Origin of the sequence: Frigoribacterium sp. Leaf186, assembly GCF_001423905.1 — a bacterium.
Classification (GTDB): domain Bacteria; phylum Actinomycetota; class Actinomycetes; order Actinomycetales; family Microbacteriaceae; genus Frigoribacterium.
In genome coordinates this window covers 1-56123 of the sequence record NZ_LMPQ01000010.1, presented here as the reverse complement: position 1 = coordinate 56123, position 56123 = coordinate 1, and the positions used below count along the sequence as shown (strand labels likewise).

The following is a 56123-nucleotide window of genomic DNA, read 5'->3' as shown; positions in this document are numbered from 1 at the left end:
GTCGAGGGCCCCGGCGGCGACGGCGTCCGACGCCGCGAAGACCCCGTCGACCCGGGGGTCCCGCGCGAGCAACTCGGTCATGCCGTCGACGCCGGCCGCGTAGCTGTAGAACGGGTTGCGCACCACGAGGTCCGGGTCGAAGAGGTCGCCGAGCGCGGCACGGAAACCTGCGAGGCGGTCCTCGCCCGAGTCACGGTCGAGCCCGGAGGCGAGCATGCCGACCCGGGTGCGTCCCGTCGAGACGAGTCGGCGCACGATCGCCTCGGCGGCGGCCTGGTTGTCGATGCCGATGAACGGGATGTCGGGAGCGTCGCTCGGGTGGCCGACGAACGAGGCCGCCAGTCCGAGCTCGGCGACGGCCTGAGAGATGGGGTCGCCCGTCCGGGCGGACAGGATGATCGCCCCGTCGACGAAGCCGCCGCGCAGGTACTCGACCACGCGGTCGCTGTCGCGCTGGGAGTCGATCATCAGCGTGACGAGTTGGTGGTCGGCCTGGGACAAAACGGAGTTGGTGCCGATCAGGATGTTGCCGATGTTCGGGTCGTCGAGCACGACCGAATGAGGCTCGTGGACGATCAGCGCGATCGCTCGTGACCGCTGGGTGACGAGGTTGCGCGCCGCCGCGTTGCGGACGTAGCCCACCTTGGCCACGGCGGCCTCGACGGCCTCGCGCGCCTGGTGCGAGACGTACGGTTCGTTGTTCAGCACGCGCGACACGGTGCCCCGGGAGATGCCGGCCTCGGCGGCCACGTCGTGGATCGTGGCACGCCGACGCGGAGATCTCGGACCGGGCATGTCGGTCACCCTAGCGGAGCCCGGGACGCTCGGGATCGTTCCCCGGAGGACGAAGGACGGACGGCCGGTTGGGTAACCGTACGATCACGGTCGGCCCCTCCGCTTTGACAAACCGGCGGCCGTGGGCTTAGCTCTGTGAACGTTCCCAGAAAGTGCTGCCCGATCCTTCGGGCCCCGTTCTGGGAACGATCACAGAAACCCTGTGAACCTTCGCCGTCGAAGGGCCTCCGGCCGTTCGTGAAGGACACCCGCCGAAGAAGCCGAGGCCCCGTGTGACCCAGACTGCTGCCGAGCCCGCCGTCGTCGCCCCGCCGTCCCCGCGTTCGGCCAGACCGCGGAAGCCGTTCCGGTACCGCAAGGCGATCGCGATCTTCATCGTCCCCTTCGCGGCGCTCTTCGCGGCGTTCTACCTGACGCCCATCCTCTACGCCGTCTTCCAGTCGCTGCAGAAGGTCGAACGCGAGGGCACGTTCGGCGCCCCGACCCAGGTCTTCGGCGGCCTCTCGCAGTACGCGTTGGTCTTCCAGAACACCGAGTTCTGGTCGTCCATCGGCCGGGTGCTGCTCTTCGGCGTCGTCCAGGTCCCGGTGATGCTGCTGCTCGCGCTGCTCTTCGCGCTGCTGCTCGACTCGCCCTTGCTGCGCGGCAAGCGGTTCTTCCGTCTCGCGTTCTTCGCGCCCTACGCCGTGCCGGGCGTCATCGCCGCGATCATGTGGGGCTACCTCTACTCGCCGAGCCTCTCGCCGTTCTCGGCCGTCACGTCGCGGGCCGGCCTCCTCGACGGCGGCACGGTGCTCTGGGCCGTGGCCAACGTCGTCACCTGGGTGTTCGTCGGCTACAACATGCTGATCATCTACTCGTCGCTCCTCGCGATCCCCACCGAGATCTACGAGGCGGCCCGCCTCGACGGGGCCTCGCAGTGGCGCATCGCCGTGGCGATCAAGATCCCGCTGGTCGTCCCGGCGATCGTGCTGACCGCCGTCTTCTCGGTCATCGGCACCCTGCAGCTGCTGACCGAACCCCTGGTCTTCCGCCAGTTCACGTCGACCATCTCGTCGACCTTCACGCCGAACATGCTCGTGTACTCGACGTCCTCGGTGCCCAACTTCAACCTCGCGGCGGCGTTCAGCGTCGTCCTCGCGGTCGCCACGTTCATCCTCTCGATCGGGTTCCTCCGGTTGACCCAGCGGAAGGCCGACCAGTGACCGTCGACGCTCCCATCCGTCCCGCCCAGTCCTTCGACGACGCGACGACCCCTGCACGTCGACGGGGCGGGGGGCCCCGTGAGAGCGTGATGTCGCGAACGGCCGCCATGGTCATCATGGGCGCCTTCACGCTGTACTTCCTCGTGCCGATCTTCTGGCTGCTGGTGTCGTCGACCAAGACGCTCGACAACTTCAACTCGAGCGCCGCCCTGTGGTTCTCGCCGACGTCGGCGCAGGACTTCGTCGGCAACGTCGGCCGGCTGTTCACGTACAACGACGGCATCTTCCCGCGGTGGATGCTCAACAGCATCGTCTACGCGACGGTCGCCGGCGCGCTCGGCACGATCCTCTCGGCGATGTGCGGCTACGCCCTGGCCAAGTACCGCTTCTGGGGTCGCGAGGCGCTGTTCAACATCTTCCTGGGCGGCGTGCTCGTGCCGGCGACGGCCCTGGCGCTGCCGCTGTTCCTGATCTTCAGCAAGGTCGAACTGACCGACACCTTCTGGGCGGTGTTCCTGCCCAGCATCGTGAGCCCGTTCGGCGTGTACCTCAGCCGCATCTACGCGGCGTCGAGCGTCCCCGACGAGATCGTCGAAGCCGCGCGCATCGACGGCTCGAGCGAACTGCGCACGTTCTTCACCGTGGCGATCCGGCTGATGTCGCCCGCCCTCGTGACGGTGTTCCTGTTCCAGTTCGTGGCGATCTGGAACAACTTCTTCCTGCCGCTCGTGATGCTGCGCTCGCAAGAGCTCTTCCCGGTGACCCTCGGCCTCTACACCTGGAACTCCAACGTGAGCCAGTACCCCGAGCTGCGAACCCTGGTGCTCGTCGGCGCACTGGTGTCGATCGTCCCCCTGCTCGTCGCCTTCCTCAGCCTGCAGCGCTTCTGGCGCAGCGGCCTCGGGTCCGGCGGCCTCAAGTAAGCGACCCGTCCTGCTCCACCGACCCGCACCTCCTCGACCTCCACTCCGCAAGGCAACGACGTCGTTCCCTCCCGTGGCCGGCTCTTCCCGGCTCCGCACCCCGATTGGAATCCAGATGAAGAAATCACGAGTCCTCACGATCGCGGCAGCCGCCGTGGTCTCGACCATCGCCCTCGCCGGTTGCAGCTCCGGCAGTGACGGGGGTTCCGGCTCCGCCGAGGCCGCCTCGTGCGAGCCCTCCGACGGCAAGGTCACCCTCAACTTCACGACATGGGTGCCGAACATGGACAAGGTCGTCGCGCTCTGGAACGAGGAGAACCCCGACATCCAGGTCAAGGTCTCGATCGTGCCGAACGGCAACAGCGGCACGTACCAGAACTTCTTCAACCAGCTGCAGGCCGGCAACGCTCCCGACATCGGGCAGGTCGAGTACGACACGCTGCCCGCGTTCCGCGTGCAGGGCGGTCTGGCGAACATCGCCTCGTGCGACGGCGTCTCGGACGCGAAGGCCGACTACGCCGACGGCCTCTGGAACCAGGTCACCTTCGGCGAAGCCGACTCGGTCTACGCGATCCCGCAGGACTCGGGCCCCATGGCGCTGTACTACCGCAAGGACCTCTTCGAGCAGGCCGGCCTCGACGTCCCCACCACGTGGGAGCAGTACGCCGAGGACGCGGTGAAGATCAAGGAGCTGGGCGGCAGCATCACGAACTTCGCCAAGGGTGACGTGAACCAGTTCGCCGGTCTGGTCTCGCAGGCCGGCGGCCAGTGGTTCGACACCGCGGACGGCACCTGGAAGGTCGACATGGGTGACGAGGCCTCGACGAAGGTCGCCGACTACTGGCAGGACCTCATCTCGAAGGACCTCGTCACGACCCTGCCGAGCTTCACCGACGAGTGGAACAACGCCTACAACACCGACCAGGACTGGACCTGGGTCTCCGCCGTCTGGGGTGCCAACACCATCTCGAGCGGTGCCCCCGACACGTCAGGCAAGTGGGCCGTCGCGCCCATGCCGCAGTGGAAGGACGGCGAGTCCGCGTCGGCCGCCTGGGGCGGGTCGTCGAACGTCGTCTTCAAGGGCAGCGAGCACCCCGCCGAGGCGTCGAAGTTCCTCGTGTGGTTGAACACCTCGACCGAGTCGCTCGAGGCGCTGAACAAGGAGGCCAACCTCTACCCGGCCTCCACGACCGGCGCCGACCTGCCGGCCCTGACCTCGGGCGTCGAGTTCTACGGCGACCAGGCCATCTACGAGGACTTCGCGAAGGCCGCCGAGAACATCCAGCCCTTCACGTGGGGCCCGACGATGACGCAGACCTACAGCGACATCTCGGACGGCTTCGGGGCTGCCGCCTCGGGTGACGGCACCCTCCTCGACGCCCTGAAGTCGGGCCAGGAGAAGACCGTGGCCGCGATGAAGGCCCAGTCGATCACCGTCGAGTAGCGACGATTCGAGGAGGCGCGGTGTCGGTGATCCCGGCACCGCGCCTCCTTCGCGTCCGGGCGGGGGCACCCGTCACGCCGTGCCCCTTGCGGTGTCGCCCATCAGGCTGCGCCCGAGCGACACCGTGCCCGCGTCGTCCGCGTAGTGGCCGTAGGCCGCGATCGGTCGGTAGCCCGCCGACTCGTAGAGGCGGATCGCGGTGTCGTGGGCCACGTTGGTCTCGATCACCATCTCGGTGACGCCGGCGTCCGCGGCCGACCGTTCGAGCCAGTGCAACACGAGCCGGGACAACCCCTGCCCGCGTCGGTCGGGCCGCACGTACATCCGCTTCAGCTCGGCGCGGCCGTCGGGCAGCAGGCGCCAGGCTCCGAGAGCCACGGGTTCGCCGGTCTCGTAGGCCACGGCGAACGTGCCCCTCGGCAGCTCGAACTCGGAGCGGTCGATCGGGCTGTCGTCGCGCCCGCCGTAGATCTCGACGTACAGCTCTTGCAGTCCCTCGACGAGCAGCTGCACGTCGGGGTGGTCGTAGGGGCGGGGTTCGATGCTCGTCGCGGGCGCCGGAGTGGTCACCCGACCATCTTCGCCGATCGTCGGAGATCGGGCTCGGTCCGGCGCGGCCCGGGTGGACTCGGCCCGGCTCGGGTCGGTTCGCCCCGGTGCGTCAGCCCGCGTCGCGCCCGGTCACCCGGTCGAGCCCGGACGAGGAGGCGCGGCGCGCGTCCCCCAGGTCGCATCCGAGGGCCACGAGCACGCGGGCAACCAACTCGACGGTCCACTCGCGGGTCACGAGCTCGGGACTCGACCACCAGGTGTGCAGCCCGCCGAGGAGGCTGCCGCCGACAAGGGACAGTGCCAGGTCGACGTCCACCTCGGCGAACGACCCCGCGGCCTGCCCGGCCTGGACGAGCGCCCGTGCCTGCGGCACCAGCGCCGCCTCGGCGTCGAGCAGGCGCAGCCCGTTGCGCGCGACGACGACCGCCACCGACGGGTCGCTCTCGGCGAGGTCGAGGATCACGTGCATGGCGATCGCGGCCGTCGTCACGGTCGGGTCGTCCGGCCGGCCGAGTGCGGCCATCCGGTCGGTCTGGGTGTTCATCACGCTCTGCACGGCCTCGTCGAACAGCTCGTCCTTGCCGGCGAAGTGGTTGTAGAACGTGCCGAGGCCGACGTCCGCCAGCTGCGTGATCTCGGCGACGGGGACGGTGGCGTAGTCGGCCCGCCGCAGCAGGACGACGCCGGCCTCGATCAGCTTGCGACGCGTGTCGCGGGTGCGGCGGGACGTCCTCGAGGGGGCGCCCCGCGCCTCCTCGTCGTCCGTTCTCACAGCGGCCCCTCACGTCTCCGGCGGGTTGTCTGGTTACATTCTGACATGACTGACGAAATCGTCAGTGCTGACGAATGCTTTTCAGGAGGAACGATGCCCGACGTCTCGATCACCCCTGCCCGCCCGGACCAGCTCGACGCGGCTGCCGCCGTGCTCGCCGAGGGGTTTCGCGACGACCCCGTCATGCAGGGGTTCGTCCCTCGGGGGCCGCGACGGCACGCCCGCCTGGTCGAGCTCTTCGCGGCGATGATGCGGTCGATCCCCTCGACCCGTCGCGCGGTCGACGTGGCCGTCGTCGACGGTGACGTCGTGGGGGCGGCGGTCTGGGAGGCGCCGCGCACCCGGGCGTCGTCGGCGATGCGCCTGCCGGTCTCGTGGGAGGAGCTCGGGCAGCTGCCCCGATACCTGCGCGCACTCGGCCTCGGCGGGCTCGTGCCGGCCGCCCGGCGCCAGGCGTCGCTGGCGGCACCACGCCCACGCCTGCCGCACTGGTACCTCGGCGAGATCGCGGTCGGGGACGCGGCCCGAGGGCTCGGAGTCGGCACCTCGTTGATCGAGCACCGCCTCGCCGCCGTGGACGAGGCGGGCGACGCCGCGTACCTCGAGTCGTCGACCGAGCGGAACCGGGCGCTCTACCGTCGGATGGGCTTCGTCGAGCTGGGGCCGATCCGCGGGCTGCCGGGGGCGACGCCCGCCGCGATGTGGCGCCCGGCCCGGGGGGCGGCCGGGCCTGCGTGAGTCCCGGTCCCCGGGCTGTCGGGGGTCGCACCACCGATGTGGCGTCGAACCACCCACCAGCGTGGTTCGACGCCGCGACGGTGGTGCGACCTCGGCGGCGCCGGCGGTCTTGCGACCGCCGCGTTCGTGAGTCGCCGTGTGACGAGGCTGCTGGTGCATCGGCCGCGCCGGGAGGATCGTGTCGGCATGGTGAACGCGACGACAGCCCCGGCTTCGGCACCGGCCCGGCCCTCGGCACCCGCCGAGCAGCACCTCGCCCGCCTCCGCCGCGAGCGCTCGAGCATCAAGTGGACGCGCTTCGCCGACGACGTGTTGCCGCTCTTCGTCGCCGAGATGGACTACGACCTCGCCGAGCCGATCGTCGACGAGCTCGTCCGACGGGTGCGCGCCTCGGACGTCGGCTACCTCGACGGCCCCGGGCCCCTCGCGCCCGCCTTCGCCCGGTTCGCCCTCGACCGGTGGGGCTGGTGCGTCGACGAGTCCCGGGTGCACATCGCGACCGACGTCAGCGTCGGCATCGTCGAGACCCTGCGCCTCGCCGTGCCCCGCGGGGGACGCGTCGTCGTGACGCCCCCGGTCTACCCGCCGTTCTTCGAGCTCGTCGAAGAGGCCGGGGCCGAGGTCGTGTGCGTGCCGCTGCTGGTGCCGGGGGAGTCCGTCGGTGACGCGACCCACGCCTCCTCGGGGTCGCCGGCAGTAGCCGGTGACGGACGGGCCGGTGACGGACGGGCCCGCGACGGACGGGCCGGAGACGGACGGGCCCGCACCGGACGCGCCGGCCTCGACCGCGCGGGCCTCGACCGCGCGGGCCTCGACCTGGACGGTCTCGAGCGGGCCTTCGCCTCGGGCGTCGACGCGGTGCTGCTCTGCAACCCGCACAACCCGCTCGGCATCGTCCACGACGCGGCGGCGCTCGCCGAGGTGGCACGTCTCGCCGCACGGTACGACGTGCTCGTCGTGAGCGACGAGGTGCACGCACCGCTGACGCACCCCGGCGTCGCCTTCACGCCGTTCTCACCCGTCGCGGAGGCGCAGGGTGCGCGGTCGGTCACGGTCACCTCGGCGAGCAAGGGCTGGAACCTCGCGGGGGCGAAGTGCTCGCTGGTGGTCGCGGGCGACGACCGGACGGCCGTGCTGCTCGACGGCCTCGTCGAGGAGGTCGCCTGTCGCACGAGCATCCTCGGCCTGCACGCCAACGTCGTCGCGTTCGGCTGTACCGACTGGCTCGACGACGCCGTCGCCCGTATCGTCGCGAACGACGCCCTGCTGGCCTCCCTTCTCGCCGAGCACCTGTCCGGCGTCACGTACCACCGCCCGGCGGCCGGCTACCTCGCCTGGCTCGACCTCCGCCCGCTCGGGCTCGGCGACGACCCCGCGGCCGTCCTGCTCGCCGAGGCCCGGGTCGCCCTGAACGCTGGCCACACCTACGGACCAGGAGGCGCCGGTCACGCCCGCCTGAACCTCGCGTGCGACCCCGGGGTGCTGGTCGAGGCCGTGCGACGCATCGCTGCCCTCGTGGCCTCCCGCGCCTGAGCGGCCTGCCGCGCCGGCCCGCCGCGCCGGCTACCGCTGCGCCCTCCGGCTGTGCCTGCCCGGGAACAAGGGGCTACTCGCACCTCGAACGGGCAGAAGGTGCTGCCCCTCGTGCTAGGGACGACACCTTCTGCCCATTCGACGATGCAACGGCGACACTCCTCATCANCCCGCCACGACATGAACACCCCGCCACGAGAAAACGTGGCGGGGTGTTCATCTCGTGGCGGGATGGGCCGGCGTCGGGCCAGGACCCGCGCCCCGGCTACACGGCGGCGGGCACCGCCGCCACGCGCTCGCGCGCCGCGCGGGTCGCGGCCACGAGGTTCTCCAGCGCCGCGACGGTCTCGGCGTAGCCGCGCGTCTTGAGGCCGCAGTCCGGGTTCACCCAGAGCTGGCGCACCGGCAACGCGTCAAGGGCCGTGCTCAGCAGCTCGGACACCTCGTCCACGCTCGGCACGCGCGGCGAGTGGATGTCGTAGACGCCCGGCCCGACGCCGCGCGAGAAGCCGCCGTCGCGCACCTCGGCCACGACCTCCATGCGCGAGCGCGCGGCCTCGATCGAGGTGACGTCGGCGTCGAGCGCGTCGATCGCCTCGATGACGATGCCGAACTCCGAGTAACAAAGGTGCGTGTGGATCTGCGTGCGCGGGGCCACGCCGGCCGTCGCGAGCCGGAACGACCCCACCGACCAGTCGAGGTACGCCGCCTGGTCCGCGGTCTTGAGCGGCAGCAACTCGCGCAGCGCCGGCTCGTCGACCTGCACGAGGGGGATGCCCGCCGCTTCGAGGTCGGCGATCTCGTCGCGCAGCGCGAGCGCCACCTGGTCGGCGGTCTCGCCGAGTGGTTGGTCGTCGCGGACGAACGACCACGCGAGGATCGTCACCGGCCCGGTCAGCATGCCCTTGACGGGCTTGGCCGTCAGCGACTGCGTGAAGCTCGACCACTCGACCGTGAACGGCGCCGGACGAGACACGTCGCCCCAGAGGATCGACGGCCGCGTCGCCCGAGAGCCGTACGACTGCACCCAGCCGTGGCGCGTCACGGCGAACCCGTCGAGGTTCTCGGCGAAGTACTGCACCATGTCGTTGCGCTCGGGCTCGCCGTGCACCAGCACGTCGAGGCCGATCTCCTCTTGCAGCGCGACCACGCGGCGGATCTCGTCCCGCAAGAACTCGCGGTAGGCGGCGTCGTCGATCTCGCCGCGGGCGCGCCGGGCCCGGGCGACGCGGATGTCGCCGGTCTGGGGGAACGACCCGATCGTCGTGGTCGGGAGGGCGGGCAGCGAGAGGGCGGCCTCCTGTTCGGCGACCCGCGCCTCCTCGTCCCCGCGGACGCGGTCCGCCGGCGTGAGGGCCGCGGCCCGACGGCGCACGGCCCCGTCGCGGACGCCCGGTGCCGCGAGGCGGTCGGCGAGGGCCGAGGAGGCGCGGGTCAGCTCGTCGAGGACGGCCTCGCGTCCCGCGGTCAGCCCCGTCGCGAGCACGGCCACCTGCCCGACCTTCTGGTCGGCGAAGGCGAGCCAGCTGCGCAGCCGGGCGTCGAGCTGCTGCTCGACCTCGACGTCGTGGGGCACGTGGAAGAGGTTGGTGGAGGTGCCGGCCGACACCGTCGGCGACACCGAGCGCAGCGACTCGAGCGACTCGAGCGCGGCGGCCAGGTCGCCGCGCCAGACGTTGTGGCCGTCGACGACGCCGCCGACCAGCACCTTGTCGGTCGTGACCCCGGTCGGCACCGAGCCCTTCACGAGGTCGAGCGCGATGCCGTCGACGGGTGCGTCGAGCAGCACGGGCAGGGCCTCGCCGAGGTCGCCGTAGGGTGCGGCGACGAGGATCGCCAGCGGACGGTCGGCGCCGAGCGACGCGTAGGCCGACGCCGCCGCGGCCCGCACGGTCGCCGCGTCGACGTCGAGCGACTCGCTGACCAGGGCGGGTTCGTCGAGCTGCACCCACTCGGCCCCGGCCTCGGCCAGGCGGGCGAGCAGCTCGCGGTAGACGGGCACCAGCTCGGCCAGGCGGTCGAGCGGCACGAAGCCCTCGGGCGCGTTGCCGTCGGGCTTGGCGAGGGCGAGCAGCGTGACCGGGCCGACGACCACCGGGCGGGTGCGGTACCCGGCCGCGCGCGCCTCCTCGACCTCGCGCACCAGGCGGTCGCTCGCGAGACGGAAGCTCGTCGACGGCCCGATCTCGGGCACCAGGTAGTGGTAGTTCGTGTCGAACCACTTCGTCATCTCGAGCGGGGCGCGCTCGGCGTCACCGCGGGCGAGCGTGAAGTAGCCGTCGAGGTCGAGGTGCCCGTCGGCGTCGACGAGGTCGGCGAAGCGGGTGGGCACGGCGCCGACGGTCACGGCCGCGTCGAGCACCTGGTCGTAGTACGAGAACGACTCGGGCACCGACGAGTCGTCACGGCCGAGGCCCAGCTCGACCAGGCGGGCACGCGTCGTCGCACGCAGCGACGCGGCCGTCGCCTCGAGCTCGTCGACGGTCGTGTCACCGCGCCAGTGCGACTCGACGGCGCGCTTCAGCTCGCGGTCCGCGCCGATGCGCGGGTAGCCCAGGACGGTGCCGGCGGGGAAGGAGGGAGTGCTCATGCGGACGGTTCTCTCTGTGCGGTGGTGCGGAACGGTGGGTTGATCGGCGGTCGGTCGGGAGGCGCGGCGCGGCTCAGGACGACGGAGGCGACGCCGTCTCGAGGACGGGCGTCGCCTGGGGGAGGGTGCTGACGGGGCTGGTGGGCGCCGGGGTCGACGGCACACAGGCCGTCTGCACCGGGGTCGACGGCACGCAGTGGTCGAGGAGCCCGCAGCCGCGGAGCACGGCGAGCGGCGCCTCGTGTCGGTTGAACGTGTAGAGGTGCAGGCCGGGGGCGCCGCCGGCGAGCAGGCGGCGACCGAGGTGGACGGCGTGGTCGACGCCGACGACGGTCGGCTGGTCGGCGGTCTCGAGGCGGCGCAGCAGGTCGGCGGGCAGCGTCTCGCCGGTCAGCTCGACGATGCGTCGCAGCTGGCTCGCGCCGAGGATCGGCATGAGCCCCGGCAGGATGCGCATCGTCACGCCGGCCTCGCGCGCCCGGTCGACGAAGCCGAGGTAGTCGTCGGCCTCGAAGAAGAGCTGCGTGATGGCGAGCGTCGCCCCGGCCGCCTGCTTGGCGAGCAGGGTGTCGATGTCTTGCCGGCTCGACCGCGACCGGGGGTGCCCGTTCGGGAACGCCGCGACCGCGACGGTCGTCTTCGGCCCGCTGCTGAGGCGCGAGGCGAACGGGTTGCCGGGCACGGCGTTCTCGACGAACGGCACGCGCTCGGCCTGCACCCGGTGGATCAGCTGCACCAGCTCGCCGGCGCTGCCCAGGTCGCCGAGGAACACGTCGTCCTCGGTCAGGCCGGCCGGCGGGTCGCCGCGGAGCGCGAGGAACGCCGTGACCCCCGCGTCGAGGAACTCGCGGATCAGCCGCGACGCCTCGGAGTACGACGAACCCACGCAGGTCAGGTGCGCCATCGCCTGCACGTCGGTGTCGCGCAGCACCTCGGTCAGCACGGCCAGCGACTCGGCCCGCGACGACCCCGACGCGCCGTAGGTCACCGAGATGAACTCGGGCCCGGTGGAGGCCAGCTGACGCAGCGACGCGTGCAGGGCGTCGGCGCTCGCCGGGGTGCGGGGCGGGTACATCTCGAAGGAGAAGGTCGGCATCGTGGTCACTCCTCGTCGTGCTCGGTGCGGGGCTCTGCTCGGGGTGCCGGCCGTCCGTCGTCGGCCGGGTGGCAGTGACATTACGAGCGGCCCGCCCGCACGTCGAGGCCTGTGACGCCCCGTGTCGTCCGGTGACGCCGGGTGTCCGCCGCGCCTCCTCGATGTCGGCGCTCCGACAGGTCGGAGCGCCGGACACCAGGAGGCGCGGGTCAGCCGAACAGGTTGGCGCGCGTCCCGCCCGGGGCGAGTTCGTCGCGCAGCACGCCGCGGCGTCGCAGCACGGGGACGAGGTCGTCGAGCATGCGGTGCAGCGTCACGGGGTGCAGGTCGCCCGAGAAGAGGAGCCCGTCGTTGTCGCCGTCGTCGCCCAGCTCTTCGACGAAGTCGGCGAACTCGTCGGCGGTGCCCACGAACCCGGCTCGGTCGGCGACGAGCCCCTTGCGCGCCTTGCGGGTGAGCAGCTCGCGCAGCGGCGCGTCGTCGGTGCCGCCGTAGAAGCCGGCGATGCTGCCATGCGACACGTGCTCGCCGAACACCCCGCGGTCGACCGGGCGGTCGAGGTCGAGCCCGGTCAGGTCGGTCTCGAGGTCGCTCGACCAGCCGAGGGCGACCTGCGCGAGCACCTCGTCGGCCGGGTGGCGCGAGGCCTCGACGACGCGTGACGCCTCGTCGACGCTCGAGACGATCTCGGGCTTGACGACGAACAGGACGCGCAGGTCGTCCGGGCCGCGGCCGTGCTCGGTCGCGGCGGCCAGCACCTTCGCCCGGTAGTCGAGCACGGCCTGCGCCTGCAGCGGCGCGAGCGCGAGCTGCACGTCGGACTGTGTGCCCGCGAACGCCAGCCCCCGCGCCGACCCGCCGGGCGAGACCACGAGCGGGTCGCCGTGCTCGAACGGGATCGCGTTGAGCGGCCCGTCGACCGCGAAGTGCTCGCCCCGGTGCCGGAACGCGTCGATCTTCGTGCCGTCCGCGTACCGCCCGGTGGCCGGGTCGGCGACCAGGGCCCCCTCGCCCCAGCTGTGCCAGAGGCGACGGACGACGGCCATCCACTCGTCCGCCCGGTCGTACGCGGCGTCGTGACCCAGCGGCTCGAGGCCGACGTGTCGGGCGCTGCCGACGTCGGTCACGAGGTTGATGCCGAAGCGGTCCGAGCTGAGGTGTGCCAGCGTCGCCGCCTGGCGGGCCGCGAGGTACGGGGGAGTGATGCCCGCGTTCACGGTCGGCGCCAGCCCGATGCGCGACGTGGCCGCGAAGAGGTACGGAGCGAGCAGCAGCGGGTCGTGCTTCGGCCCGCCGTAGGCACTGCGCACGCGCAGGTCGAGGGTGTCGGGCGAGCCGAGCGAGACGGCGTCCTCCATCACGATCAGCTCGAAGCCGGCCTGCTCGAGCTCGCGGGCCGACTGCTGATAGAGCTCGGGTCGCGTCCAGTCGTGGTTCCACTCGCGGTACGGGTGGCCCCAGCCCTGCGGCCCGAAGCCGCGCGAGAAGAACCAGCCGAGGTGCTGACGGCGAGCCACGTCAGGCGTCCACGGGCTGGCGGGAGGTGCGGCTGCCGGCGTCGACCCCGTCGGCGTCGACCGCGTCGGCGCCGGGCTGGTCGGCGCCCGCCTCGGCGGCGGCCCCGTGCTCGGAACCGAGGAGGCGCGCTCGGCGACCCGCGCCTCCTGCGTCCGTCGTCCGTGCCGCGGCCTGTTCGCGGACCGCGGCAAGCCCGCGCTCGAGGTCGCGCAGCAGGTCGCCGAGGTCTTCGATGCCGATCGACAGGCGCAGCAGGCCGGGCCAGATGCCGGCCGCGTCGCGCTCGGCCGGGGTGCGACCCGCGTGCGTGGTCGAGGCCGGGTGCAGCACGAGCGAGCGGACGTCACCGAGGTGCGTCATGCGGCTGAACAGCTCGACGGCGTCGACGAAGGCCGCAGCGTCCGCCTCGCCGCCCGCCAGGGTGAACGAGAACACCGAGCCCTGGCCGCGCGGCAGCTGACGCTGCGCCAGGGCGTACGACGGGCTCGACTCGAGCCCGGAGTAGTCGACGCTCGACACCTCGGGGCGCGCCTCGAGCCAGCGCGCGATCGCGAGGGCGTTGCTCGAGTGCCGTTCGACGCGCAGCGAGAGGGTCTCGACCCCTTGACGCAACAGGAAGGCGTTGAGCGGCGAAGGCGTCGGGCCGAAGCGCGAGACCACGATCTCTCGGGTGTACGAGACGAACGCCCGCCGGCCGAGCCGCTCCGCCCAGCTGCAGCCGCCGAACGAGCGCTCTGGCTGGTTCAGGTGCGGGAACAGCTCGGGTCGGGCCGACCAGTCGAAGGTGCCGGCGTCGACGACGACCCCACCGAGCGCCGTGCCGTGACCGGCCAGGAACTTGCTCGTCGAGTGCACGACGACGTCGGCCCCGAACTCGATCGGCCGCAGCAGGTAGGGCGTCGCGAGCGTGTTGTCGACGACGAGCGGCAGGCCGTGGCGGTGCGCGACCTCGGCCAGGCCGGCGACGTCGAGCAGGTCGTTCTTCGGGTTGGGGATGGGTTCGCCGAACAGGACTCGCGTGTCGGGGCCGATGCGGCGCTCCCACTCGGCGAGGTCGGTGGCGTCGTCGACGAAGTCCACGCCGATGCCCAGACGGCCGAAGTTCTGCAGCAGCAGGCCGCGGTTGCCCTCGTAGATGCTGCGCGACGAGAGCACGCGGTCGCCGGCCTGGACGATGCCGAGCAGGGCCGAGGTCGTGGCCGCCTGACCGCTCGCGACGAGGATCGCCTCGGCCCCGCCCTCGAGGTCGGCGAGCCGACGCTCGACCTCGTCGGTGGTCGGGTTGCCGTTACGGGTGTAGAGGTAGCCCTCGTCGTCGCCCGCGAAGCGCTCGCGGGCGTGCTCGAAGCTGTCGAAGACGAAGCCCGCGCTGAGGTGGACCGGCGTGACCCGGGCGCCGTGCGCGGCCTCGGGCGAGGCGCCGGCGTGCACCTGGCGCGTGGTGAAGCCGGCGGGCTCGTGCTGCGTCGGCGTGGGCGGCGTCGGTGCGGGCGGCGTCGGCTCGGGCTGCGTCGGCTCGTGCGGTGCGGTGTGGGTCACGGGTGCCTCCTCGTCGCGGGTCGATGCCGCGGTGCGGTGCAGCCTGCCACCGACGACGCGGGGCGACCAAGGACCGTGACGCCCGGTTACCGCGCCCGGCGCGAGCCTGCAGCGGACTCGACCCGCGCCTCCGGCGTTCGTCTCGTCCCCAGGGCGGGCCGCGGCGGGGTCGCCCAGACGGGGCATGTATCTTCATGTCGAGAGATCTCTGCGCGAGTAGCGTAGGGGCACGACCGAGCACACGCATGCCCGACAACGAGGGAGCACCTGCCGCATGGCGAAGATCATCTACACGCTCACGGACGAGGCGCCGATGCTGGCGACCTACTCGTTCTTGCCCATCATCCAGGCCTACGCCAAGACCGCGGGGGTCGACGTCGAGACCCGCGACATCTCGCTGGCCGGCCGCATCGTCAGCCAGTTCCCCGAGCGTCTCACCGACGAGCAGCGCCAGGGCGACGCCCTGGCCGAGCTGGGGGCCCTGGCGAAGACGCCCGAGGCCAACATCATCAAGCTGCCGAACATCTCGGCGTCGATGCCGCAGCTCAAGGCCGCGGTGAAAGAACTGCAGTCGCAGGGCTACGACCTGCCCGACTACCCCGACTCGCCCTCGACCGACGCCGAGCGCGACGTCAAGGCCCGCTACGACAAGGTCAAGGGCAGCGCGGTCAACCCCGTGCTGCGCGAGGGCAACAGCGACCGGCGCGCACCGCTCTCGGTCAAGAACTACGCCCGCAAGCACCCGCACCGCATGGGTGCCTGGACGGCCGACTCGAAGACGAACGTCGCCACGATGGGCGTCGACGACTTCCGGTCGAACGAGAAGACCGTGGTCGTCCCGGCCGACGACACCCTGCGCATCGAGTTCGTCGGCACCGACGGCGAGACCCAGGTGCTGCGCGAGTCGATCCCCGTGCTGGCCGGCGAGGTCGTCGACGGCACCGTGCTGCACGTCGCCGCGCTGCACGAGTTCCTGGCCGCACAGATCGAGCGCGCCGAGGCCGAGGGCGTGCTGTTCTCGGTGCACCTCAAGGCGACGATGATGAAGATAAGCGACCCCATCTTGTTCGGCCACGTCATCCGCGCGTTCTTCCCGCGGGTGTTCGAGCAGTACGGCGCCGACCTGCGGGCCGCCGGGCTCGACCCGGCCAACGGCCTCAACGGCATCCTGCAGGGCCTCGCGGCACTGCCGAACGGCGACGAGATCAGGGCCGCGTTCGACCAGGGCATCGCCGACGGGCCCGACCTGGCCATGGTCGACTCCGACAAGGGCGTCACCAATCTGCACGTGCCGAGCGACGTCATCGTCGACGCCTCGATGCCCGCGATGATCCGCACCTCGGGTCACATGTGGGGCCCCGACGGCGACGAGCACGACACCCTCGCGGTGATCCCCGACTCGAGCTACGCCGGCATCTACCAGGCCGTGCTCGACGACTGCCGCGCGAACGGCGCGTTCGACCCCGCCACCATGGGCTCGGTGCCGAACGTCGGCCTGATGGCCCAGGCCGCCGAAGAGTACGGCTCGCACGACAAGACCTTCGAGGTGCCCGCCGACGGCACCGTCCGCGTGGTGAACCAGGCGGGCGAGACGCTGATCGAGCACGAGGTCGCCACGGGCGACATCTGGCGCGCCTGCCAGACGAAAGACGTCCCGATCCGCGACTGGGTCAAGCTCGCCGTCACCCGCGCCCGGGCCAGCCAGACGCCCGCCGTGTTCTGGCTGGACGAGACCCGCGCCCACGACGCGACCCTGATCGGCCTCGTGCGCACCTACCTCGCCGAGCACGACACCGACGGCCTGCAGATCGAGATCCTGTCGCCGGTCGACGCGATGGCGTTCTCGCTCGAGCGCATCCGCCGCGGCGACGACACCATCTCGGTCACGGGCAACGTGCTGCGCGACTACCTCACCGACCTGTTCCCGATCATGGAGCTCGGCACCTCGGCCAAGATGCTCTCGGTCGTCCCGCTGATCAACGGTGGTGGCCTGTTCGAGACCGGCGCCGGCGGCTCGGCCCCGAAGCACGTCTCGCAGCTCGTCGAGCAGGACTACCTGCGGTGGGACAGCCTCGGTGAGTTCCTCGCGCTGGCCGTCAGCTTCGAGCACCTGGCGACCTCGACCGGCAACGCCCGCGCGCAGATCCTCGCCGACACGCTCGACCGCGCCACCGGCACCTTCCTCGACGAGAACAAGTCGCCGGGCCGCAAGCTCGGCTCGATCGACAACCGCGGCAGCCACTTCTACCTGGCCAAGTACTGGGCCGACGAGCTCGCCACGCAGACCGACGACGCCGAGCTGGCCGCCGCCTTCTCGGGCCTCGCCACCACCCTCGGCGAGTCCGAAGAGGCCATCGTCGCCGAGCTGATCGAGCCCCAGGGCACGGCGGTCGACATCGGGGGCTACTACCACCCCGACGCCGCCAAGACCGAGGCCGTGATGCGCCCGTCGCACACGCTGAACGAGGCGCTCGCGACGCTGTAGGCGACCCTCTCGAGAACAGGAGGCGCGGTGCCGGTCGGCACCGCGCCTCCTGTCGTCCGTCCGTCCGGTCGTCGGTCGTCGGTCGTCGGTCGTCGAGTCGTCGAGTGGTCGAGTCGTTGAGTGGTCGAGCAGTCGAGGGGGTCGAGTGGTCGAGCGGTCGAGTGGTCCCGAATCGTCCTTCGTGGCGTCGCCGAGGACGATTCGGGACCACTCGACCAACTGGTAGGGCTTCAGGCGGACGGGGCGTGAGGCGGACGGGGCGTGAGGCGGACGGGGCGTCAGGGGTGCAGGGCGCGACGGGCGGTGGCGCGGACGGCGTCGGAGACGGCGTCGAGCAGGGGGGACGCGAGGGTCCAGCGTTGCCAGAAAAGCGGCACGTCGACCGGGTCGGCGGGGGCCAGCTCGACGAGGCGACCGGCCGCGAGCTCGGGGGTGGCCTGGGCCTCGGGCAGCATGCCCCAGCCGAGGCCGAGCACGACGGCCCGGGCGAAGTCGGCCGACGCGGGCACGTGGTGCCGGGGCGAGAGCGGCTCGCGGCCGGTGAGCCGACGCACGAAGTCGTGCTGCAGGTCGTCGGTGCGGTCGAAGACGACCATCGGGGCGCGATCGAGCGGCTCGAGGTCGGGGCTGCCGGGTGCGCGTGGCGAACGCGTCGTGCCCGCCTCGTCGAGACTGACGGGGTCTCCGTCCAGCCACCGCTCGACGAACCCCGGGCTGGCGACGGCTCGGTAGCGCATGACGCCGAGCGGCTCCGAGCTGCACCCCTGGACGGCCTCGCGGGTGGCGGTGACCGCGGCGAGCACGTCGCCCGACCGCAGCAGTTCGGCCGTGTGCTGCTGGTCGGCCCGGCGCAGGTCGAAGACGACGGGCACGCTCGGCGGCACGCAGGCCAGCGCCTCGAGGAACCAGGTCGCCGTCGAGTCGGCGTTGACCGCGATCGGCAGCGTCGTCGGCACGGGGTCGTCCGACCCGTCGCCGTCGGCACGGTGCGCGGGGTCGCCGCCCAGCCGGGCGAGCGCATCCGAGGCGAGCAGGTCGACCTGCCGGGCGTGACGCAGCAGCACGTCGCCGGCCTCGGTCGTGGTGACCGGCGTCGTGCGGCGCAGCAGCACCCGCCCCGCCGAGCGTTCGAGTTGCTTGACGCGTTGCGACACCGCCGACTGCGTCACGTGCAGGCGTCGCGCGGCCGCCTCGAACGTGCCCTCGTCGACGATCGTCCGGAGCGTGTCGAGCTGGTCGAGCGGAAACCGGGTCATGAGCAGAGCTTATGCAGCATCACGAACATGAGTTGGACCGATGCCCCGAGCCGGCTCTAACGTGACGTCATGACCTTCGCGACCGTGCTGCCCGCCGTCCTGTTCGGGTTCGGCACGAGCCTCGCCCTGATCGTCGCGATCGGCGCCCAGAACGCCTACGTGCTGCGCGTCGGGCTACGGGCGGTCACGCGCGTCGTCGTCCCGGTCGTCGTGGTGTGCGCGGTCAGCGACGCGGTGCTCATCAGCGCGGGGGTGGCCGGCGTCGGAGCACTCGTCGAGGCGGCGCCGCAGGCCGTCGTCGTCGTGCAGCTCGTCGGCGCCGGGTTCTTGCTGGTCTACGGTGCGTTCGCCGCGAAGCGGGCCATCCGACCGGTGGGGGCCCTGACCGTCGACGTCGCGCCGACGCCGGCGCTCGTGGGCACGCCCGCAGGAGGCGCGGTGTCGGCCGACGGCGCCGCGCGCGCCCCGCAGGCGCGCGCCTCAGAAGCACCTGCTGCGTCACCGCCCGCACCGGCTGCGGCTGCGTCACAGCCCGCACCGGCCGCGGCTGCGACATCGCCCGCTCCGGCCGTCGCCCCCGCCCGGGTCGTCCCCGCCGTCCTCGCGGCCCTGGCCTTCACGTGGCTGAACCCGCACACCTACCTCGACACGATCGTCTTCCTCGGGTCGGTCGCGAACCACCAGCCGCCCGAGCTGCGCTGGTGGTTCGCGGGCGGCGCGATCGCGGGCAGCCTCGTGTGGTTCTCGGCGCTGGGGTTCGGCGCGCGCCTCCTGCGTCCGGTGTTCGCGAGGCCCGCCGCCTGGCGGGTGCTCGACGCGGTGATCGCCGTGGTGATGGTCGCCCTCGGGCTCAGGCTGCTGTTCGGTCTGTGACGGCTGGTCGCGCCGCCCTCAGACCGGGCGTTCGGCGATCGCGCGCTGCCAGCGGACGAGCATGACCCGCGCGTAGTGCACGGCCGACACGTAGTGGAAGACCAGCCCGACCAGGAAGACCAGGTAGCCGACGCCGATCACGGCGGTCCACTCGGGGCCGCCGAGGGCGACGCCGAGCAGCAGCACGGCGAGGCCGACGAAGCAGAGCCCGGTCCGCAGTCGTCCGGCCCACCACACCGGGACGGCCGGGTCGCCGCGGAACGCCACCACGGCGCCGACGGCGAGCAGCACGTCGGGCACCATCAGCAGCACGGCTTCCTGCCAGCCGAAGACGTCCGCCGCCGCGAAGGCCACGGCCACGACGACGACGGTCAGCCGGTCGGTCACCGGGTCGAGCCACGACCCCAGCACCGAGACCGAGTCGGTGCGCCGCGCCACGAAGCCGTCGAGCCAGTCGGTCGCGAACACGACGGCGATGACGGCCAGGGCCGCCCACCACAGCTCGGCGAGCAGCAGGCCGGCGAAGACCGGCAGCAGCAGGAGGCGCGCGGCCGTGATCGCGTTGGGCACGGTCCGCCACTCGTCCACCTCGAAGAGGCGGTGACGCAGGGCTGCGAGCCGACGGGACGACAGGTGCTCGGCCACGAACTCGCCCGAGGCGGTCGCCCCCGCCACCACCGGGTCGGCCACGGCGTGCCCGGCCGCGTGGACGGCCGACGCGACGGGCCCTCGGTCGCCGGCCCGCGCCTCCTCGTCCGTCGTGTCGAGGGACGACCCGTCGCGGGACGCCGCGTCGGCTCGCGCGGTGGCGTCGTCGGCCGCGACGGTCTCGTCGACGGCGCCGGTCGACGCGCCCGGGGCCAGGGCGGTCTCGGCGGCGGCAGCCCGTCGACGGCGCACGAGCCGCACGACGAAGACGATCGCGACGACGACGGCCGCGCCGATCAACGCCCAGGACGAGAACGTGCCGAGGTACTGCTGCGCCGCCTCGAGCGACGATCGCAGCAGGAACCCGATGCCGACGTAGACCGCCGCCCAGGTCAGCGCCCCGCCGAACGACGCGGGCAGGAACGACCGGTAGGGCACGTTCGCGACCCCGGCCGCCGCAGGGGTCAGGGTGCGGACGACCGGCACGAGACGGGTGAGGAACACCGCGGCGGCACCCCGGCGTTCGAGCACGGCGACCGCGCGGTCCCAGCTGTCGACGCCGATCTTGCGGATGATGCGGGTGTCGCGGAACCCGGTGCCGAACCGGCGGCCGAGCAGGTAGCCGACGTGGTCGCCGAGCGAGCCGCCGACCGCCACGCACACGAAGAACGCGACCGCGGGCCCCGGGCTGTCGAAGGTCGCCGCGAGCAGCAGCACGATGGTCTCGCCCGGCACGAACACGCCGAGGCCGAGGCCGGACTCGGTGAACGAGAAGAGGGCACCCAACGCCCAGACGAGCGGGGTCGGCAGCGTCGAGCCGATGTCGGTGATCCACCCGATGATGTCCATCCCGCCAGGCTAGGGGAGCGGGACGAGCAGGCGCATCGTCCGGGGGACGGGGCGGGGTCGTCCGGTGTGCGGGGTGGCGTGGTCCCGGGGGAGGGGCCGGGGTGGTCCCGGGGGATGGGTCGCATGGTCACGGGGGAGGGGTGGCGCGGTCCGGAGGTGGGGCGGGGCCGGGCTGGGCCGGGGTGTGGCGGGTGCGGGGCGGTCGCGGGTCGGTAGGGTCTCGGCATGGTCAGCTTCGCCGACAAGCCCGTGCTCGACGTGACTGTCGAGCAGTGGCGCGAGTACCTCGAGGGTGACCCCGATGCGGGCGGGGTGCGGCTGAAGCTGCGCAAGGTGCGCTCGACTGCGCCGGGCATGACGTGGTCCGAGGCGCTCGACGAGGCCCTCTGCCACGGGTGGATCGACGGTCAGGGCAGCCGGCTCGACGACGATTACATGCTGACCGCGTTCCAGCCGCGGCGGAAGGCCAGCCCGTGGTCGCAGGTCAACCGCGAGCACGTCGCCCGCCTGGTCGCCGAGGGGCGCATGACCCCGGCGGGGCAGGCCGAGGTCGACCGGGCCAAGGCCGACGGTCGCTGGGACGCCGCCTACCGGCAGAAGGACGCCGTGCCGCCCGACGACCTGCAGGCCGCCCTCGACGCCGACCCGGCCGCGGCCGCGCACTTCGCGTCGCTGACCAAGACCGAGCGGTTCCGGGTGTACTTCCGGCTGGCGGCGTTAAGGCGACCCGAGACCCGGGCGGCGCGCATCCGCGACGTGGTCGCCGCTGCGGCCCGGGGCGAGCAGCACTACCGCTGAGCCGCGCCGTGCCGCACGCCGCGAGGCTCGACTTCGGGCCGGGTTCGACGTCGGCCGGCCCCATACCGCCACGAAATGGACACCGCGCCACGCAAAAACGTGGCGCGGTGTCCACTTCGTGGCGTGATGGTTAAACAGTGGCGGCAGCGGCGCTGACGCGGCGACCGCAGGAGGCGCGGGTCGCGTCAGCGGTGCGTGCGCTGCTTCCAGAAGCGGCCCGCCAGGCGCGCGAGGCCCACCAGGGCGAGCGAGAGCACGGCGAGTGCGACGAGCAGCAACACCATGTAGACGGCCACGGGACCGTAGCCGCCCAGCGCCTCCGGATTGTAGAAGGGGTACGGGTAGAAGCCGGTGATCGAGCCGCGGACGAGCGAGTAGACGCTGTAGGCCACGGGCACGACGAGCCCGACCGCGGCGGCCGACCACGGCAGGCGGCGACCGACGGGCAGCACGAGCCAGTCGACCAGCACGGCGATCGGCATGACGATGTGCACGATGACGTTCACCCAGGGCAGCACGCCACCGCTCACCTCGGTGAGCAGCACGTTGAACACGAGGCCGATGAAGACCATGTTGACGACCGAGATCAGGCGCACGGTGTCCCAGGCGCGGCTGCCCGGGCGACGCCGCAGCGTGCGGACGCCGCCGACGACGAAGACCACGACGGCGAACAGGTTGCCGAGGTTCGTGAAGTACGAGAAGAAGTTGACGATGCCGTAGTCGTTCTCGAGCTGAACGCCGAACTGGGCGACGACCGCGACGAGCGACAGGGCCGCGAACGCGAACCGGTAGGGGACCATCAGCTGAGCACGCGTCATGTCCTCACCCTAGTGATGCGTGGCGTTCGGATCACCGCCCGCCAGGCGGGCGTGTTCTTACGTGACGGGCGTCGACGGACGCCCGTCCGGCACGAACACGCCCGCGGGGCGCGGTGGCGCGACGGGTCAGGCCTGCTCGATCTTCTCGATCAGGGCGGCCTTGGTGTACCGCGACACGTTGGTGACGCCCTTCGTGCGGGCGAGGGCGCGCAGGGCGACGAGGGTCTGCGCGTGCAGGTCGACGTGGGCGTCGGGCCCGTCGGGCGTGGACACGGTCGTCTCGTCGACCTCGGGCAGCGGCGGGGTGTAGATCGAGCGAGGCTCGGCCGGGGTCGCGGTCGAGGTCGAGGTCGACGATCCCTCGGGGGACTCCGACGAGCCCTTCGACCCCTTCGACCCCTTCGACGACGAGTCCTTCGAGGACTCCGGTGCCCCCTTCGACGCCTGCTTGGCCTTCTTCAGCGCCTTCTTCGCGCCACCGAGGCCGGCGGTGGCCTCGTCGAGCGCGTCTTCGAGCGGGGCGACCTTCGGGCGGGACTTCTTCGTCAGCTTCTTCGCCCGGCGTCGGGCCTCGTCGACCGCCTTGCGGGCGTCGGCGACGGCGTCCTCGGCCTTGTCGTAGGCCTTGGTGGCGGATTTCGTGAGCTTCTTCTGGTCGGCCATGGTCGGCTGTCCCCTTCGGTCGGGCGTGTCGGGCTTGCGGGCGTGTGCCCCCACGCTGGCACGACGCCCTGGGATCACGTCCAGGGGCACGTGACGACCCGAGCCGTCGGGCACCGGCCGCTAGCGTGTCGGCATGACGCCCTCGACCTCGGACCACGCCCCCGTGATCGCCCTGCTGCGCGACCTCGTCGCGATCGACTCGACGAGTGGCACGGCCGGTGAAGGCGCCGTCCTGCGCCGCGTCGCCTCCGAGTTCGACGGCGTCGAGGAGGCGCGGGTCGCCTTCGCTCGCGGGGTCGACGGTGAGCCCACGGCGCTCCTGGTCTCGCCGACGACCATCGCCTCCGACGGTCCGCTGCTCGTCTTCGCGTCGCACGCCGACGTCGTGCCCGTGACCGACGCCGCGGCCTGGAGCCACGACCCCTTCGGCTCGGTCGTCGTGGGTGACCGCCTGTACGGGCGGGGGTCGTCCGACATGAAGTCCGGGCTCGCGGCGTCGGTGGTCGCCGTCCGCGACCTCCTGCGGAGCGGCGCACCCGTCGCGCTCGCCGTCTCGACGGGCGAGGAGGTCGGCTGCCTCGGTGCCCCGGCGGTGGTCGACCTGCTGGCCGGTCACCGGGTCGGGGCCGTCGTCGTCCCCGAGTCGACCGACGGCCGGGTCGTGCTCGGCCACCGCGGCGCGCTCTGGCTGACGGTGCGCACCTCGGGCGTCGCCGCCCACGGCAGCACGCCCGAGCGAGGCCACAACGCGATCCTCGACCTGGTGACCGTGCTCGGGCGTCTGGACCACCTCCCGCTCACGGCCCACGCCGACCTCGGCCGCGAGACCGTGAACGTCGGTGTCGTGTCGGGCGGCAGCGTGCCGAACATCGTGCCCGACACCTGCGAGGCGCGCATCGACCTGCGGGTCGTCCGCGACGACGTCGACGAGCTCGTCGGGTGGTGGCGGGACCAGCCCGAGGTGACCGACGTCCGCGTCGACCTCGACCTCGCCGCCGTGTGGACCCCGCGCGACCACCCCTGGCTCGCCGGCCTGGGTGCCCCGGTCTCGGAGGCGCCCGCCTCGTACTTCACGGACGCCTCGGTGCTCGTCCGCTCGCTGGACGACGGGGTGCCGGTCGTGGTCTGGGGCCCGGGCGACCCGACCGTGGTGCACACCGTGGACGAGTCGGTGTCGATCGAGGCGGTCGTGCGGGCGGTCCCGCAATACCGCCACGCGGGCGAACGCTGGGCCGCCGGGCACTGACGGCGCCACCGGGCGACGCGTCGCGACGGGCCGCCGGGCTGCCGGGCTGCCGGGCTGCCGGGCTGCCGGGCTGCCGGGCCGCCGGGCCGCCGGCCGATCGGCCAAGGGCACGATCACCGCGTGCTCTGCCGCCGGACCAGTCTCGGGGCGAACGAGATGCGGGCTCCGCCACCCGCGCCTCCTGTCGTCCCGCGGAGGGACAGCAGCCGAAGGGCCTCGCTGGCCATGCGGTCGGTGGGCTGCGCCAGGGTCGTCAACGCCGGGGTCACGTACGAGGCGAAGACGATGTCGTCGAAGCCTGTGACCTGCAGTTCGTCGGGTACACGGACACCGAGCTCGCGAGCGGCCCGCAGCACGCCCATGGCGATGAGGTCGTCGGCGCAGACGATGGCGTCGGGTCGGTCGTCCGACGCGAGCAGCCTCCGGGCGGCGGCGTCGCCGCTGTCGACCGAGTAGTCGCCGAGGACGACGCCGTCGCGCACCTCACGGATGCCGAGCTCGGCCGACCAGTGCCGAAACCCCCGGAGGCGCAGGGTCGTCGACGAGTTCGTCAGCTCGGACGTGACGAACGCCGCCGACCGGGCGCCGGTGCCCGCCAGGTGCGTCAGCACGAGCTTCATCGCCTCGGCGTCGTCGAGGCCGATCCAGTCGGTGTCGGGCACGTCGACGCGGCGGTCGAGCTGCACCAGGGGCACGGCCCTGGCTGACGCCGCGACCGCCGCCGCGCTCTCGGTGTCGTGCACCGGGCTGACGACGATGCCGTCGACGTGACGTTCGATGAGCGAGCGCAGGTGGTCGGCCTCGACGGCGGGGTCCTGCCTCGAGTCGCAGAGGAACAGGTGCTTGCCCTGGCCGTGCAACGCGCTCTCGAGGCTGTCGACCAGGGTGGTAAAGAACGGGTTGAGGATGCTCGGCACGACCATGCCGACCGTGTCGGTGCGGCGGGTGCGCAGGGCGCGGGCGATGCCGTTGCCCGAGTAGCCGAGCTCGTCGGCTGCGAGCCGCACCCGGGCCTCGACCTCGGGCCCGACGGGGCGTGACGCCGACATCACGCGCGAGACCGTCGCGGACGAGACGCCCGCGCGGCGGGCGACGTCCGAGATGGTGACGGCGTTCATGGGCTCCTCGGGGGCGGCGGTCACGGGACGACGGGGGAGGACACCATCGTAGCGGGTGCCTGCGGGAAACCGATTGCCGACCGCCGATCTCTTTTACACGTCGGAAACACAAAGGTGTTGACACTCGAAACACGAAGGCGTCACTCTTGACGCAGTTCCAGTCGGCAATCGATTGCCCACCGTTCTCGCCCCCGACGAGACCGCCCCCGTCAGTCCCCGCATGCTCCACCTCGTCCTCTCCAGGAAGGCCCCTCATGCCCTCGACCCGCACCGTCCTCACCGCCCTCGCCGTGGGCGCCCTCGCGGTCGGCACCCTCGCCGGCTGCGACTCCACCGCGAGCACCACCTCCGGCGCCGCGCCCGGGGCCACCACCGCCACGCGCCCCGCCCCGACCGACGTCCCGCAGGCCTGTGCCCCCGACGGCGGCGGCACGCTCCAGCTCGGAATGGTCGACATCAACGAGCAGACCGCCTTCTTCACGCAGATGAACGAGGGCGTGCAGGACGTCGCCGACGAGGCCGGCGCCGACCTGCAGATCGTCAGCGGCGACAACGACAGCGCCACGCAGGTCTCGGGCGTCGAGAACCTCGTCGCGTCGGGCGTCGACGCGCTGATCGTGGACCCGGTCGACGCGACGGCGTTGATCCCCGCCCTGACCGCCGCGAAGGCGGCCGGCATCCCCGTCGTCGCGGCCGACGGTTCGGTCGAGGACGCCTCGGCCATCGACTCGTACGTCGGCACGGCGAACGAGGACGGCGGGGCCCAGCTCGGCGAGGCCTTCCTCGAGCTGACCGGGGGCACGGGCGAGGTCGGCGTCGTCGGCGCCCTGAACAGCGCGATCCAGATCCAGCGCCAGAACGGCTTCACCGACGCAGTCGAGGCCGGCGGCATGACCATCGGCACGATCGTCGACGGCCAGAACGTCAACGAGGACGCCCAGGCGGCGGCCGAGAACCTGCTCACGGGCAACCCCGACCTCGAGTACATCTACGCGACGGGCGAGCCGGCCCTGAACGGCGCGATCGCCGCCGTGAAGAGCCAGGGCGCCCAGGACCGGGTCAGCATCGTCGGCTGGGACCTCTCGGCCTCGGCCGTCGAGGGGCTGCAGGACGGCTACGTCAAGGCGGTCATCCAGCAGGACACCTTCGGGTTCGGCTACGAGGCCGCGAAGGCCGCCATCAACCTCGCCTGCGGCACCGGAGACGTGCCCGCGACGGTCGACGTGCCGATCACGATCGTCACGCCCGACAACCTGTCCGACTTCTCGTACTACCTGGAGGGCTGATGACCGACGTCACGACGGACGACCTGCTCGTCGAACTCGAGGGCATCCGCAAGTCGTACGGCGCCGTCGACGTGCTGCGCGGCGTCGACCTGCGCCTGGCCCGGGGCGAGGTGCTCGGCCTCGTCGGCGACAACGGCGCCGGCAAGTCCACGCTGATGAAGGTGCTCGCCGGTTCGGTGCAGCACGACGGCGGCCGCATCAGCATCAAGGGCAAGGAGGTGCGGTTCCAGTCCCCGAGCGACGCCCAGGCCGAGGACATCGGCATCGTCTACCAAGACCTCGCCCTGTGCGACAGCCTGAACGTCGCCGCCAACCTGTTCCTCGGTCGCGAGCCGCGGATCGGGCCGTTCCTCAAGGTCGGCGAGATGCACGCCGAGGCCACGGCCGTGCTGAAGGAGTTCGGCGTCCGGGTCACCTCGACCCACCAGCTGATCTCGCAGCTCTCGGGCGGGCAGCGCCAGTCGGTCGCCATCGCCCGCGCCGCCTCGGTCGACCCCGACGTGCTGATCCTCGACGAACCGACCGCGGCCCTCGCGGTGACCGAGGTCGAGTCGGTGCTGCGCCTCATCAAGGAGGTCGCGGCCCGCGGGGTCGGCGTGATCCTGATCACCCACCGGCTGCAGGACCTCTTCCGGGTCTGCGACCGCATCACCGTCATGTACGAGGGCCGGAGCGTCGACGACGCCCGCATCGACGACCTGACCATCGAGTCGCTCGTCGACATGATCACCCGAGAAGGGAGCGCCGCCGCATGACCACGACGACCTCTGACCCCACCCGCACCGACGGCCCCGAGCCGGGGCGGGGCCACGGCCCCGCCGCGGCCCGCGAGCGACGCTGGGAGGCCCTGCAACGGGTCAACAAGTCGACGCTGCTCATGCTCGTCGTGACGCTCGTCGTGATCGTCGTCTTCTCGGTGGCGACCCCGACCTTCCTCACCGGGACGAACCTGCGCAACGTCGCCGTGCAGGTCGCCCCGGCGGCCATCGTGGCCGTGGCGATGACCTTCGTCATCACGGCGGGCATGATCGACCTCTCGGTCGGGTCGACGCTCGCCCTCGTCTCGGTGATCGGGGCGGTGCTGCTGAGGGCCGGGCTCGAGTCGGTGCTCGTCATGGTGATCTGCCTCGCCGTCGGCGCGCTCTGCGGGCTGGTCAACGGCTGGTTCTCGAGCTACCAGGGCATCCCGTCGTTCATCGTCACGCTGGCCACCATGTCGATCGTGCGGGGCGTCGCCCTGCTGATCACGAAGGGCTACTCGATCGCGATCGGCTCCGGCCTGATCTTCGCCCAGGTCGGCCAGGGGCGCCTGTTCGGCCTCGGCTACCCCGCCTGGCTCGCGCTGATCATCGTCGGCGTCGGCATCGTCGGCCTGCAGCGCATGCGGTTCGGCCAGTACATCACCGGCATCGGCTCGAACGAGGAGTCGGTCCGACGGGCCGGCGTCGACACCCGCTTCGTCAAGATGACGGCCCTCGTGCTCAGCGGCACGGCGGCCGGGGCCGCGGGCATCATCACCGCGGCCCGCCTCGGCTCGGGTGACGCCAACTCGGGCGTCGACTTCGCGATGACGGTCATCACCGCCGTCGTGATCGGCGGCACGAACCTGCTCGGCGGCAAGGGCAGCGTCATCGGCACCGCGATCGGCGCCATCTTGACCGGCGTCATCACGAACGGCCTCACGCTGCTCGGCCTCAGCCCCTACATCGTGCCCATCGTCACCGGCAGTCTGTTGATCATCGTCATCTGGATCAACCTGCGCGGCGGCTCGTTCACCGACCTCGTGCGCAAGGTGGTGACCCGATGAGCCGCGTCGGAGGGTTCGGCGTCGAGACGACCGCGGTCGTCGACGTGCAGACGGTGACCGGCCCCGTGCCGAGCGACCGGCTCGGCTACACGTTGCCGCACGAGCACCTGATCAACAGCATCGAGGAGGGCGGCCTCGAACCCGACCCCGAGTTCCCCGAGCTGTTCGACGCCCCCGTCACCGCCGACATCGCCTGGCTGCTGCGCGACCGACCGCTCGCCTGCCGCGACAACTGCGTGCTCGACGGCGACGACGACGCGGTCGACGAACTCGTGGCGTTCCGCGACCTCGGAGGCAGCACGGTGATCGAGCTGACCTCGGACGGCCAGGGCCGCGACCCGCGGCGGCTCGCCGAGATCTCGCGCCGCAGCGGGGTGAACGTCGTCACGGGCGGCGGCTGGTACCTCGAGAGGTTCCACCCCGAGGCCACGGGCACCGACAGCGTCGACGACCTGGCCGCGCGTCTCGTCGCCCGGTTCCGGGCCGACCCGGCCGAGACGGGCCTGCCCCGCTCGGGCGTCATCGGCGAGATCGGCGTCTCTCCCGGCTTCACCGAGCGCGAGGAGCGCTCGCTGCGGGCCGCCTGTCGCCTGCAGCGCGAGACCGGCCTGCCGATGTTCGTCCACCTGCCCGGCTTCGTCCGCCACGGCGGTCGCGTGCTCGACGTCGTGCTGCGCGACGAGGGCGTCGACCCGACCGCGGTCGTCCTCTGCCACATGGACCCCTCGGGTTCCGACCCCGACTACCAGCGCAGCCTCGCCGAGCGCGGCGTCTGGCTCGAGTTCGACATGATCGGCATGCCGTACCGCTTCTCGCTGCCGGGCGAGGGCCAGTCGCCGTCGCCCGTCGAGACGGCCGCGGCGATCGCCCGCCTCGTGTCGGCCGGGTTCGGCCGTCGCCTGCTCTTCAGCCACGACCTGTTCCTCAAGAGCATGCTGCGTCGGCACGGCGGCAACGGCCTCTCGTACATCCCCGCCGTGTTCCTCGACCGCCTCGTCGACCTCGGCGTCGACGCCGACGTCGTGCACGGCGTCGGCACCCGCAACGTCCGCGTCCTCTTCGAGGGCGCGGCCCTGACCCGCTGAGAGGCGACCGTGCGGCCGTGAGCCGCGCGCGCCTCCTCGTCCCGTCCCGTCCCCACCGGAAGGCACCACCATGTCCCGCATCCTCATCGCCGGCGAGAGCTGGATCACCGCGACCACCCACACCAAGGGCGTCGACGAGTTCACCGCCCACTCGTACACCGAAGGCGTCGCGCAACTGCGGGCCGCCCTGCAGGCCGGCGGCCACGAGGTCGTCCACCTGCCCGCGCACCTCGTGCCGACCGAGTTCCCCGAGACCCAGGAGGCGCTGGACGCCTTCGACGTCGTGGTGCTGTCCGACATCGGCGTCAACTCGCTGCAGCTCGCGCCCGCCGTCTTCGAGAAGAGCATCCCCGGTCGCGACCGCGTGCAGGAGCTCGCCCGCTGGGTCGAGGCGGGAGGTGCGCTGCTGATGATCGGCGGCTACCTGTCGTTCTCGGGTTGGCAGGGTCGCGCGGGCTACGCCCGGACCGAGATAGCCGACGTGCTGCCGGTCGAGCTGCTGATCGGCGACGACCGAGTCGAGCGCCCGGCCGGCGTGGTCGCGACCGTGCTCGACGCCGACCACCCCGCCCTCGGCGGTGCCGGCACCGAGTGGCCCCTGCTGCTCGGCTACAACCGCACGGTCGTCAAGCCGGGTGCCGTCGAACTGGCCCGCCTGGACGGCGACCCGCTCGTCGTCGTCGGCGAGGCCGGCGCCGGGCGCACCGCGGTCTTCACGAGCGACTGCTCGCCGCACTGGGCGCCGCCGGCCTTCTGCGACGAGTGGAGCGGCTACGCCAAGGTGTTCCAGGGCATCGTCTCGTGGCTGACCAGCCGCTGACGCCGGCCGGCCCCTCGGCGGGCCGGGCAGGGCGGGCCGCCGCGCTCGTCGCGCGCTGCTCGGGCGAGCTCGACGCGTCGGCGGCCGTGCCGCTGCTCGCCCGGATGGCCGACGGCACCGTCGACGACGACGAGTTCGGTCGCTACCTCGCGATCGAGCAGGCGTTCGTCCGGACCGCCGCCCGACTCGCCGGGTACTGCCTCTGGCAGCAGCCCGAGTGGTCGAGGGCCGAGCGTCACGCGGCGGCGGTGGCCGACCTGGTCGGCCCGCAGAGCCGGTACTTCGAGCGGTTGCTCGCGACCCGACCCGTCGACGAGGCGACCCGGGGTGACCTGCTGCGCCGCGCCTCCGTCCTCGAGGCGACGGTGACGGCCGCGCTCGACGAGGGCGGCTACGCCGGGGTGGTCACGAGCCTCGCCGCCGCCGAGACCCTGTACCTGCGCTGGTGCACGCAGGCAGCCGCGCGGCCGGTGGCCCGGCCCGCCGACGTCCAGGAGTGGATCGACCTGCACGTGACCGGGTCGTTCCGTGAACAGGTCGGCTCCTTGCACCAGCTGGTCGACGAGCTGCCCGCCGACGTGACCGACGCACAGCTGGACCGCTGGTTCGTGGCCCTGCTGCGGGCCGAGGACGCGTTCCACGCGAGCGCCCTCGACGAGGTCGCGGCGTGACCGGGCCCGCCGTCGACCTCGCTGCCGTCGAGGCTCGCCTCTCCGCGGCCGGCATCGCCTTCGAGCGGCTGATCGTGGGGCCCGACGCCGTCGTGGTCGTCTCGTCGTACGGCGGCCGCGTCTACGGGCCGTTCTTCGCGGCGGGCGAGGCCGAGAACTGGCTGCCCGACGCCTTCGGAGACGACGCCTCGTTCGGCGCGCTGCTGGCCGGCGGCGACTGGAACGTCGGGGGCGACCGGGTCTGGATCGGCCCCGAGATCGCCTACATGATCCGCGACCGCAGCGACTACTGGGGCAGCTACGAGATGCCGCCGTCTCTCGACCCCGGTCGGCACGACCTCGAGCGCACGGCCGACCGCGTCACGATGACCCGGGTCGCCGAGCTCGAGGCCTTCACCGAGCCGACGGGGGCCGTCCGGGCCGAGCTGGGGTTGGTCGTCCGGCCCGCGGCGCACCCGCTGCGCCACCTGCGCGGGGCGTCGGCCGCGAGCGGTGACGGGGCGTCCGTGGCCGACGGCGTCGAGTACGGCGGCTACGTGACCGAGGTCCGCCTCGAGATCGCCTCGGACGGTGCGCACGAGGCCGAGTCGTGGGTGCTCGACCAGGTCCGGCCCGGGGGGACCGCGTTCGTCGCGGCCGTGCCCGAGGCGCAGGTGACCGACTACTACGAGCCCGTCGGCGACCTGCTGGCCGAGGTGCCGGGCGGCGTCGCCGTGTCGCTCACCGGCGCGGACCGCTTCAAGATCGGCTTCGCCGCACCGCACGTCACCGGCCGCGTCGGCCACGTACGCGCCGTGGGCGAGCCTGCCGACGACCGCGCCGTGTTGTTCGTGCGCGGCAGCCACAGCGACCCGTCCGCCGAGTACTCCGAGGAGCCCGACCCGTCGCCCGGCGTCCGGGGCGACTCGCTGCACCTCTACGACGACGACGGCGGGCTCGGCGGGTTCGCCGAGATCGAGGCGCGCGGCACCCCCGTGCTCGGTCCGCGACCCGGGCCCGTCACCGACCGGTTCTCGAGCTGGTGGTTCCGGGGTCGGACCGACGACGTCGCCCGCGTGGCCCAGCACCTGCTCGGGGTGCCGGCCGCGACGGTGGCGCGAGCCGCCCGGGGGGTCGCACCGCGCCTCCTCGGGTCGTCGACGGCCCCGCCGACGCCGCTCGCTCCGTCGACCACCCCGAGCAGCACCCCGTCCCCGAGCAGCACTCCGTCCCCGAGCACCGCCCCGTCCCCGAGAGGAACGACATGACCCCCGAGACCGACCCCGAGGCCGTCGACCGCGCCTACGACGACCTCGTCGCGCTCGTGGAGCACGGTCCGCGCTTCCACGGCACGCCGGGCATCGCCGCCGCAGCCGACTGGCTCGAGCAGCACCTGGGCACGGTCGGGTGGCCGGTCGAGCGACAGGCCGTGACGCTGCCGGGGTGGCAGCCGGGAGCGGTGCACCGCGTGGTCGTGCACGAGCCGATCGCCCGTGAGCTGCCCGCCTGGCCGATGCTCTGGAGCGGTTCCACGGGCGGCCCGCGTCGCGGCACGGTCGAGGCCGTCGGCCCCCAGGGGCTCTGGGGTGACTCGATGACCTGGCGCAAGTTCGTCGTGACCGACGACGACGGGCGCGTGCTCGCGTACCTGCACGCCCGGGACGACGGCCCCGCCGCGCCGCAGCCCCTGCCCTCGGGGTCGGACCTCGAGGTCGCGCACCTCGCGATCGGGCGGCTCGACGGCCTGCAGCTGACCGAATGGCTGGGCGACGGCAAGGCGCTCGTCGTCGAGGTCGAGGCCGACAGTGGTGCCGTCGAGGCGGCGACGAGCGACAACCTGATCGTGGACGTGCCGGGCACGGGCGACGGGTCAGTGCTGCTCTGCGCCCACTACGACAGCTTCTTCAACACCGCCGGCGCCTACGACAACGGCAGCGGGACCATCGCCCTGCTGCACCTCGCCGAGAAGTGGGCGGCCGAGCCGCCGGTGCCGTCGGTCCGCCTCGTGTTCTTCACGGCCGAGGAGTGGCACCTGGGCGGGTCGCGGCACTTCGTCGACACAGCCTCGACCGCCGACCTCGACGCGATCGACTACGTGCTGAACGTCGACGGGCTCGGCCGCGGCTCGTTCGTCGAGGCCTTCGGGGCGCCCGAGGCGTTCTCGACGGCGTTCCGCTCGGCCCTGCTGCAGCACGCTGCGGCGACCCGGCCCGACCTCGAACTCGTGACCCGGTTCCCGCCGACGACCGGCACCGACGACGCGTCGTTCTACCGTGCCGGCGTGCCGAGCGCGTTCCTGACGTTCAACGACCTGCACCGGTTGCACCAGCCCGACGACGAGCCGAACCGGGGCATCGCGGCGAACGTGGCCTGGACGGTGCCGCTCGTCGAGCACCTCGTGGCGACCCTGGCGCGGCCCACCCGCGCCGCGCCTCCCGGGGTGCTGTAGGCGCGGGCGGCCGGGCCGGTCGGCGGGGTCGGTCCGGTCTGACCCGACCCGGCTCGCCCGCTCTGCCTCTCAGCCGACCGGCTCGGCGAAGACGATCCGGTTCTGGTCGTAGTGCCCCGACGAGCGGTCGAAGACGCCACCGCAGGTGATCAGCCGCAGCTGGTCGGTCGGCTGCGCGCCGAAGACCCGCCCGGTCGGGAACTCGGCCTTCGGCACGTCGAGCACCTCGGTCACCACGTAGCCGACCACGCCGCCCTCGACCGTCGTCACGTCGACGCGGTCGCCCGCGACGAGCTCGTCGAGTCGCGCGAACACCGCGGGCCCGGAGGCCGAGTCGACGTGCGCGGCGATGACCGTCGGTCCGCGCCCGCCGGGCCGTCCGCCGCCGGTGAACCACCCGACGTCGTCGGCGTCGACGGGCACCTCCATCGCGCCGTCGTCGGCGATGCCGAGGTCGATCAGCGGGGCGTCGAGCCCGATCGCTGGCACCGACACGGCCGCCGGGGCCACGCCCACGCCGACCACCGCGTCGACCGCGGGAGGCGCGGTGCCGGTCGCCGACGGAGCCGCGGTCGGCGAAGCGCCCGCCCCCGCCCCCGGGGTCGACGACGCCGTCGGTGCGACCACCCCGGGCGACGCGCACCCGGTCAGGGCCAGCACGACGACGGCGGCGACGACCGTCGGGAACAGGGGGCGGCGCACGTCAGGCCTGCGCCTGGTGGTGACGACGGGTCAGGACGTACGCGCCCGCGCCGAGCAGGGCCAGCGCGCCGGCACCACCGGCGGCGAGGCCGAAGCCGGCCGTCCCGCCCTCGGTGGCCGCGCCTCCGAGTCCGGTGTCGACGCCGCCGACCGGCACCTGCGTCAGCTGGCCGCGGACCACGCCGGCCCCGAACGAGGCCGTGTGCGAGTCGCCCGTGAAGCCGGCCGGGTTCGCCTCGAGCTGCTTGAGGCTGAAACCGGTGCCCGTGTCGGACCCGGCTGCGCTCATGACGCCCGTCGTGAACGGACCCTGCAGGCAGCCGCTGCTCGTGCGCGTGCCGTCACCGCGGTCGACCGGGTTGGGGAACGCGATGCGCGGCGGGCCCGCCTGGCCCGTCGCCGCCTCGTGGATGTGCGTCGCGGTCTTCGCCGGGCTCTGGTAGTCGCCGGTCACGCCGCGCAGCGTGATGTCGTAGCAGATGACCTCGGTGTCGCTGTTGACGCGGAAGTCGAACGTGCCGGTCGCGCCGGGCTCGCCCGGGGTCGCGACCCCGTCGTTGTTGATCACCTGGTCGGGCGTCGCCATGACCGTGTAGGCGCTGGTGAAGGTGGACGGCTCGGGCACCTCGGTCTCGGCGAACGCGGGGGTCGCGGCGAACAGGGTGACGGCGGTGGCGGCGGCACCGCCGATCGTCAGGGTGCGGATGGCGGTCTTCTTGGTCGTGCGCGTCATCTTCGGCATGCTCCGGGTCCTCTCGACGGGGCGGCCCCCGGACGGGTGCCGCTCGACAGGGCCTACGTCGGCACCGGCCGATGCGTTCACCCGGGGTCCGAGAAAGTTCGTGCCCGGCACGGTGAACGCGGGAGGCGCGGCGGACGTACACCCCGTCGGCATCCGCGACCGGCGTGGATAGGCTGGAGGTCAGGCGGATGATCGCCGTCATGGGTCGCGCCGCTCCCGTCTCGAGCCGCACGACAGATCGGAGCCCGATGAGCGAGGGGTCGCCCGGGCTCGACGTCCGGGCCGCGTTCGTCGAGCACGGCTCGGCGCTGCTGGGCTTCGCCGTCAACGCCCTGCGCGACCGGTCGCTGGCCGAGGACTGCGTGCAGGAGACGTTCGTGCGCGCCTGGCGGGCCCGCGACTCGTTCGACGCCGACCGCGGCAGCGTCCGCACCTGGCTCTTCGCCATCGAACGCCGCGTGGTGCTCGACGTGCACCGCGCACGGGGACGCACCCCGTCGCTCGTGCCCTACGACCACGCGCCCGAACCGGTGGCGACCGTGGCCGACCCGCTCGAGCGACTGGGCATGGCCGAGGGCCTCGCCCGCCTGAGCGACGACCACCGGGCGGCCGTCGTGGCCGTCCACCTCGAGGGCCTCAGCTACCGCGAGGTGTCCGACCGCACGGGCGTCCCCGTCGCGACCCTGCGCACCCGCGTGTTCCACGCGCTGCGCGCCCTGCGCACCCACCTCGACGAAGGCGAGACGACCGATGACTGACCGCACGCCAGATGCCGAGGGCGGGGCTGGCCCCAGGGCCGAGGGCGGGGCCGGGTACGGTGCCGGTCTCGGGGGTTCCCGTCGCGACGAACTGATCGCCGCGGCGCTCGCGGACGACCTCTCGCCGGCCGAACGCGCCGAGTTCGACGAGCTGCGTGCCGCCGACCCGGGCGTCGACGCCGAGCTCGACTCGCTCGGCGTCGTCGTCGGGGGGCTGTCGACGTTCGGCCGCTGGGACGACGTCGCCCCGAGCGACCGGCTCCGCGACCGGGTCGCCGCGATCGACGCCGGAGGGGCCTTCGGCGTCGCTGGTGCTGCCGGCGGAGCTGGCGCTGCGGGGGACGACGCGGACGCTGCGGACGGTGCCGACGCGACTGTCACGCGGATCGGCCCGCACGTCGCCGCCGCCCGCTCGGGTCGCGGCCGACGCCCCCTGCTGATCGCCGTCGCCGCCGCGGCGTGCCTCGCCGTCGGCGCCGGGGGAGGAGCCCTGCTCGCGACGCCCCGCGACACCGTCGTCGACGGCCCGGCCGGCACCCTGGGAGCCACCGAGCACGTCGACTTCACCGGTCAGCCGGCCGGGGTCGACCTCGACGGCGACCTCGTCGCCCACACCTGGGGCACCGAGACCGTGCTGAGCGTCGACGGCCTGCCGACGGGTTCGGCGTTCACCGTCGTCGTGGTCGGTGACGACGGGCGCGAGTACGAGTCCGGGGCCTTCCTCGGCTCGGACGTCCGCGTCGACTGCCGGCTGAACGCCGCCGTGCTGCGTCCCGACGTGGCCTCGGTCGAGATCCGTGCGGCCGACGGGCACGACATCGCAGTCGCGTCGGTGCCGCCGGTCGCGAGCTGACCCGCGCCTCCTGCGCTCGAGCCGACCCGCGCCTCCTGCGCACGAGCCGACCCGCGCCTCCTGCGCACGGGCCGACCCGCGCCTCCTGATCCGCGACCCGCTCGTCCGGCGCGGTCGACTCGCGGGTCAGACGACCGTCAAGGAGGCGCGGGTCGCCTCGATCGTCGCGAGCAGCGACCTCGAGTCGGTCAGCGAGTGCAGGGGCGAGTCGCGCAGCCCGGCGTCCACGTAGGACGCGAGTGCCGTCGCCTGGTAGGCGAGCCCCTGTCGGCCGGTGGGCACGGACGGGTCGCTCCAGACGGCCGAACCGGTGCCCGTGGTCAGCTCGAACGTCGCAGGGAAGACCAGGTTCTGCAACGTGCGGATCGACCCGGTCGTGCCCGAGATGGTGCCGAGCCCGGGTGAGGTGGTCAACAGGCTCGTGGCGGCGGTCGCGAGCACGCCGTCGGCCGTGCGGGTGACGACGGCGGCGTCGAGGTCGACCCCGTCGGCCCGGGTCGAGCCGGTGGCGTGCCACTCGACGGGGTGGCCGGTCGCGAACTGGGTGAACCAGAAGGCGTAGACGCCGATGTCGAGCAGGGCTCCGCCGCCGAGCACGGGGTCGGCCATGCGCCCGCCGGCCGAGAGGTCGTTCGCCCAGGCCACGTCGGCGGTGGCGAGTCGTATGTCGCCGATCGCGCCGTCGGCGAGCAGTTCGGCGATGACGGTGGTGTGCGGCAGGTAGCGGGTCCAGAGCGCCTCCATGGCGAGGACTCCGGCGGCGCTCGCCGCGGCCGCGATCTCGTCGGCCTCGGCCGTACTGGTCGCCATCGGCTTCTCGATCAGGACGTGCTTGCCGGCCCGGATCGCGGTCAGCGCGTCCGGCAGATGCCGCGTGTGGGGCGTGGCCACGTAGACGACGTCGACGTCCGGGGAGGCGACCAGCGCCTCCTGGTCCCCGTAGGCCGAGTCGACGCCGTGGGCGCGGGCGAACGCCTCGGCCCGGTCGAGGCTGCGCGACGCCACGGCGACCACGCGCTGGTCGGTGTGCGCGTGCAGCGCGTCGGTGAAGTCACCGGCGATCTCGCCCGGGCCGATCACGCCCCAGCGCAGGGTCGGCCCGCCGCGCAGCGGGACGGCCGTCGCGGCGGGGAAGCTCGGGGTGCTCGGGGTGCTCGGGGTGCTGGGGGTCTGCGTGGGCATGCGGTCTCCTCGGTGTCACGTCGTCGTGCGTGCGTCCATCTTCGCGGGTGCGGGTGCGGGTGCGGGTGTGGGCCCGGGTGTGGTGCGCGTGGGAGGGAGGGTTCCCCGCGCTTCGGTCGATCCGGTACGTACCGGATCAGGCTCCGGGGGAGGACGACCGGTCCGGCGGGCGACCGCACGACGGCATGCGGCGACCCTGGGCCGGGACGTGGTGCGGCGACCCTGGGCCCGGACGTGCCCGCCCGCGCACCACGCTCAGCCCTGCTCGGCGAACCGCCCCACGCCGATCACGTCGAGCAAGCGCAGCTTGGCGTCGTCGTCCGAGCCGGGCGTCGCCGTCAGCACGAGCCGGGTCTGCGACTGGTCCTCGGTGAAGAGCGCCTGGCAGTCCACCTCGATGCGGCCGAGTTCGGGGTGCAGCAGCGTCGTGCGGTCGTCGAAGCGTTGGAGCACCGCGTGCCGGCTCCAGATCGTCGCCGGGCGACGGGCACCGTGTCGTGGCGGGCACCGCGCCCTAGGCTGGAGGCATGAGTGAATGGGGTGACTGGGGTCCGGCCGTGGTGGCGATCATCGTCGCCGTCGTGTACCTCGCGATCGTCGTGAGCATCGTCCGGGCCGTCCGCCGGCGAGCCGACACGACCCCGCTCGAGCGCACCGTCTGGACGGTCGCCGCCGTGCTCTTCCCGATCGGCGCCGGGGCCGTCTGGCTGTTGCTCGGGCCGCACCCGCTGGGCCTCCGCATCGATCGCGAGCACGAGTAGCCCAGGCGAAGCACGGCCCCGCCTCCGGGTGGACACGGCCCCGCCCCGAGTGGCACGGCCCAGCTCCGGACGGCTCGACTGTCGGCGGTCGCGTCTAGCCTGCCGAGGTGACCCTCCCCCCGCCCGAACCCGACGCCTGCCGCGGAGGCGCGGGTGGGCCCCTCGAGACCGCCTGCGGTCGCCCGGTCGACGAGTCGTCGCCCGTGCCGCTCTGCGACCGGCACCTGGCCCTCGCCGCCGACTGGGTGGCGGCACGCGAGGGCTCGGGCGACGGGGTGACCGACCTGCTGCCGTCGCCGTGCCTCGCCTGCGGCTCGCGGCTCGGCGTGCACTGGCCGTCGGGCTGGCTTTGCGCCGTCTGCGAGTGGCGCCAGGGCGACGTGCCCGACGCCGAGCTCGGGGTCGTGCGGGTCGACGTCGTCTACTACATCCGCTTCGACGACCGCATCAAGATCGGCACCTCGTCGAACCCGCGGCAGCGCCTGGGCGCCCTCTGGCACGACGAGCTGCTGGCGTTCGAGCGGGGCGATCGCGTGGTCGAGCGGCGGCGGCACGGGCAGTTCGCGGCGACGCGCTTCGGCCGCACCGAGTGGTTCGCGCCCAGCACCGAGCTCGACGCCCATGTCGCGGCGCTCGCGGCAGGGGTCGACGACCCGTGGCAGCGGTACGCCCGCTGGCGCAGCGAGGCCCTAGCTCTGCGCGGCTGACCTGCCTGCGGCGTGCCGTGTGCCGTGTGCCACGTGCGCATCGCACCGCCTCCTGGACATCGCACCGCCACATTCGACGGTGCGACGTCCAGGAGGCGGTGCGATCGCGCGGGTCGACGGTGCCGAGGTCAGGCGGGGGCGATGAGGCGCCGGGGTCAGGGGCGCAGGTAGGCGTCGACGAGCAGCGGGCCGCGGATGGCGCGCAGTTCGTCGAGCAGCAGCGGCACCGTCTGCCGGGTCAGCCCCGAGAGCTGCAGGTCGTGCGGGCCGAGGGGCGGCAGCTTGCCCGTGCGCAGTCGCACGACCTGCCAGCCGGCCGCGCGGAGGGCTGCGTCCTTGCGCCGGTCGGCGGTCTCGCGGTGTCCGACGTGCTCGAGCCCGTGCCGCCCGGTCGAGTCGTACTCGATCGCGATCCGCAGCTCGCTCAGCACGATGTCTGGCCAGACCTCGACGTGGTCGAAGAACGGACGCCCGACGCGCACGGCGTTCAGCCCGGGCTCGAACTCGAGCCGGGCCGTCAGCTCGGCCCGCAGCTCGGCCTCGACCGCCGACGCCGGCTTCGGCGCACACACGCTGGTGAAGGGAGTGCCCGTCGGCAGCGCCGGCGTCTTGTCGCAGACCGGACGCGAGGCCCGCGTCGGCCGCGGGGCGCGACCGGACCGGGAGGCGCGGCTCGGCTGCGAGGCGCGGGCGGGCTCGGAGGCGCGGCTCGGCTGGGAGGCGCGGCTCGGCTGGGAGGTACGGCTCGGCTGGGAGGGGCGCGCCGACTCGGAGGCGCGGGCGGGCTGGGAGGTGCCGCTCGGCTGCGAGGCGCGCGCGGGCTCCGAGGCGCGGGCGGGCTGGGAGGTGCCGCTCGGCTGGGAGGTGCGGCTCGGCTCGGAGGTGCGGATGCCCGGATCGAGGATCGCGTCCGGCCGTGGCGTCGTCGAGGGCAGGCCCGTGCTCGCGGAGCGGCGCCGCCGGGGCGGAGGTGGCGGGGCTCCGGGCACCGCGCCTCCTGGGGGCGGGGTCGGCGCCATCGAGCCCGGCACCGATGGGCTCTGCAGCGGCCAGCCCGGAACCGATGAGCTCTGCAGTGGCGAGCCCGGCACCGACGAGGTCCCGGCCGACGGCGCCTGCGCCGGCAGACCCGCAACCGGCTCGCCGCCGGCCGCAGCCCGCTCTCGCGCGAGCGCGTTCTGCTCGCGCGCGACCGCGGTCTGCCGTCGCACGGCGTCGGCCTGTGCCCGCACGGCCGCTGCAGGAGCCATCGGCGGGCGCATCGGCAGCGCGCGCGGCGCGGCCAGTTCGCTGCAGGTGGGGCACCACGACGACCGGCGTCGCTCGCGCCCCGGCCGGTGCCGCTGCTCGTCGGGAGTGGCGACGAACACGTGGCCGGCGTCGCAGAGCCAGCACAGCCACACGTCGGCCGCGGGCGGGATCTGGCTGAGCACGACGCCCCCGTTGTGCTCGGGGCGGTACTGCCGCACGAGCACCGGGTACGACGCCCACGCCTCGCGGTAGCTGCCCACCGCGTAGGGCACGGCGAGGCCGCGCGACGTCTGGCGTCGCGCCCACCAGGCGGCGATCGGCTCGGGCACGCGCACACGGTACGACGGGCCACCGACATCCGGACCTGCCGTTCAGACCATGAACCCCGTTCACGAAGACGAACCACGGGAAAACGGGGTTCGTCTTCGTGAACGGGGTTCGGCGAGACGCAACCCGGCCGGCCCGACCCGACCCGCCCCGGCCCGGACACCCCCGACACCCGTACCATCGACCGGATGCCCGATACCGCGCCTCCCGACGTGCCCACCCCCGCCGCAGCCCCCGCCGACGTCCACGCCCGCGGCTTCGTCCGCGTGCGCGGCGCGCGCGAGAACAACCTGCGCGCGGTCGACGTCGACGTGCCGCGCAACAGCATCGTCGCGTTCACGGGCGTCTCGGGCTCGGGCAAGTCGTCGCTGGCCTTCGGCACGATCTTCGCCGAGGCGCAGCGCCGGTTCTTCGAGTCCGTCGCCCCCTACGCGCGCCGGCTGATCGCGCAGGGCGGCACACCGCACGTCGACGAGATCACGGGCCTGCCCCCGGCCGTCGCCCTGCAGCAGCGTCGCGGCGCCCCGAGCTCACGCTCGACCGTCGGCACCCTGACCACCCTCTCGAACTCGATGCGGATGCTCTACTCGCGGGCCGGCAGCTACCCCGCCGGTGCCGACCGCCTCGAGTCCGACTCGTTCTCGCCGAACACCGTCGCCGGGGCCTGCCCGCGCTGCCACGGCCTCGGCGTCGCCCACGAGGTGACCGAGTCGTCGGCCGTCCACGACCCCTCGCTGAGCATCCGCGGCGGCGCGATCACCGCCTGGCCCGGAGCCTGGCAGGGCAAGAACCTCCGCGACGTCACGAGCGTCCTCGGCTACGACATCGACCGCCCCTGGCGCGACCTGCCCCAGGCCGACCGCGACTGGCTGCTGTACACCGACGAGCAGCCCGTCGTCGAGGTGAACCCCCAGCGCGACCGGGTCGCCAAGCCGTACAAGGGCCGCTTCTGGAGCGCCCGCGCCTTCGTCATGCACACCCTCGCCGACTCGCAGAGCGAGACGCAGCGCACCAAGGTGCTGCGGTACGTCGAGAGCGGGCCGTGTTCGCTCTGCGGCGGCAGCGGACTGACCCGGGCGGCGCTCGCGGTGACTTTCGCGGGCCGCACGATCGCCGAGCTGAACGCCCTGCCGATCGCCGAGCTGGGCGACGTGCTGCGGCCGACCGCCACCCTGACGAGCGCGTCCGCCGCGGTGTCGAACGCGTCGTCGGGCGAGGTCACCGAGGTCGCCGTCCGCATCGCCGCCGACCTGCTGGCCCGCACGACCGTGCTCGACGACCTCGGGCTCGGCTACCTCAGCCTCGGCCGGGCGACGCCCACCCTCTCGCCGGGCGAGATGCAGCGGCTGCGCATCGCGACGCAGCTGCGGTCGGGCCTGTTCGGAGTCGTCTACGTGCTCGACGAGCCGAGCGCGGGCCTGCACCCCGCCGACGCCGAGTCGCTCGTCGAGGTGCTCGAACGGCTGCGCGCGAGCGGCAACTCGGTCTTCGTCGTCGAGCACGACATGAGCATCGTGCGCCGCGCCGACTGGGTCGTCGACGTCGGCCCGGGGGCCGGCAGCCAAGGAGGCGCGGTGCTCTACAGCGGGCCCGTCGCCGGGCTCGCCGGGGTCGCCGACTCGGTCACGCGACGCTTCCTCGAGCCGCCCGTCGCCGGTCGCGCCCAGGGCGAGCCGCCCGTCCGCCGCGAACGGGTGGACACGCTCGAGCTGCGGGGCGTCACCCGCCACAACCTCGACGGCGTCGACGTCGACCTGCCGCTCGGCGTCCTGACCGCGGTGACCGGGGTGTCGGGTTCGGGCAAGTCGACGCTGGTCGGCGGCGTGCTGGCCGAGACCGCGACCGGGCACGAGCGGGTCGACCGCGTCGTGCAGGTCGACCAGAAGCCGATCGGCCGGACGCCGCGGTCGAACCTCGCGACCTACACGGGCCTGTTCGACGCCGTGCGGCAGGCCTTCGCGGCGACCGACCTGGCGCGGGAGCGCGGCTACGGTGCCGGACGCTTCTCGTTCAACGTCGTCGGAGGCCGCTGCGAGGTCTGCCAGGGCGAGGGGTTCGTCTCGGTCGAACTGCTGTTCCTACCGGGCAGCTACTCGCCCTGCCCCGAGTGCCACGGCGCCCGGTTCAACCCCGAGACCCTCGAGGTCACCTGGCGCGGGGCGACGGTCGCGGACGTGCTCGCGATGACGGTGGACGAGGCTGCGACCTTCTTGACCGAGGTGACCAGCGCCTCCCGGGCCCTCGAGACGCTGCGGCAGGTGGGGCTCGGCTACCTGCGGCTCGGGCAGCCGGCGACCGAGCTGTCGGGCGGCGAGGCGCAGCGCATCAAGCTGGCGACCGAGCTGCAGCGGGCGCGCACGGGGCACACGCTCTACCTGCTCGACGAGCCGACGACGGGGCTGCACCCGGCCGACGTCGAGCTGCTCGTCGCCCAGCTTCAGCTGCTCGTCGACGCGGGCAACACGGTCGTGGTGGTCGAGCACCACATGGGCGTCGTCGCCGCGGCCGACCACGTGATCGACCTCGGCCCCGGGGGAGGCGACGCCGGCGGCCGCGTCCTCGCCGTCGGCACGCCCGAGCAGGTCGCGGGGGCGTCCGGCAGCCGGACCGCGCCGTACCTCGCGGCGGCGTTGCCGGGCTGAGCCGCCGAGAGCGGACGAGCCCACGACGCGACGACGAGCCGACGAGCCGCCGAGCCGCCGAGCCGACGAGCCGAGGAGCCCTGGAGGCGCGGTGCAGCCGACCCGCGCCTCCTGCCCTCGCGACCCGCGCCTCCTGCCCTCGCGACGTCCCGACGAGACACGACGTGCCGCCCACCGGTCGAGGGGGCGGCACGTTGTGTCGGAGCAGGCGGGGGCTACGGCGAGACCATGCCACCGTTCACGTTGAGCGTCTCGCCCGAGACGAAGCTCGACTCGGCCGACGCGAGGAACACGTAGGCCGGAGCCTGCTCGGCGGGCTGCCCGGCACGGCCGAGCGGCGCCTCGCTCGAGCCGAACTCGGGCAGCGACTCGGGGTCGACGCCGTCGGTGACCTGCAGCACCGTCCAGGTCGGGCCCGGGGCGACGACGTTGACGCGGATGCCCTTCTTGATGAGCTGCTGCGCCATGCCCTTCGACAGGTTGTTGACGGCACCCTTGGTGGCCGCGTAGTCGAGGCGGTCGGGGGCCGGCGTGTGCGCCTCGGCCGAGGCCGTGTTGATGATGGTCGAGCCGGGGGCCAGGTGCGGGACGGCCGCCTTGACGATCCAGAACGGCGCGTAGACGTTGGTGCGGAAGGTCAGGTCGAACTGCTCGTCCGTGATGTCGGCGATGTCCTCGTGCCAGACCTGCTTGCCGGCGACGTTGACGACGGCGTCCAGGCCGCCGAGCCCGTCGACCGCCTTCTGCACCAGCTCACGACAGAAGGAGGCGCTGGTCAGGTCGCCGGGGAGGGCCACGGCCTTCTGCCCCGCGGCCTCGATCATCGCGATCACGTGGTCGGCGTCGGACTGCTCGCTCGGCAGGTAGTTGAGCGCCACGTCGGCACCCTCGCGGGCGTAGGCGATGGCGACGGCGGCCCCGATGCCGGAGTCGGCACCCGTGATGAGCGCCTTGCGGCCGGTGAGGCGGCCGGTGCCGCGGTAGGTCTCTTCACCGAGGTCGGGCACGGGCGTCATCTTCGACTGCAGTCCGGGCTCGTCCTGGTGCTGCACCTCGGGGCTGATCGTCGGGTAGAGCGTGCGCGGGTCGGCGAAGGTGTACTGGTCGCGGGTCATGCGGGGTCCTCTCGTGGTCGCGGTGCCCTGGACGGTACGCCGGGCGGACTGCGGGTCGTACCCCGCGGGCGACTTGCTGCCCCGGGGTACGGGTTCACACGGCGGGCGCGACCGGCGGGCGTAGGCAGGTCGGGTGCCGCGACGAGCGTGGCCGGGACGGAGTGGGCACCATGGCGACCGAGATCACCGAGGGCGGGCAGGCGACGATGGACGCCGTCGAGCGCATGCGCGACCAGGAGCGTCCGCTCGACGAACGCTTCACCGACGACTTCACCGACCACGACCCGGCCGACGGGCAACCCGAGGGCGGCGGCGGCATCGCCTGGTTCTGGGAGACGTTCGGCGAGTCGTTCAGCGACGTCGACCGGACGGTGCTCGAGACGATCGTGACGCCGACGAAGTTCGTCACGATCAGCGACCTGTCGGGCACGCACACGGGCGAGTTCATGGGTCACGCGCCGACCGGCAAGCGGTTCACGGTGCGCAACGTGCAGGTGATCGGCTACCGCGACGGCAAGGCCTGCGATCGCTGGGGCTCGACGGACGTGCTGGGCATCCTGCAGCAGCTCGGCCTCGCCTGACGCGCGGGCCTGCCCTCGCGCCCTCGCCGCCCGCCCTCTCGCCCACCTACCCGCGTCCCTCGTCTCGGGCGTCGAGTGGTCCCAGAACGTCCTTCCGTCGCACGCGGAGGACGGTTTCGCGACCACTCGACCGGCCCGTCGGCGGGTGTCGACGGGTGCGAGGTCGCGTCAGCGCGTGACGGCGAAGGCCGGGGGAGGCGCGTCCGACGTCGCGCCCGTCCCGCACGCCACGGCGCGTGCGATGCGTTCGACCAGCTCGTCCGGCACCGGTCGGCCCCAGCCGAAGGCGACGGTGTCCTTGGCGCGGCGGTGCGGAGAGACGTCGCCTTCGAGGGCTCCGTCGAATCGCGGGACCGGGTAGATGCCGAGATGGCGGGTCCATGCCGCGAAGTAGAGCGTGCGGCCGTCGGCGAAGCGGATGGCGGGCATGCCGTACTTCAGGCTCTCGACCCCTCCGGAGCACCCGGCGTGGATCGCCCGTCTCACCCGCTCGAGCGCTTCGTGCTTCTCGGGCGGGAACCCCGCGATGTAGTGATCGACCACGCTGTCGCTCATGACGAGTCCTCTCGTTCGCTGGGCACCAGTGTGCGACGGAACGCCCCGCGCCGCCAGCCCCCGGGCGCACCGTGCAATGCCGACGTGGAGGCCGAGGCAAGAGCGCTCCTCGCTTCCCAATCACGAAAGGCTTGCCGAAAAAGATGCGGAAGGGTCAAGGCGATGTTGGCCCGCGGCAGATATCTTTCGACGTGGAGTGACGGCGAGGACCAAGACAGTTTCAAGTACTATTTCTGGCTCCATGAGGGACCTTTTGTCGCTGACACTTTGCGGGCCTTGTCGGATGCAGCCGCCGACGATATTTCTGCCATGTTGTTCACTGACGAATCGTGTTCCCGGTGTCTCAGTCCGTGTGACGGCGGGTTCGACATCCTCGCGCAGTCTGCTGAAGACAAAGACCTTCTGAGGGCCTCGTTATCGGAATGGCTTCCTCCGCCAGATGATCCCTACGGCTCGAACTCATGAGTTCAACAAGGATCGAAGAGGCGTGTCCAATGTAGCGTAATCACAACAACTATAAACACCGCCCCCCGGGTCAATATCAGAGCTGCAGGTAGACCATGCCAATACTCCAAGAGATATTCGCGCATCCACCAAGTGGCTGGCCAGATCGTCCGTGGGATCGGGACCCGGCTGTGGACGCGTTCGCGCGGATAGCCGTCGGGGTGGGAGAGCGACTCTCGTGGGCTGTGGCTGAGGCTGGAGTCGTTGCTGCCTACCGTCAATTTCGGGTGTCGACGGTGCCCACGTCGGCCCACGCCGTCGGTGTGGACACGATCGAGCTGAAGCGGATGGGGTGGGAGGGGTGTCGTGCAGAAGTCCCCCGGGAGTTCGCGGAGCTGAATCGCGGAAGCCAACTCGAGACGGTCCGCAACTCGTTCGCTTTCGCGCTCAGAGCCCATGCCGAACTCCGAGGCTGGGACCGGTCGGCCCTCGAGGGGGCGCTGGCAAGCGGGTTGGACGATCGGCTGGACTTCTTCTGGGAAGGCGTCCGCCGCACCAGCAGGGACAAGCGTCACTCGGCTCAGCTTCGAGGAGTCTTTTCCTTGGACGGTTATGCACGTGTCAGTGTCGTCATGCGCGACGAGCGCTCCGACCGAGAGTCCATCACGAAGGCCTTTCGGTGTGGCTCCTCGGTCGCCAGCCTCAAGCGCACGGACGCCACCGCTGGTTGGGCCAGTCTGATGCAGTTCGTGTTTGCGGCCGGCACCGATGAATCTGACAGTGCTCGAGTGATCGTGGGTCCCGACGGGGAGACGGCCGTCGAGGACGACGCTCTCTTGACAGTGTCTCAACCGGCCATGGGACAGACCGTCGGCCCCCTCCCTGTCGTCCACTTGCCTCCTCTGGACACTCGTCGCCTGCGCAAATGAGGCCCGCGAGTCGTCTGAGTGGCACAGGTCGAGTCGTGGCCGTACCTTCTTCCGAGCTCCTCAGGTCACCAAGTTGGGGCGAGAGAGGGCGTCTGGTCGAGTACGTTCTCGCAGGGCAGGGCGATCTGCCTCTAGTGAGGTTTCCGACTCGCCTCCGGTACAGGCCCGTTCACTGATCAGGCCCCACGGGCTTGTCTCATTAGGGAATCGGTCTACGACGCGTCCGGCTGCCCGATAGGCGGTCGTTCATCGGGACACCTCGGCGCACCCGTTTCGGCCGGCTGGGGACAAGGGGCGCCTGGCCTGCGAATTCGCGTATGCCTGTCCCGCAAAAATGCCCGGTGACGGGGGTCTGAACGCTACAGTCGTCGGATGCTCATCGGATACGCACGCGTCTCGACCTCCGGGCAGGATCTCGCAGCACAGCGTGATGGTCTTGCAGCGCTCGGTGTTGATGATCAACACGTGCATGTTGACCACGGGCTCTAGGGCACGACTCGAGCCCGCCCGGGCCTCCGCGAAGCGCTGGCCGCATGTCGTGCCGGCGACGTTCTGGTCGTCACGAAGCTCGACCGTCTCGCCCGCTCCCTTCGGGACGCGACCGACATCGCAGACGAGCTGACGAAGAAGGGCGTCGCCCTCAACCTCGGGGGAGCGGTCTACGACCCCACCGACCCCGTTGGCCGGCTCCTGTTCAACGTCCTCGGCATGGTGGCCGAGTTCGAAGCCGACCTCATCCGTGCCCGCACCCGAGAGGGCATGGCGATCGCCAAGGCAGCCGGCAAGCTCCGCGGCCGAAAGCCCAAGCTCACTGCCTCGCAGGAGAAGCACCTCGTGCAGCTGCACCGCACCGGCGCTCACACCACCAGTGAGATCGCTGAGCTCTTCGGTGTGGCCCGCTCGACGGTCTACCGCGCGATCCAGAGAGCCGAGCAAGCGTAGATGTCGGAGTCGGAGCGGCCCCTGCCGGAATGCCCTAGAGGCCGCGCACGTCGTAGACCGCAGCCCCGGACGCGTGCCGAGCGCGCCCGGCGGCGCCGGGACCGCGCCAATAGTGGGGCGCCCGACTGGTGGCCTCGGCCGCTGCTCTGGCTCTGGCGATGGCTGGCCCGCCCCGTTCTGCGTTTCTTGGAGGCTGCCGTGGGGAATCTCTAGAAGGCCGGTAGCCGTCGACTCAACGATTCGTTTTCGCGGGCCACCACGGGGGTGTTGCTTCAGCCTGATGACCTAGGTCCAGAGGGAAGTGGAGTGATTCCCCGTCAATTGGGTCTCACCGGTCCAGATCTCGAAAGTAGGCGTCGACGTCAGCCGATGAGCACGACCACGTGACATCAAAGGCTCTCGTCAGCTCATCGATAAGGCCCCCCGACTCACCGGGGACATTGTCATCGAAGATGCCGTTCTCCATCTGAACCGAGGAATCAGGATTCTCAATGAATGGGAAAGGCAGCTCGAGGAGGTAGCTCACGTATTTCCCTGCACCATTTACCTCTTTTAGTGCGAGGATTTTGAGCCCCGCATTATCGCCTATACCTATGGTTCCCACGATGCCGCGAGAATCCCATCGAGAGAGTTCAGGGACGCGCTCGTCTACTTCAGGGCGCTGACTCACGAACTGGCGGAGACCACGCCAAAAGGCAGACATGGCGAAATCCTATGGCTATCCCGTTCGTGATCCTTGCGCGCTCTCGGTGGTCTTTCGTGTGAACGGGGTGTGCCCGCGTCATGTCGCTATGAGCTTTCCTGACAGACGAAGAGATCGAAGTGGATGTCCCCTTAAACGATCGGCTTCAGGGCGGATCGCAAAACCTGCATACTCGCTCCATGAGCAATCCCGTAGGCGCTTCCGGCCGTGCCGTGCGGCGGCGGCTTCGAGAGACGCTGTGCCCGGACTGCGAACACCCATGGGAAGAGCACCGGGGTTCAGCCTTTAAGGGGCCGGCCGCCTGTGGGGAGTGCCAGTACGAAGTGGACCACGGGCAGCAGGTCCCTGGTCGAGAGAAGTGCTGCAACAGCGTGCCTCATGCGTTGTTCGTGCGGCCGACGGCCCGAGAGCTGGAAGGAGCAGCGCCACTCCACAGAAAAGTTCTTCTGCGATTCGGGCAGCTGATGCTGGCGGTGTTGCATCTAGTAGTGCGTTGGCCCTGACCGAGGGTGCCCGATAGACGATCGGCGATAGGGCAAGCCCACTCTTGGTCACGGGAATCTCACGGGCCACGTGGCTTTCGTCTTTTCGTCGGTCAGACTTCAGGGCCTGGACGCTTTGCGGCGTCTCCACGAATTTCTCAGACGCGCTAAGTCGCCCCACTTTTCGGCTGAACGCAGGACGCCGAGAGCGAGCACGACGAGCAAGATGGTGGCGACGAGGACTCCGATGAGGGGGCTGCTGGTGCTGTCGTGGACGGTGTCGGTGCCGCCGAGGATGGCATCGGGTATCGCGTAGGAACGGGAGGTGCCGTCCGTTCCCACTGCCCCGTCGAGTCCGACGCTGCGGTAGGTCAACTGACCGTCGTCGCTCGTCCACGTGCCGACGCTCTGGCAGCCGTACCGGCCATCGCCTTCGCAACTCTCCTCGGTGAACGTGCCTGCCACATGCGCCTGAGTCGAGTCGTGGACGGCTGAGGCGAGAAGTAGAGCGACGACCAGCGCTGCTAGAGCGGCCCCGGCGTAGACCATGAGATGCCAGGCGCGCGTCCAGGGGCCCGAACGGTGGCAAGTTCTGTCAGGGCGCCGGTGTCTTGGGCTATAGAACCCATCATCCATTTCTGAGGGCACAACTTCGCTCACGCTGGCAAGCGTGGCACAACTCAAGGTCACCTCTGGCTATGCGCCCGTTAGGGGATCGTTCACCGAGATCAGTTTCGGACTGACCTATCGAGACAGCCGGTGCTCCGTAGGCGCGGGGGCGTGGCTAGCATCCGCCGGTGGTCGGTGACCGATCGTCTATCGAACGCCTCCCCAAACGGTGGAAGCACCTGCACGCTCCGGGTGCGAATGGTCAGACAGCAACCAGGGGTGGTGGAGTGGTGGACGACTCGATGATCGCGAATCCGCGACCGCGGAGCCGGCGCCGCTCGTCGGATAAGTAGCCCAGCAGGCGGTCTCGGGTTCCTCGGCTGTGGGAAACAACAAGCGCTACTGCCTTCTCGGAGTCCCTCGATCGGACGGCGGCGATGATCTCGAGATGTTCCGCGCGAGCGTGTGCACGGGACTCGGGAGTGCGCACCTCAAGCCACCGCGTCCGGCTGAGCCGGGTCAACGCACCACTCATCGCGTCGGCAAGGAACTTGTTGCGAGACAACCGGGCGAGAGCCACGTGGAAGTCCCCGCCGTCCCGAAGCCCGCTCTCTTCATCGTCCCCGTCGGGCATGTCGATGAGCGCACGCAGAGCGGCCAGTTCGTCATCACCTGCACGCTCGACAGCAAGAGCAACAGCTGCGGTCTCAACCGCTTCCCGGTACTCCATCACGGCCCGCACCTCGGCCAGATCGATCGGAGTGACCTGCCACCCTCGACCCGATCGTTGAGTGAGCCCCTCGTTCTCCAACCGCATCAAAGCAGCTCGGATCGGAGTGCGTGACGCCCCGAGCAAGGACTCGAGCCCCCGCTCGCTCAGCTTCTCTCCCGGCACCAGATCCAACGACAGGATCGCCGCCCGCAACCCCGGGTACACGCCGCTCTCGCTCGTACTCATCCTGACCTTCCTTCGGTATACCATCCGAGGATACCATTTCGGGTTACCACTTAGGCGAAGCCTGCGAAGTCCCTCACTCTCGGAGCACCCATGACCTCACTCAGATCGGCCTCGGACACGTCAGAGATCTGGCGTCGTAATCTCCTCGTGTGCGCGCTGGGCTCGTTCACGACCATCATCGGCATGACGCTTGTCCTGCCGATCCTCCCCCTCTATGTCCGCGACCTCGGCGTCGAGGACCCGGCGGCGGTGACCCTCTGGTCGGGGATCGCCTACGCGGCCACGTTCCTGACCGCGGCCCTGACTGCCCCGTTGTGGGGATACCTCGGCGACCGGTTCGGCCGGAAGCCGATGCTGATCCGGGCGAGCCTTGGAATGGCGGTCGCGATGTCGCTCATCGGCCTGGCTCAAGACGTCACGCAGCTCGTGCTGCTGCGCCTGCTCGTCGGGCTCCTCGGCGGCTACGCCTCCGGATCCACCATCCTCGTCGCAGCGCAGACCCCGAAGGACCGCTCCGCCTGGGCTCTGGGCGTTCTCTCCTCCGCGATCATGGCCGGCACCATCGCGGGCCCTTTGATCGGCGGTACCCTCGCGCAGACCATCGGCGTGCAGGGCGCGTTCCTCGCAACCGGTGGACTGATCTTCCTCGCCTTCCTCGGCACCACCCTGTTCCTCAAAGAGATCCCGCGGCAAGGCTCGAAGTCTGCGAAGTCGAAGCGGTCGGGCTCCTGGGCCGCCGTCCCGCAGAAGCCTGCGGTCCTCGCCCTGCTCAGCCTGTCGACCCTGCTGATGTTCGCGACCATCTCCGTCGAGCCGATCATCGCCGAGCACGTCCGCACCCTCACCGGCACGACCGACAACACCGCCATCTACGCCGCGGTCGTGTTCTCCCTCACCGCGTTCGGCACGATCCTCTCCGGCCCGAACCTCGGCAGACTCGCCGACCGGATCGGACACCTGCAGGTCCTCACCATGAGCCTGATCGCCGCAACCCTCCTCCTCGCCGCCCAGTACTTCGCCGACGACCTGATCACCTTCGCGATCCTCCGCTTCCTCACCGGTATCGCTCTCGGCGGCATCACCCCCACCGTCGTCGCCACCATCCGCAGGCTCCTCCCTGACACGAGCGTCGGCCTGGTCCTCGGCTACAACGTGTCAGCGCAGTACATCGGCCAGGTCGCCGGCCCCATCCTCGCCGGATGGCTCGGCGGCACCACCGGCACCAACGCCGTCTTCCTCGCCACCGCCCTCGTGACCGCGCTGGGACTCATCACCGCAATAGCCATCCGACGCCACTTCACACACCAACTCGCCAAGTAGCCCCAGCCCGGTCCGGTAGCCGATCGCTCATTGGGCAGGGCGCTATGCCGCGGATGCGACGCGACCCCGAGCCCCTCGGCGACACGGGCGACGGTGAGGTGTGCGACCACGATCTCTTCCAGCGCCCACCGCAGCCCGGTGCGCGAGAGCTTCGCGCGTGGCTCCGCCGCGGCGCTGGTGTCTTGGCGCCACACGTGTCCGCAGTCGGCACAGCGGTAGCGGCGCACTACAACTTCCAGCACGGGCGGTCGCCAGCCCAGCGGCTCGTGGGCCAACCGCCGTTTCACGGTGTCACGAGCGGCGCCTTCTCTGCCGCACCGTCGGCACCACTGATCTGGTTCCACCACGCGGCACGCGAGGACCGCACGATCCGGTTCAAGTCGTTGCCCGATCACGCTCAGACAGAGGCTGTCGAGTCGAGCGAAGGCGGTCAGGTCAGGGCGGCCGAAGCCGGCCGGCGGGGTAGCGACGGACACGTCGAGGTCTAGCGGATGGATGGCGTAGGAACCTCCATCGTCGGGAGACCTCGACGTCTATCTGCGGACCGACTCGGCGGGGCGCGGTCGTCTTTTGCGTTGGCGGACTACGGAAGCTTGGACGCGAGGACGTCGGCCGCCAGGATCTCGGGTGCTGCGCTGAGGAGGTGCTGGTTGGCCATCAGGGCTGCGACGATGGCGCCGTTGGCGTGGGCGTCGCGAGCGGCCTCGTCGGGGAATGCATCGAAGATCCAGAAGGTGTCGGCGTGGGTCCTAGCCGCGAACCAGACAATCGTTCCTACTTCTTCGTTGGCGAGTGCGACAGCGCCGGCGAGCAAATCAGCGACCGCGTCGCGCTGTCCATCGGCCGCGACGATCTTGGCGACGAAGGCATACGGAAGTGACACGGGTGTGGACATGAGGGGTTCTCCTTGAAGTCGGGGTTCTTCGTGGTTTGAGTTCAGCCTATGACGAGCGAGGGCCGATGGGGAGTGGCGTAAACGGCAGTATTGCTATTATTCACGCCATGCGTATCGGACTGATCGCGATCGACGGCTGCCTTGGTTCGGCGGTCGCGTCGGTCATCGACATCGTGCGGGTGGCCGACGGAGCCCGCGGCGATGTCGACCCGCGGATCGAACCGATCGAACTCGCCATCCTCGGACCGAAACGGCGAGTGACCACGACGGCATCGATGACCCTGTCGGTGGACCACCCGCTGCCGGAGTCCGGAGAGTTCGACGTGGTCGTCGTCCCTGCGCTTGGAACCCTTACGGCCGCCGCGACCCACGACGCACTCCAGAGCCGAGATGCTCGTTCGGTCATCGCCTCACTCGGGCGCCTCGACGACGCGACCACCCGGATCGCCGCGGCGTGCACCGGCGTGTTCGCCGTCGCCGAGACCGGACGGATGCATCATCGGCGGGCGACGACCAGCTGGTTCCTGGGGCCGGATTTCCTGAAGCGCTATCCGACCGTCGCCCTCGATCTCGACACCATGGTCGTGGTCGACGGGAACCTCGTCACCGCCGGCGCAGCCTTCGCCCACATCGACCTCGCGCTCTCACTCGTGCGATCGATCAGCCCCGACCTGGCCCAACATGTCGCCAAGCTCCTCATCATCGACGAGCGTCCGTCGCAGGCGGCTTTCGTCGCCTACGAACATCTCCGGCACGAGGACCCGATCGTCGTCGAGTTCGAACGCTTCGTGCGCGCCCGCCTGGACGAACCGTTCAACGTCGCCTTCGTCGCGCAGTCGCTCGGCACCAGCCGGCGCACCCTCGAACGACGAGTCCGTGCGGCGCTCAACCTCACTCCGCTCGGCTTCGTGCAACGGCTTCGCATCGAACGAGCTCGGCACCTCTCAGCAACCACGGACCTCACCTCCGCCGAGATCGCGCTACGGGTCGGCTACGCGAACGCCGAGACTCTGCGCTCCCTCCTGCGCAGGGAGCGACGCCGTTCCTGACCTATTGCCATGCCTGTAGCTTGTGTCCTAGCGCTCGGTGGGAACCACCTCTCAGCACGTCGCGTCGACGCTCCTGCGTCGCCCCTGGACTACCCACTCGACACGCCCGCAGCACAGCCCATGTGACGTGCCCCGGCTTCCCGGCCTGTCGGGGTTGGGTGGCTGTGATGTCGCTGCATTCTCGTCGAGAGGGTCAGCAGACCCGATCAGAGCCAATTGGGATGAGCCGCTAAGGCAATTAGGTCAGGGCGGCCGAAGCCGGCCGGCGGGGTAGCGTCGTACACGTCGAGGTCTTTCGGATGGATGGCGTAGGAACCTCCATCGTCGGGAGACCTCGACGTCTATCTGCGGACCGACGCGCCCGGCCGACCTACACCTGCATCTGGGAAGAGCCGGTTTGATAGGAAGGTGATCGGGCGTCCGTTAGACGATCGATTAACGCTCACGCATCGTGAGACTCGTCGTCTGACGGCCCTTCTGGCTCGAAACCGCGGTCGAAGACCTTGTCTGCCCGGTACCAGACCATGATGCCTGCAACCGCAAGAGCGGCGGGAAGAGAGCGGGCGACCCAAGCCACCCACGCAATGTCCGGCGCGATCGCGCCAGCAAGAACTGGGGCAAGGAGCATCACTAGGCCGGCGACGACAAGAGCGATAGCTAAGCGACGGCGTCTGCGGGCTGCGTGAGATTGCACGTGCGCATTGTGACACCTCCGTCGTGTGGGTGGTGCCCGTTAGACGATCGGTCAGCGGTCGGCATCGGGTTTCTTTTTGCGCCAGACCTGCCGGCGCAAGATGAAGCCGGACACGATGTTCGTGGCGCCGGCGACGCGCCTTTCGGTACGTCGTCTACCTGGAATAGGTGTCTGTAGCATCGGACGACCTCAGTTGGATAGGTCATCAGTTGCTTCGGCATGGGCTCTACGTTGAGGGAGTTGGCTCCGCCCATGATGGCGGAGCCAACGCCGTTTGGCGGCATGCCGGGATTGGCTGTCGACGTTGTGCGCCCGAACCTTGAAATCATTTGCCCGACAGGGGATCGTTTTACGGGCCGGACGAGGCCGGGCTAGAGGTCCCGAACCGATAGCAGTGAACGAAGCGTGAGGGATCGACGAAGAGATGTCCTTTCGAGGCCGTCTACGACAATCGCTGCCCCGACCCACGACGCGCCGCTCATCTTGACCAGGCGGTGGCAGGCTTGGGCCTGTGCCCCCGTCGCGATCCAGTCGTCGACGAAGAGCACCCTGTCGCCGGCTTTCAGAAGGGCCCGGCGCACTCCGAGGTGGAGGTTCCGATCTTGGTAGTCGGGGCCCGTGACGGTCTCCCACCAGGCGTCGCTGTCCGCTGCTCTTTCAGGATTCTTTCGCACCTCGGCGAAGCCGGTGTGAAGGTGCTGTGCAGTGAGGACCCCGAGCAGACTGCCTCTTGATTCGGTCCCCATGACGACGGTCGGTGAAGCGTCAGGGAAGAGCTGTGCCAGACCTGGCCCCAGTTCGTTGAGCGTGTCGGCATCGCGCCACCACCGCGTGACATCGGCCCGAGAAACAGAGTCTGTTCGATCACCTCGCCACAAGAAAGCGTGCTTGAGTCGCTCAATGACAGGGGGTTCGGCATGCACACAACGATCATGCCAGTGAGCTGTGGCGACCTCGCTCGAGCCGTCCCGATAGATGATCGGTGGCTGTAACGAGAGTCGACTTTGAGAACGAGGCAGCAACACCATGCCGACGAAAAACGTTGCGATCACCGCCAGGGCAGACAGGGCTAGGACGATCCTGCTGTCTTGAACGAACTTCTTGTCTGGCGTTTGGCCGGCTGCTCGGGACCTGCGAACTTGAACCATTCGAACAATGGACCACACGAAAAAGCCCAACGACACGATGGCAACACTGCCCAGCACCTGCTGAGAATGGCAGGCGCAGAGATGAGCAGCCGCAGAATGCCCGTCGGGTAATCCGATAGGGGATCCCCCACTGGATCACTTGCTGTGGGGCGAGCGCACTCGGAGAGGACGCCGTCGTGGTCGTTCCGTGTCGTCGGTGAGCGTGGGCGGAAACGGTC

The 56123-nt window shown here is 71.4% G+C and carries 50 protein-coding genes and 2 pseudogenes (1 of these 52 running past the window's edge); 27 read left to right on the top strand and 25 right to left on the bottom strand.

Annotated features, from left to right (window positions below; translation table 11 throughout):
• Positions 1 to 795, bottom strand: the 5' portion of a protein-coding gene (locus tag ASG05_RS07030) for a LacI family DNA-binding transcriptional regulator (RefSeq protein WP_056260701.1). The gene continues 228 nt to the left of window position 1, outside the view; only the first 795 of its 1023 coding nucleotides appear in the window; its start codon is at positions 793 to 795; its stop codon lies beyond the left edge, outside the window.
• A gap of 272 nt (positions 796 to 1067) precedes the next feature.
• Here ASG05_RS07030 and ASG05_RS07025 point away from each other — a divergent pair, with 272 nt between their 5' ends.
• From ASG05_RS07025 to ASG05_RS07015, 3 genes are all read left to right on the top strand, one after another.
• Complete coding sequence (locus ASG05_RS07025; RefSeq protein WP_056259338.1) at positions 1068 to 2000, top strand: carbohydrate ABC transporter permease; 933 nt, start codon at positions 1068 to 1070, stop codon at positions 1998 to 2000.
• Positions 2001 to 2089: 89 nt separating this feature from the next.
• The gene (locus ASG05_RS07020; protein ID WP_043596471.1) at positions 2090 to 2923 is read left to right on the top strand and encodes a carbohydrate ABC transporter permease; all 834 of its coding nucleotides are present in this window, start codon (positions 2090 to 2092) and stop codon (positions 2921 to 2923) included.
• A gap of 115 nt (positions 2924 to 3038) precedes the next feature.
• Positions 3039 to 4367 (top strand): ABC transporter substrate-binding protein, encoded by a 1329-nt coding sequence (locus tag ASG05_RS07015; protein WP_056259335.1) that lies wholly within the window; start codon positions 3039 to 3041, stop codon positions 4365 to 4367.
• Between the two features lie 72 nt (positions 4368 to 4439).
• On the opposite strand, the gene ASG05_RS07010 is transcribed toward ASG05_RS07015, so the two are convergent.
• Both ASG05_RS07010 and ASG05_RS07005 read right to left on the bottom strand, forming a co-directional pair.
• Positions 4440 to 4937, bottom strand: a complete 498-nt coding sequence (locus tag ASG05_RS07010) for a GNAT family N-acetyltransferase (protein ID WP_071256445.1) — start codon at positions 4935 to 4937, stop codon at positions 4440 to 4442.
• Positions 4938 to 5028: 91 nt separating this feature from the next.
• Positions 5029 to 5691 (bottom strand): TetR/AcrR family transcriptional regulator, encoded by a 663-nt coding sequence (locus tag ASG05_RS07005; protein WP_056259334.1) that lies wholly within the window; start codon positions 5689 to 5691, stop codon positions 5029 to 5031.
• A gap of 45 nt (positions 5692 to 5736) precedes the next feature.
• Between ASG05_RS07005 and ASG05_RS07000 the strand changes: the two genes are divergently transcribed.
• Positions 5737 to 6429 (top strand): N-acetyltransferase, encoded by a 693-nt coding sequence (locus tag ASG05_RS07000; protein ID WP_235491434.1) that lies wholly within the window; start codon positions 5737 to 5739, stop codon positions 6427 to 6429.
• A 186-nt stretch (positions 6430 to 6615) separates the two neighbouring features.
• On the top strand, positions 6616 to 7962 hold the full coding sequence (locus ASG05_RS16840; RefSeq protein WP_056259330.1) for a MalY/PatB family protein: 1347 nt from the start codon (positions 6616 to 6618) through the stop codon (positions 7960 to 7962).
• A gap of 265 nt (positions 7963 to 8227) precedes the next feature.
• On the opposite strand, the gene metE is transcribed toward ASG05_RS16840, so the two are convergent.
• The 4 genes from metE to ASG05_RS06975 form a co-directional block, all read right to left on the bottom strand.
• Positions 8228 to 10552: a 5-methyltetrahydropteroyltriglutamate--homocysteine S-methyltransferase gene (gene metE, locus ASG05_RS06990; protein WP_056259328.1), complete on the bottom strand. Its 2325-nt coding sequence runs from the start codon at positions 10550 to 10552 to the stop codon at positions 8228 to 8230.
• A 73-nt stretch (positions 10553 to 10625) separates the two neighbouring features.
• Positions 10626 to 11648: a methylenetetrahydrofolate reductase gene (locus ASG05_RS06985; RefSeq protein ID WP_082486676.1), complete on the bottom strand. Its 1023-nt coding sequence runs from the start codon at positions 11646 to 11648 to the stop codon at positions 10626 to 10628.
• Between the two features lie 209 nt (positions 11649 to 11857).
• Positions 11858 to 13165, bottom strand: coding sequence for an LLM class flavin-dependent oxidoreductase (locus ASG05_RS06980; protein WP_056259326.1), 1308 nt, complete (start codon positions 13163 to 13165; stop codon positions 11858 to 11860).
• Between the two features lies 1 nt (position 13166).
• On the bottom strand, positions 13167 to 14705 hold the full coding sequence (locus ASG05_RS06975; protein ID WP_255354546.1) for an O-acetylhomoserine aminocarboxypropyltransferase/cysteine synthase family protein: 1539 nt from the start codon (positions 14703 to 14705) through the stop codon (positions 13167 to 13169).
• 274 nt (positions 14706 to 14979) lie between these two features.
• Here ASG05_RS06975 and ASG05_RS06970 point away from each other — a divergent pair, with 274 nt between their 5' ends.
• A complete protein-coding gene (locus ASG05_RS06970; protein ID WP_056259322.1) occupies positions 14980 to 17190 on the top strand; it encodes an NADP-dependent isocitrate dehydrogenase in 2211 nt (736 codons plus the stop codon).
• 278 nt (positions 17191 to 17468) lie between these two features.
• Here the strand turns inward: ASG05_RS06970 and ASG05_RS06965 are convergent, their stop codons facing one another.
• Positions 17469 to 18446, bottom strand: coding sequence for a LysR family transcriptional regulator ArgP (locus ASG05_RS06965; RefSeq protein ID WP_056259321.1), 978 nt, complete (start codon positions 18444 to 18446; stop codon positions 17469 to 17471).
• 69 nt (positions 18447 to 18515) lie between these two features.
• On the opposite strand from ASG05_RS06965, the gene ASG05_RS06960 reads away from it, so the two are divergent.
• Entirely contained in the window at positions 18516 to 19319 is an 804-nt protein-coding gene (locus ASG05_RS06960; RefSeq protein ID WP_056259320.1) for a LysE/ArgO family amino acid transporter, read from the top strand.
• Positions 19320 to 19337: 18 nt separating this feature from the next.
• Here ASG05_RS06960 and ASG05_RS16585 read toward each other — a convergent pair whose 3' ends face one another.
• On the bottom strand, positions 19338 to 20816 hold the full coding sequence (locus ASG05_RS16585) for a CDP-alcohol phosphatidyltransferase family protein (protein WP_162240638.1): 1479 nt from the start codon (positions 20814 to 20816) through the stop codon (positions 19338 to 19340).
• 225 nt (positions 20817 to 21041) lie between these two features.
• Between ASG05_RS16585 and ASG05_RS06950 the strand changes: the two genes are divergently transcribed.
• Entirely contained in the window at positions 21042 to 21614 is a 573-nt protein-coding gene (locus ASG05_RS06950) for a YdeI family protein (protein WP_056259318.1), read from the top strand.
• A 185-nt stretch (positions 21615 to 21799) separates the two neighbouring features.
• On the opposite strand, the gene ASG05_RS06945 is transcribed toward ASG05_RS06950, so the two are convergent.
• Positions 21800 to 22432, bottom strand: a complete 633-nt coding sequence (locus ASG05_RS06945; protein WP_056259316.1) for a Pr6Pr family membrane protein — start codon at positions 22430 to 22432, stop codon at positions 21800 to 21802.
• 126 nt (positions 22433 to 22558) lie between these two features.
• Positions 22559 to 23095 (bottom strand): Rho termination factor N-terminal domain-containing protein, encoded by a 537-nt coding sequence (locus tag ASG05_RS06940; protein WP_056259314.1) that lies wholly within the window; start codon positions 23093 to 23095, stop codon positions 22559 to 22561.
• 133 nt (positions 23096 to 23228) lie between these two features.
• On the opposite strand from ASG05_RS06940, the gene ASG05_RS06935 reads away from it, so the two are divergent.
• Positions 23229 to 24341, top strand: a complete 1113-nt coding sequence (locus ASG05_RS06935; protein ID WP_056259312.1) for a M20 family metallopeptidase — start codon at positions 23229 to 23231, stop codon at positions 24339 to 24341.
• A 113-nt stretch (positions 24342 to 24454) separates the two neighbouring features.
• Here the strand turns inward: ASG05_RS06935 and ASG05_RS06930 are convergent, their stop codons facing one another.
• The gene (locus ASG05_RS06930; protein WP_056260697.1) at positions 24455 to 25459 is read right to left on the bottom strand and encodes a LacI family DNA-binding transcriptional regulator; all 1005 of its coding nucleotides are present in this window, start codon (positions 25457 to 25459) and stop codon (positions 24455 to 24457) included.
• A gap of 254 nt (positions 25460 to 25713) precedes the next feature.
• Here ASG05_RS06930 and ASG05_RS06925 point away from each other — a divergent pair, with 254 nt between their 5' ends.
• From ASG05_RS06925 to ASG05_RS06890, 8 genes are all read left to right on the top strand, one after another.
• Positions 25714 to 26745: a substrate-binding domain-containing protein gene (locus ASG05_RS06925; protein WP_056259311.1), complete on the top strand. Its 1032-nt coding sequence runs from the start codon at positions 25714 to 25716 to the stop codon at positions 26743 to 26745.
• Positions 26745 to 27500: an ATP-binding cassette domain-containing protein gene (locus tag ASG05_RS06920; protein WP_056259309.1), complete on the top strand. Its 756-nt coding sequence runs from the start codon at positions 26745 to 26747 to the stop codon at positions 27498 to 27500. The genes ASG05_RS06925 and ASG05_RS06920 overlap by 1 nt, the downstream gene beginning before the upstream one ends.
• On the top strand, positions 27497 to 28552 hold the full coding sequence (locus tag ASG05_RS06915; protein WP_056259307.1) for an ABC transporter permease: 1056 nt from the start codon (positions 27497 to 27499) through the stop codon (positions 28550 to 28552). Before ASG05_RS06920 ends, ASG05_RS06915 begins: the two co-directional genes overlap by 4 nt.
• Entirely contained in the window at positions 28549 to 29637 is a 1089-nt protein-coding gene (locus ASG05_RS06910) for a phosphotriesterase (RefSeq protein ID WP_056259304.1), read from the top strand. The genes ASG05_RS06915 and ASG05_RS06910 overlap by 4 nt, the downstream gene beginning before the upstream one ends.
• Before the next feature lie 70 nt (positions 29638 to 29707).
• Positions 29708 to 30457, top strand: a complete 750-nt coding sequence (locus tag ASG05_RS06905) for a glutamine amidotransferase (RefSeq protein ID WP_056259302.1) — start codon at positions 29708 to 29710, stop codon at positions 30455 to 30457.
• Positions 30439 to 31128 carry a TenA family protein gene (locus ASG05_RS06900; RefSeq protein WP_056259300.1) on the top strand — a complete coding sequence of 230 codons (690 nt, stop codon included), beginning with the start codon at positions 30439 to 30441 and terminating at the stop codon, positions 31126 to 31128. Before ASG05_RS06905 ends, ASG05_RS06900 begins: the two co-directional genes overlap by 19 nt.
• Positions 31125 to 32375, top strand: coding sequence for a hypothetical protein (locus ASG05_RS06895; RefSeq protein WP_056259298.1), 1251 nt, complete (start codon positions 31125 to 31127; stop codon positions 32373 to 32375). Before ASG05_RS06900 ends, ASG05_RS06895 begins: the two co-directional genes overlap by 4 nt.
• Positions 32372 to 33556, top strand: coding sequence for a M28 family metallopeptidase (locus ASG05_RS06890; protein WP_056259296.1), 1185 nt, complete (start codon positions 32372 to 32374; stop codon positions 33554 to 33556). Before ASG05_RS06895 ends, ASG05_RS06890 begins: the two co-directional genes overlap by 4 nt.
• A 69-nt stretch (positions 33557 to 33625) precedes the next feature.
• Here ASG05_RS06890 and ASG05_RS06885 read toward each other — a convergent pair whose 3' ends face one another.
• Positions 33626 to 34258, bottom strand: coding sequence for a class F sortase (locus ASG05_RS06885; RefSeq protein WP_235491433.1), 633 nt, complete (start codon positions 34256 to 34258; stop codon positions 33626 to 33628).
• Between the two features lies 1 nt (position 34259).
• Positions 34260 to 34991: a CHRD domain-containing protein gene (locus ASG05_RS06880; RefSeq protein WP_056260693.1), complete on the bottom strand. Its 732-nt coding sequence runs from the start codon at positions 34989 to 34991 to the stop codon at positions 34260 to 34262.
• A 197-nt stretch (positions 34992 to 35188) separates the two neighbouring features.
• Between ASG05_RS06880 and ASG05_RS06875 the strand changes: the two genes are divergently transcribed.
• Positions 35189 to 35758: an RNA polymerase sigma factor gene (locus ASG05_RS06875; RefSeq protein ID WP_056259293.1), complete on the top strand. Its 570-nt coding sequence runs from the start codon at positions 35189 to 35191 to the stop codon at positions 35756 to 35758.
• Positions 35751 to 36611, top strand: a complete 861-nt coding sequence (locus ASG05_RS06870) for a hypothetical protein (RefSeq protein WP_056259290.1) — start codon at positions 35751 to 35753, stop codon at positions 36609 to 36611. The genes ASG05_RS06875 and ASG05_RS06870 overlap by 8 nt, the downstream gene beginning before the upstream one ends.
• Before the next feature lie 126 nt (positions 36612 to 36737).
• Here ASG05_RS06870 and ASG05_RS06865 read toward each other — a convergent pair whose 3' ends face one another.
• Entirely contained in the window at positions 36738 to 37793 is a 1056-nt protein-coding gene (locus tag ASG05_RS06865) for a Gfo/Idh/MocA family protein (RefSeq protein ID WP_082486537.1), read from the bottom strand.
• Between the two features lie 255 nt (positions 37794 to 38048).
• Complete coding sequence (locus ASG05_RS06860) at positions 38049 to 38264, bottom strand: hypothetical protein (protein ID WP_369814053.1); 216 nt, start codon at positions 38262 to 38264, stop codon at positions 38049 to 38051.
• Between the two features lie 56 nt (positions 38265 to 38320).
• Between ASG05_RS06860 and ASG05_RS06855 the strand changes: the two genes are divergently transcribed.
• Both ASG05_RS06855 and ASG05_RS06850 read left to right on the top strand, forming a co-directional pair.
• Positions 38321 to 38554: a PLDc N-terminal domain-containing protein gene (locus ASG05_RS06855; protein WP_056259281.1), complete on the top strand. Its 234-nt coding sequence runs from the start codon at positions 38321 to 38323 to the stop codon at positions 38552 to 38554.
• Positions 38555 to 38757: 203 nt separating this feature from the next.
• Positions 38758 to 39261, top strand: a complete 504-nt coding sequence (locus tag ASG05_RS06850) for a GIY-YIG nuclease family protein (protein ID WP_056260690.1) — start codon at positions 38758 to 38760, stop codon at positions 39259 to 39261.
• Between the two features lie 155 nt (positions 39262 to 39416).
• On the opposite strand, the gene ASG05_RS17035 is transcribed toward ASG05_RS06850, so the two are convergent.
• Positions 39417 to 40841, bottom strand: a complete 1425-nt coding sequence (locus tag ASG05_RS17035) for a hypothetical protein (protein WP_369814044.1) — start codon at positions 40839 to 40841, stop codon at positions 39417 to 39419.
• 186 nt (positions 40842 to 41027) lie between these two features.
• On the opposite strand from ASG05_RS17035, the gene ASG05_RS06840 reads away from it, so the two are divergent.
• Complete coding sequence (locus ASG05_RS06840; protein WP_082486536.1) at positions 41028 to 43481, top strand: excinuclease ABC subunit UvrA; 2454 nt, start codon at positions 41028 to 41030, stop codon at positions 43479 to 43481.
• A gap of 215 nt (positions 43482 to 43696) precedes the next feature.
• Here the strand turns inward: ASG05_RS06840 and ASG05_RS06835 are convergent, their stop codons facing one another.
• On the bottom strand, positions 43697 to 44596 hold the full coding sequence (locus ASG05_RS06835) for an SDR family oxidoreductase (RefSeq protein WP_056259275.1): 900 nt from the start codon (positions 44594 to 44596) through the stop codon (positions 43697 to 43699).
• Positions 44597 to 44766: 170 nt separating this feature from the next.
• Between ASG05_RS06835 and ASG05_RS06830 the strand changes: the two genes are divergently transcribed.
• On the top strand, positions 44767 to 45177 hold the full coding sequence (locus tag ASG05_RS06830; protein ID WP_157490120.1) for an ester cyclase: 411 nt from the start codon (positions 44767 to 44769) through the stop codon (positions 45175 to 45177).
• A 168-nt stretch (positions 45178 to 45345) separates the two neighbouring features.
• On the opposite strand, the gene ASG05_RS06825 is transcribed toward ASG05_RS06830, so the two are convergent.
• Positions 45346 to 45732 carry an iron chaperone gene (locus tag ASG05_RS06825; protein WP_056259269.1) on the bottom strand — a complete coding sequence of 129 codons (387 nt, stop codon included), beginning with the start codon at positions 45730 to 45732 and terminating at the stop codon, positions 45346 to 45348.
• A gap of 635 nt (positions 45733 to 46367) precedes the next feature.
• Between ASG05_RS06825 and ASG05_RS06820 the strand changes: the two genes are divergently transcribed.
• Together ASG05_RS06820 and ASG05_RS06815 are read left to right on the top strand one after the other, a co-directional pair.
• Complete coding sequence (locus tag ASG05_RS06820; protein ID WP_157490119.1) at positions 46368 to 47105, top strand: hypothetical protein; 738 nt, start codon at positions 46368 to 46370, stop codon at positions 47103 to 47105.
• Between the two features lie 372 nt (positions 47106 to 47477).
• A pseudogene (locus tag ASG05_RS06815) lies at positions 47478 to 48047 on the top strand (recombinase family protein).
• 328 nt (positions 48048 to 48375) lie between these two features.
• Here the strand turns inward: ASG05_RS06815 and ASG05_RS16260 are convergent.
• From ASG05_RS16260 to ASG05_RS06800, 3 genes are all read right to left on the bottom strand, one after another.
• Positions 48376 to 48750, bottom strand: a complete 375-nt coding sequence (locus ASG05_RS16260) for a hypothetical protein (RefSeq protein WP_157490118.1) — start codon at positions 48748 to 48750, stop codon at positions 48376 to 48378.
• Positions 48751 to 49352: 602 nt separating this feature from the next.
• Positions 49353 to 49781, bottom strand: a complete 429-nt coding sequence (locus ASG05_RS06805; RefSeq protein ID WP_056259260.1) for a hypothetical protein — start codon at positions 49779 to 49781, stop codon at positions 49353 to 49355.
• Between the two features lie 322 nt (positions 49782 to 50103).
• A complete protein-coding gene (locus ASG05_RS06800) occupies positions 50104 to 50799 on the bottom strand; it encodes a GntR family transcriptional regulator (RefSeq protein ID WP_056260688.1) in 696 nt (231 codons plus the stop codon).
• Between the two features lie 90 nt (positions 50800 to 50889).
• Between ASG05_RS06800 and ASG05_RS06795 the strand changes: the two genes are divergently transcribed.
• Positions 50890 to 52119 (top strand): MFS transporter, encoded by a 1230-nt coding sequence (locus ASG05_RS06795; RefSeq protein WP_056259257.1) that lies wholly within the window; start codon positions 50890 to 50892, stop codon positions 52117 to 52119.
• A 35-nt stretch (positions 52120 to 52154) separates the two neighbouring features.
• Here the strand turns inward: ASG05_RS06795 and ASG05_RS15810 are convergent.
• Together ASG05_RS15810 and ASG05_RS06785 are read right to left on the bottom strand one after the other, a co-directional pair.
• Positions 52155 to 52595 (bottom strand): annotated as a pseudogene (locus ASG05_RS15810) (ISL3 family transposase); the annotation flags it as partial.
• 107 nt (positions 52596 to 52702) lie between these two features.
• Complete coding sequence (locus tag ASG05_RS06785; protein ID WP_056259254.1) at positions 52703 to 53014, bottom strand: putative quinol monooxygenase; 312 nt, start codon at positions 53012 to 53014, stop codon at positions 52703 to 52705.
• Between the two features lie 107 nt (positions 53015 to 53121).
• On the opposite strand from ASG05_RS06785, the gene ASG05_RS06780 reads away from it, so the two are divergent.
• Positions 53122 to 54063 carry a GlxA family transcriptional regulator gene (locus ASG05_RS06780; RefSeq protein WP_056259251.1) on the top strand — a complete coding sequence of 314 codons (942 nt, stop codon included), beginning with the start codon at positions 53122 to 53124 and terminating at the stop codon, positions 54061 to 54063.
• Between the two features lie 1065 nt (positions 54064 to 55128).
• Here ASG05_RS06780 and ASG05_RS16835 read toward each other — a convergent pair.
• Positions 55129 to 55962 carry a phosphoribosyltransferase family protein gene (locus ASG05_RS16835; RefSeq protein ID WP_235491432.1) on the bottom strand — a complete coding sequence of 278 codons (834 nt, stop codon included), beginning with the start codon at positions 55960 to 55962 and terminating at the stop codon, positions 55129 to 55131.
• Between the last annotated feature and the right edge of the window lie 161 nt (positions 55963 to 56123).

Coding starts and splice junctions, on each gene's coding strand:
- ASG05_RS07020 (WP_043596471.1), top strand. CDS start 2,090: ATGTCGCGAACGGCCGCCATGGTCATCATGGGCGCCTTCACGCTGTAC.
- ASG05_RS07015 (WP_056259335.1), top strand. CDS start 3,039: ATGAAGAAATCACGAGTCCTCACGATCGCGGCAGCCGCCGTGGTCTCG.
- ASG05_RS07000 (WP_235491434.1), top strand. CDS start 5,737: ATGACTGACGAAATCGTCAGTGCTGACGAATGCTTTTCAGGAGGAACG.
- ASG05_RS16840 (WP_056259330.1), top strand. CDS start 6,616: ATGGTGAACGCGACGACAGCCCCGGCTTCGGCACCGGCCCGGCCCTCG.
- metE (WP_056259328.1), bottom strand. CDS start 10,552: ATGAGCACTCCCTCCTTCCCCGCCGGCACCGTCCTGGGCTACCCGCGC.
- ASG05_RS06985 (WP_082486676.1), bottom strand. CDS start 11,648: ATGCCGACCTTCTCCTTCGAGATGTACCCGCCCCGCACCCCGGCGAGC.
- ASG05_RS06970 (WP_056259322.1), top strand. CDS start 14,980: ATGGCGAAGATCATCTACACGCTCACGGACGAGGCGCCGATGCTGGCG.
- ASG05_RS06965 (WP_056259321.1), bottom strand. CDS start 18,446: ATGACCCGGTTTCCGCTCGACCAGCTCGACACGCTCCGGACGATCGTC.
- ASG05_RS06960 (WP_056259320.1), top strand. CDS start 18,516: ATGACCTTCGCGACCGTGCTGCCCGCCGTCCTGTTCGGGTTCGGCACG.
- ASG05_RS16585 (WP_162240638.1), bottom strand. CDS start 20,816: ATGGACATCATCGGGTGGATCACCGACATCGGCTCGACGCTGCCGACC.
- ASG05_RS06950 (WP_056259318.1), top strand. CDS start 21,042: ATGGTCAGCTTCGCCGACAAGCCCGTGCTCGACGTGACTGTCGAGCAG.
- ASG05_RS06945 (WP_056259316.1), bottom strand. CDS start 22,432: ATGACGCGTGCTCAGCTGATGGTCCCCTACCGGTTCGCGTTCGCGGCC.
- ASG05_RS06940 (WP_056259314.1), bottom strand. CDS start 23,095: ATGGCCGACCAGAAGAAGCTCACGAAATCCGCCACCAAGGCCTACGAC.
- ASG05_RS06935 (WP_056259312.1), top strand. CDS start 23,229: ATGACGCCCTCGACCTCGGACCACGCCCCCGTGATCGCCCTGCTGCGC.
- ASG05_RS06930 (WP_056260697.1), bottom strand. CDS start 25,459: ATGAACGCCGTCACCATCTCGGACGTCGCCCGCCGCGCGGGCGTCTCG.
- ASG05_RS06925 (WP_056259311.1), top strand. CDS start 25,714: ATGCCCTCGACCCGCACCGTCCTCACCGCCCTCGCCGTGGGCGCCCTC.
- ASG05_RS06920 (WP_056259309.1), top strand. CDS start 26,745: ATGACCGACGTCACGACGGACGACCTGCTCGTCGAACTCGAGGGCATC.
- ASG05_RS06915 (WP_056259307.1), top strand. CDS start 27,497: ATGACCACGACGACCTCTGACCCCACCCGCACCGACGGCCCCGAGCCG.
- ASG05_RS06910 (WP_056259304.1), top strand. CDS start 28,549: ATGAGCCGCGTCGGAGGGTTCGGCGTCGAGACGACCGCGGTCGTCGAC.
- ASG05_RS06905 (WP_056259302.1), top strand. CDS start 29,708: ATGTCCCGCATCCTCATCGCCGGCGAGAGCTGGATCACCGCGACCACC.
- ASG05_RS06890 (WP_056259296.1), top strand. CDS start 32,372: ATGACCCCCGAGACCGACCCCGAGGCCGTCGACCGCGCCTACGACGAC.
- ASG05_RS06880 (WP_056260693.1), bottom strand. CDS start 34,991: ATGACGCGCACGACCAAGAAGACCGCCATCCGCACCCTGACGATCGGC.
- ASG05_RS06875 (WP_056259293.1), top strand. CDS start 35,189: ATGATCGCCGTCATGGGTCGCGCCGCTCCCGTCTCGAGCCGCACGACA.
- ASG05_RS06870 (WP_056259290.1), top strand. CDS start 35,751: ATGACTGACCGCACGCCAGATGCCGAGGGCGGGGCTGGCCCCAGGGCC.
- ASG05_RS06865 (WP_082486537.1), bottom strand. CDS start 37,793: ATGCCCACGCAGACCCCCAGCACCCCGAGCACCCCGAGCACCCCGAGC.
- ASG05_RS06855 (WP_056259281.1), top strand. CDS start 38,321: ATGAGTGAATGGGGTGACTGGGGTCCGGCCGTGGTGGCGATCATCGTC.
- ASG05_RS06840 (WP_082486536.1), top strand. CDS start 41,028: ATGCCCGATACCGCGCCTCCCGACGTGCCCACCCCCGCCGCAGCCCCC.
- ASG05_RS06835 (WP_056259275.1), bottom strand. CDS start 44,596: ATGACCCGCGACCAGTACACCTTCGCCGACCCGCGCACGCTCTACCCG.
- ASG05_RS06830 (WP_157490120.1), top strand. CDS start 44,767: ATGGCGACCGAGATCACCGAGGGCGGGCAGGCGACGATGGACGCCGTC.
- ASG05_RS06825 (WP_056259269.1), bottom strand. CDS start 45,732: ATGAGCGACAGCGTGGTCGATCACTACATCGCGGGGTTCCCGCCCGAG.
- ASG05_RS16260 (WP_157490118.1), bottom strand. CDS start 48,750: ATGTCTGCCTTTTGGCGTGGTCTCCGCCAGTTCGTGAGTCAGCGCCCT.
- ASG05_RS06805 (WP_056259260.1), bottom strand. CDS start 49,781: ATGGTCTACGCCGGGGCCGCTCTAGCAGCGCTGGTCGTCGCTCTACTT.
- ASG05_RS06800 (WP_056260688.1), bottom strand. CDS start 50,799: ATGAGTACGAGCGAGAGCGGCGTGTACCCGGGGTTGCGGGCGGCGATC.
- ASG05_RS06795 (WP_056259257.1), top strand. CDS start 50,890: ATGACCTCACTCAGATCGGCCTCGGACACGTCAGAGATCTGGCGTCGT.
- ASG05_RS06785 (WP_056259254.1), bottom strand. CDS start 53,014: ATGTCCACACCCGTGTCACTTCCGTATGCCTTCGTCGCCAAGATCGTC.
- ASG05_RS06780 (WP_056259251.1), top strand. CDS start 53,122: ATGCGTATCGGACTGATCGCGATCGACGGCTGCCTTGGTTCGGCGGTC.